Genomic DNA, 55199 nt, shown 5'->3' with positions numbered 1-55199 from the left:
GCGCGGATCGATCTCGAGGACCTTGACCTTCACTTCCTGGCCTTCCGACACGACGTCGGTCGGCTTCTCGACGCGCTCATTCTTCATTTCGCTGACGTGGACGAGGCCGTCCTTGCCACCCATGAAATTCACGAACGCACCGAAGTCGACGATGTTGACGACCTTGCCGGTGTAGATCTTGCCGACTTCCGCTTCCTCGACGATGCCGAGAATCCACTTCTTGGCAGCTTCGATCTGGGCGGTGTCGGACGACGAAATCTTGATGATGCCTTCGTCGTCGATGTCGACCTTGGCGCCGGTTTCGGCGACGATCTCGCGGATGACCTTGCCGCCGGTGCCGATGACGTCACGGATCTTCGACTTGTCGATCTGGATCGTCTCGATGCGCGGGGCGTGCGCCGACAGTTCGGTGCGGGTCGAGGACAGGGCCTTGTTCATCTCACCCAGGATGTGGGCGCGACCTTCCTTGGCCTGGCGCAGGGCGGTCTCGAAGATTTCCTGCGTGATGCCGGCAACCTTGATGTCCATCTGCATGGTGGTGATGCCGGCTTCCGTGCCAGCGACCTTGAAGTCCATGTCGCCGAGGTGATCCTCATCACCCAGAATGTCCGAGATGACGGCGAAGTCGCTGCCTTCCAGGATCAGGCCCATGGCGATGCCCGACACCGGACGCTTGAGCGGAACGCCCGCGTCCATCATCGAGAGCGAACCACCGCAGACGGTGGCCATCGACGAGGAACCGTTCGACTCGGTGATGTCCGAGAGAACGCGGATGGTGTAGGGGAATTCGTCCTTGGTTGGCAGCACCGGGTGCAGCGCACGCCAGGCGAGCTTGCCATGGCCGACTTCACGACGACCCGGCGCACCGAAGCGGCCCACTTCACCGACCGAATAGGGCGGGAAGTTGTAGTGCAGCATGAAGTTTTCATAGTGCAGGCCGGTGAGGCCGTCGATCATCTGCTCGGCGTCCTTGGTGCCCAGCGTGGTGGTGCAGATGGCCTGCGTTTCACCGCGCGTGAACAGGGCCGAACCATGGGTGCGCGGCAGGAAGCCGACCATCGCCTCGATCGGACGGATCTGGGTGGTGGTGCGGCCGTCGATGCGCTGGCCGTCCTTCAGGATGGCACCACGGACGATTTCGGCTTCCAGCTTCTTGGTCAGCTTGATGCCGGCCATCACGGTCTGGGCGTCGAGGCCGTCTTCCGTGAACATCGCCTTCGCCTTGGCGCGGGCTTCGTTCAGGGCGTTCGAGCGAGCCGACTTGTCGGTCAGCTTGTAGGCGGCGGCGATGTCGCCACCGATCAGATCCTTGAGTTTGGTCTTGAGCGCGCCGAGATCGTCGCCCTTGGCCATTTCCCACGGATCCTTGGCGGCCTTTTCGGCCAGCTGGATGATCGCGTCGACGACCTTCTTGCTCGCTTCATGGGCGAACAGGACGGCGCCGAGCATGACGTCTTCCGACAGTTCCTTGGCTTCGGATTCGACCATCATCACGGCGTTGCTGGTGGCAGCGACGACCAGGTCGAGTTCGCCGGCCTTCACTTCGTCCAGCGACGGGTTCAGCTGATATTCGCCATCCTTGTAACCGACGCGGGCAGCGCCGATCGGGCCCATGAAGGGCACGCCCGACAGGGTCAGGGCAGCGGAAGCAGCGATCATCGCGACGATGTCGGGCTCGCTCTCGCCATCGAACGACATCACCTGGGCAATGACGTTGATTTCGTTGTAGAAGCCTTCGGGGAAGAGCGGGCGGATCGGACGGTCGATCAGGCGCGAAACCAGGGTTTCCTTCTCGGTGGCGCCACGCTCACGCTTGAAGAAACCACCCGGAATGCGGCCGGCGGCCGAATATTTTTCCTGATAGTGAACGGTCAGCGGGAAGAAGTCCTGGCCGTCCTTCACCGACTTGGCGGCGGTCACGGCGCACAGCACCACGGTTTCGCCATAGGTTGCCAGCACGGCGGCGTCGGCCTGACGCGCGATCCGGCCGGTTTCGAGGGTCAGCGTCTTGCCGGCCAGCTCGATCGAAACTTTCTTTACATCGAACATATATGTTCCTTTGCCCACCTGGCCCTATTGCCGGGCGGGGCCTCATATGCGGACGAAACCGGTCCGCGGCGGTTGTGGAGCATCGTATGGCCCCTGAAACGAAACGGGGCGCCGGATTGCGCCCGTCCCGAATGACATCCCCAAAAGGACGTCCGTTAGAATCGGAAACGGCCCCGAATGGGGCCGTCCCTTATTAGCAGGCTTACTTGCGCAGGCCCAGCTTGGTGATGACGTCGGTGTAGCGAGCCGCATCCTTCTTCTTCAGATAGTCCAGCAGCGAACGACGCTTGTTGACCAGCATCAGCAGGCCGCGACGGCTGTGGTTATCCTTGTGGTGACCCTTGAAATGCTCGGTCAGGTTCGAGATGCGCTCCGACAGGATCGCAACCTGGACTTCCGGCGAACCGGTGTCGCCTTCGACGCGGGCATGTTCCTTGATCAGCGCTTCCTTGCGCTCTGCAGTGATCGACATCGGGCTTCCTTTCGTATCTAGAGATTGAAGCCGCGCACCACCCGGATCTCCGGGCCACTGGACTCCACCAGCGCGACGGGCGTATCGCCCAACATCGCCAGCAGGAGACCGGTGTGCGGTTTCCCCATGAGCATCTTCCCCTGTCGGAGTGCCAATGCTTCATCGGGAGAGACTGCAAGAGCCGGGATATCGTCCAGCCCTGCCGTCAACGGGAGCATAAGCTCGCCGATGTCGCCGCCCCTAGCAGCTTCGTCCAGTTTGTCCAGCGAAATCGCGGTTTCCAGGGTGAAGGGCCCGGCCTTGATCCGCCGCAACATGGTGACATGGCCGACCGTGCCGAGCGCCAGCGCGATGTCGCGGGCGAGGGAGCGGATATAGGTGCCCTTGGAGACATGGGCACGCAGGGTGACGGCGGCCAATTCCTCCCCGGCACGGGGAGGAGGACCATGCGAAGCATGGTGGAGGGGCACGCCCCCCCTATCCTGCCCATCCAAAGTCACATCCAGCCCATCCAAAGTCACATCCAGCGGCGCCTGCCCCTCCACCCCGTCGCTGCGCGACGCGGTCCCCCTCCCCGTTCCGGGGAGGAATAGTTCATGGATCGTCACCGATCGCGTCTTCATCTCCACTTCCTCCCCCTTGCGGGCGAGGTCATAGGCGCGCTGTCCGTCGATCAGGATCGCGCTATAAGCGGGCGGCGCCTGCTCGATCGGACCGGTGAAGCGCGGCAGGATGGCTTCCAGCTGGGCCAGCGTCGGGCGCACCTCGCTTTCCGCGATGACCTTCCCCTCCAGATCGAGCGTGTCGGTCTGTGCGCCGAAGGCGATGGTGAAATCGTAGATCTTGTCGCTGTCGAGCATCCGGCCGGCCAGCTTGGTCGCCTCGCCGATCGCGATCGGCAGCACGCCGGTCGCCAGCGGATCGAGCGTCCCGCCATGGCCAACCTTCCATTTCTCCGTGCCGCCCAGCACCTCGCGCTGGGTCCGCAGCGCGCGCTTCACTGCGCTGACCGCCTGGGTCGAGCCGAGGCCATGGGGTTTGTCGAGGATGATCCAGCCGTGCATGGCGGCGCGCTCTATAGCGCCCGCCCTGCCCTGTCAGCCCTTATCGCATCCTTACGTCCGTTCGTTTCGAGCCTGTCGAGAAACGGAGGCTAATGGAAGGAAGGATGAAACGCCTCGACGATCAGCCATTTCCCCCTGCCCCGCGCTCGGCTATTCCCGCTCCCATGACGATCAAGCTCATCTGCCTCGATGCCGACGATACGCTGTGGCACAATATGCGCCATTTCAACGCGACCCAGGACGCGCTGACCGACATGCTGCAGCCCTTTGCCGATGTCGATGTGACGCGCGAACGGCTGATCGCCTGCGAGATCCGCAACCTGCCGCTCTATGGCTATGGCGCCAAGGGCTTCACCCTCTCGATGATCGAGGCGGCGGTGGAGCTGGCGGGCGAGCAGCTGTCGACCGCGATGATCCAGGACATATTGGCGGCGGGCCGCGCGCTGCTGGCCCATCCGGTCGAGCTGTTCGATGGGGTGGAGGAGACGCTGGAGCGGCTGGCGGACATCGGCCCGCTGGTGCTGGTGACCAAGGGCGACCTGCTGCACCAGGAAAGCAAGCTGGCGGCGTCGGGCCTGGGCGACCTGTTTTCCGGGATCGAGATTGTCAGCGACAAGAAGGTCGACACCTTCCGCACCTTGTTCGCCCGCCATGGCATCGCGCCCGAACAGGCGGTGATGGCCGGGGATTCGATGCGGTCGGACATATTGCCGGCACTGGAAGCCGGCGCCTGGGCCGCGTTCATTCCGCAGGAAGGCGCCTGGTCGCATGAGCGGGCACAGCCACCGATCGGCGCGGCCCGCTATACCCAGCTGGAGCGATTGGGCGAACTGCCCGACTGGATTGCCGGCTTAGATTGATATCGTCGTCGCGAGCGAAGCGTGGCGATCCATGGATTGCTTCGCTGCGCTCGCAATGACGAAACGTCAGACGTCAGACGGCGCGGGCGGCCCATTCGTCGGCGAGGATCGAGTAGATCACCGTGTCGCGGACATGGCCGGTCCAGGTGATGCGCTGCTTGCGCAATACGCCCTCGCGCACGGCGCCCAGCTTCTCCACCGCCTTTTGCGAGCGGATGTTGCGCGCATCGATGCAGAACTGGACGCGGGTAAAGCCACAGGCAAAGGCACGGGCCAGCAGTAGCGGCTTGATCCGGCCATTGAGCCCGGTGCCACGCACCGACGGCGTCATATAGGTGCCGCCCAGTTCCAGCCCATTATGCGCGGCATCGACATTGAGATAACCCGACATGCCGACCGGCTCGCCATCGGCCAGAATGAGAAACGTGTAGCGATTGGGCGTCGCCAGGATCGCGTCGAAGGTCGGATCGAAATCCGCGCCGGCAAGATGGTTGGGGTAAATCTCCCATACCGGATCGTCGATCGGGCAGATCGCGCGCAAGGCTTCGCGATGATGGTTCGCCAGTTGCTCCAGATAGAGGCCGGGCGCTTCGATCGGCGCCAGCAGATCGTCCATCCGGCTCATCCGCGCATCTGCTCGACAAAATGGCGACGGCACAGCGCCACATAACGGTCATTGCCGCCAATCTCGGTCTGGGCGCCCTGGCGGATCGCCCTGCCCGACGCATCCACGCGCAGGTTCATCGTCGCCTTGCGACCGCAGTCGCACACCGTCTTGATCTCGGTCAGCGCGTCGGCAAGGCCGAGCAGATGGGCGCTGCCCTCGAACAATTCCCCCTGAAAATCGGTGCGCAGGCCGTAGCAGAGAACGGGGATGCCGAGGCTGTCGCTGACCGCGGCGAGTTGCCAGACCTGATCGCGGGTCAGGAACTGCGCCTCGTCCACCAGCACGCAGGAGAGTGGCGTCGCGTCATGCTGGGCGGCGATAGCGGCAAGCATGTCGACGCCCGGCTCGAACAGATGCGCCTGCGCCTCCAGCCCGATGCGCGACGCGATCCGACCATGGCCGAAGCGATCGTCGACCGCCGCAGTCCACAGCATCGTCGCCATGCCGCGTTCCTGATAGTTGAAGCTCGATTGCAGCAGGGTCGTCGATTTGCCCGCATTCATCGAGCTATAATAGAAATAGAGCTTCGCCATGGCCGCGCTTTAGCGCAGCGTGGGCGCAACGCCAGCCAGGAAACGCACCAGCGCATCGGCGAGCGCGATCCGCTTGTCGGAGAAGCTGTGGTCGGTCGGCCAGACCATCAGGCGGGTGTTAGGATTGGCCGACTGGGCGTCCGCCCCCACCTTGCGCGCCATCGCGCCGATACCGCGATCCGCACCGATGATGATCAGCGGACGGCGGCCATAGCCGACCAGCTTGCGGCCGAGGTCGAACTTCTGCGTATCGCCCTTGATCTCGGCGGTCAGGCTTTCATAGCTGGCGCCGGCAAGCGGCGGCAGGTCGCCCGCCACCTCGGCCTTCCACCCTGCCTCCCCCTGTGGCGTCGCCAGCGACGCGACGGTCTGGGCCGGATCCCAGGGATCGATCAGGAACAGGCCGGCGACGCGCGGTTCGGCGGCGGCCGCCTCCGCCGCCATGAAGCCGCCCATGCTGTGGCCGGCGACCACGATCGCGCTGGTGTCGATGCGATATTTGGCGACGGTCGAGGCTTCCTCCAGGAACAGCAGCGCGTTGAACGCATCCTCCGCCGCATTGGTGAAGGAGAAGATGCCGGGGCTGCCCCATGATCCGCGATAATGAAGGGTCAGCACATTCCAGCCGGCACGACGCGCGGCCTGGGCCAGGTCCAGATTCTGCTCATTGCCGGGAAAGCCGTGGAGCAGCAGCAGGGTCGGATGCACGCCGCTACCCGCCGCGACATACATGACCGCATTCATCGCCCCCTCGCCCGAGGGAATGACGAACGCATCCATCCGCGCCGGGTTGGCGGCGTCGGGCGCGGGATCGGTAGTGACAGCGGGATGGATGGCGGGTTCACGGGCGATGGCGGGCGTAGCCAATGCCAAGGCGGCCATACTGATTATCCCGCTCATCTTCATGCGTTTGCCCCTCTTGATCTTCCGGTTCCGGGAAAGACGCTGTTAGCGCTGCCGCACCGTCGCGTCGACGCTGGAAACATTCCGCGACCGGACGAAATGTGGCAAGATGCTTCGCTCCTTTTCTGGAGCAAACACGTGACGAACGCGCAAGCCAGTAAAGCCTGTCTCTATCCCATCGTCCTCGTGCAGGACCGGTATAGCGGTGCCTATAGTGGCGGGGCATGGCTTGCACTGGCCGAGGGCGATCACTCCTGCGAGCAGGCTTCGCGGATAGGCTGGATCATGAGCCACGGCCCCAGCGGTAATGACCTGGAGGCAGCTGCGTTCTGGCAGGCGCATCCGGCCTGGATTGCTACAGGTAAAACGCCCGACGAGGCGATCGCACGTTTACGCGCTCAAAATTCCATCGCAGCCATGGCGTAGCCCTCCCCCGGAACAGCGCTCCGGGGGCCAGCCTTTCAATCTTCGCTCTCATCCTGTTCCAGATCGCGAGCGACCTTGGGATCGCGGAGCAGCTTGTCGATATGGCTGCCCTCGTCGAAGCTCTCGTCCGACAGGAATTTGAGCTTCGCCGCATATTTGAGGCGGATGCGGTGCGCGACTTCGCGCTGGAGATAGGCGGTGTTGGTGCGCAGCGCTTTGAGCACCGCTTCCTCATCCTTACCGAGCAGCGACTTGATGAAGACGGTGGCGTGGCGCAGGTCGGGCGACATGCGCACTTCGGTGACGCTGACCACATGCTGGCTCAGCACATCGTCATGCACGTCGCCGCGCTGGAGAATGTCGGAAAGGACATGGCGCACTTGTTCGCCGACGCGCAGCAGGCGGACAGAGGGGCCTTCGGATTGTTGGGCAGACATGGATCAGCTTTCTATCGTAATATCATCAATTGCCACGCCCAAAGCGCGTGCCAGCTTCATCCAGGTGCCGACCGATCCTTCACGCTTTACGCGCTCCAGATCACTCAGATAAGCTGCTGTCATCGGCACCCGCAGAGCGAGTTGCTCCAAGGTAAGGCCCCGATATTTCCGCCATGCGCGCAAGGGGCTATCCCCCGCCATGATCCGGTCAACCACGACAGCGGGAACATATTCCTCTCCCTCGTCACGGCGACGCGCAGCCTCAGCGGCCGCGACCATATCGGCCTTATCCTCAGCAACATCGACAAGTCGCTGATAATCCTCGACCGGCAGCATAGCGATCTTCTGACCCGCAATCTCGACAATCTGGACGGTCACGGGTTCACCTCATAAGCCGATCCGCGCGGCGCAATATCATCAATCCAAAGGATATCCTGTTCGAGACGAAAAATCACGCGCCAGTCCTGAACCCGCAAGCGATATTCCGGGCGCCCCTGAAGACGCTTCACATTGGCTTCCAGCGATGCGGGATCGTTCGCCAACTCGTCAATCTTCTGCCGAATAAGCGTTCGCTTGTTCGATCGCAGCAGCGCTCTCATCGCCGTCTTCGAGAAGCGGATATCCACATCCGCAAATTATAGGCACGGCAAAGGCCGGTCAAGAAATTTAGCTCACAGCTAAATTCCTCGACCGGCCTTCTGTAACTCACAGCGTGCGTGCGCGCTCTTCGACTTCGAACAGTTCGAGCGTATCGCCCGGCTTGATGTCGTTGGTGTCCTGCAGGACCGCACCGCACTCCATGCCGGCGCGGACTTCGGAGACATCGTCCTTGAAGCGACGCAGCGACGCGATGTTGGTGCGCGACACGATGACATCGTCGCGGGTGAGGCGCGCGGCCAGACCCTTGCGGATGATGCCGTCGAGGACGAGCAGACCAGCCGCCTTGTCCTTCTTGCCGGCCGGGAAGACCTGCAGCACCTCGGCGCGCCCGACGATCGTCTCGATCCGTTCGGGGGCGAGCTGGCCAGCCATTTCGCCGCGAACTTCCTCAAGCAGGTCGTAGATCACGTCATAGTAACGCAGGCTGATCTTCTCACGCTCGGCGAGCTGACGGGCCTTGGCATTGGGACGGACGTTGAAGCCGATCAGCGGCGCGCGGCTGGCAGCGGCCAGCGTGACGTCGCTTTCGGTGATCGCGCCGACGCCCGAATGCAGGATGCGGACCTTGATCTCGTCGGTCGAGATGCGGTTGAGCGAGGACACGATCGCTTCGACCGAACCCTGCACGTCGCCCTTCACCACCACCGGATATTCGATGACCTTGGTGTTCAGCGCCGAGAACATATGCTCGAAGCTGGTGGGGGCAGCCGTGGTGCGCTTCTTGGTCGCCTGTTCCTGACGATAGGCAGCGACTTCGCGGGCGCGGGCTTCATTCTCGACGACGGTGAGCTGGTCACCGGCCATCGGCACGCCCGACAGACCCAGAACCTCGACCGGGGTCGAGGGGCCGGCGGTCTTCACCTGCTGGCCCTTGTCGTTGATCATCGCGCGGACCTTGCCGCTTTCCGAACCGATGACGAAGGTGTCGCCGATCTTCAGCGTGCCCTTGCGGACCAGCACGGTCGCAACCGCACCACGGCCCTTGTCGAGCTGTGCCTCGATCACATTGCCTTCGGCGTCGCGATCGGGGTTGGCGGTCAGTTCCATGACCTCGGCCTGGAGCAGGATCTTGGTGATCAGTTCATCGAGGCCGGTCTTCTTGAGCGCCGACACTTCGACGTCCTGGACGTCACCGCCCATATCCTCGACCACGATTTCCTCGCTCAGCAGGCGCTCACGCACCTTCTGCGGGTTGGCGTCGGGCTTGTCGCACTTGTTGATCGCGACGATCATCGGCACGCCAGCAGCCTTGGTGTGGTTGATGGCTTCGATCGTCTGCGGCATCAGGCCGTCATCGGCCGCCACCACGAGGATGACGATGTCGGTGACGTTGGCGCCACGGGCACGCATTTCCGAGAAGGCTTCGTGGCCCGGCGTGTCGAGGAAGGTGATGAGATCACCGCTCTTCGTCTTCACCTGATAGGCGCCGATATGCTGGGTGATGCCGCCGCTTTCGCCGGCCACCACGTCGGTGCCGCGCAGCGCGTCGAGCAGCGAAGTCTTGCCATGGTCGACATGGCCCATGATGGTCACGACCGGGGCACGGGGCTTGAGCGTTTCGGGTGCGTCAGCCTCGCCTTCCATGCCGATTTCGACGTCGGCATCCGACACGCGCTGGATGCGGTGGCCGAATTCCTCGACCAGCAGCTCCGCCGTATCCTGATCGATCGGCTGGTTGAGCGTGACGGCGGTGCCCATCTTGAACAGGGCCTTGACCAGGTCCGCGCCCTTTTCGGCCATACGGTTGGCCAGTTCCTGCACGGTGATGCTTTCGGGCACCACGACGTCGCGGCTCTGCTTCTCGCGCGGCTGGCTGCCGCCCGAATAATGGGCACGACGTTCCTTCTCGCGAGCGCGCTTGAGCGCGGCGAGGCTGCGGGCACGGGCGCTGTCGTCGTCCGCAAGCGCGCGGGTGACGGTCAGCTTGCCGGACTGGCGGCGATTGTCATCGTTGCGCTTGGCACGATCGGGCTTCGCCGGCTCGGGGCGCTTGACCGGCGCGACCGGGGTGAAGCGGCGCGGCGGCGGCATGGTCGAGCTGGTCGTCGCCGGTGCGGCGGGCGCAGCCGGGGCGGCAGCGGCAGGCTCGGCTGCAGCAGCCGGCGCGGCCGGCGCTTCGACCGGCGCAGCCGGCTTGGCGGCTTCGGCGACCTTGGCCTGCTCGGCGGCTTCGGCAGCCTTGGCGGCCTCGACCTCGGCATTTTCGGCAGCCTGGCGATTTTCCTCGGCGCGGCGCTTTTCTTCCTCGCTGGCGGCAAGGCGTGCAGCATCCTCACGGCGGCGCGCATCTTCCAGGGCGGCCATGCGGGCTTCCTCGGCCTCGCGCAGCAGCTTGGCCTGCAGTTCCTGACGCGACATCAGGCTCTGCGGCGGCGCCTGGCGCACGGGGGCGGGCTGCGGCGCGCGCTGCTGCGGCGCAGGCGCGGCGGGACGGGGCGCGACCGGCGCAGCGGGTGCCGCCGGCGTCGGATCAGCCTGGGGCGCAGCAGCGGGCGCAGCGCCGGTGCTTTCACCCGGCTTGCCCATGGGGACGCGGCGCCGCTTCACCTCAACCACGACCGTGTTCTTGCGGCCATGGCTGAACTGCTGCTGCACCTGACCGGACTCGACCGTGCGCTTGATCCCCAGCGGCTTGCGGCCCAGAACCGGCTTGTCTTCGTTGCTGTCACTCATCGACTATGTTTAACCCTTCACATCATCATCAGCCGGCGCAGCCGCCGACGCATCATTCCATGCAGCCTCATGCGCCTGCGCATCGGCGGAGTCCTGCTCCCCATGCACCGGCGCCCCGGTAGCGCATCCCAGATAGCTTTCCAAGCGGCCCAGAGCCGCACGCAGGCGCACTGTCGCCCGCGAGTCGGTCACCGCGATATGGACGACATTGTCGCGCCCCATTGCCATAGATAGGGCGTGCCGGTCCACAGGCAAGACGATGCCCGCAAGATCCGTGCCTTCCGCTTCCTGTCCCACGCGCAAGGCCTGGTCCAGTTTTCGATTGCCGTCCGTGCCCGCATCGGCGGCATGGAGCAGCATTTTCACCATGCCCTTGCGGCATGCGACGTCGATCTTTTCCGATCCAGTCAGCAGCATGGAGGCGCGAGCCTCCAGCCCCAGGCGGCTGAGCAGATCCTGCCGCAGCCCGGCCTCCACCAGATCGGGAAGATTGTCGGGAATTTCAAGAGCGCCTTCCTTGAAGGCGCGGGCGAGCGCGCCCTTGAGCTTGCCCTTGGCCAGCGCCGTTTCCAGCTCGGCCCGCGACACGCCGATCCAGGCGCCCCGGCCCGGCGCCTTGGCGCGGACGTCGGGCAGAACCTGTCCTTCAGGGCCGATGGCCAGGCGGATCAGCGTTTCGGGATCGGCGCGGTCGCCACTCAATATGCATTTGCGTTCGGTCATGCGCGCCCCTCCGCCAAAACGGACAAAAGGGCAAGACCAACGCTGTCGAGTAGGCTTATTCTCTCATCGGGGAGTGTCCGCAGCATTGGCGTCCTCCCTGGCTGGAGAAAGGGCGCGGTCGGCGATCAACTGACCGCCGGCCGCATAATTTTCGGTCGAGACTTCCGAGATCACGATCTGGACGGCAGCCGCCGGCTTTCCCAGCCGCTCCACGAGCGACTGGGTGACGTCAGCAACGATCGCGGCTTTCTGCTCGCGAGTCGCGCTACCGGCCAGGCGGATGTCGACGAAAGGCATCTTGGCTTACGCTTCCTCGCCTTCGAACCAGTGGGCGCGAGCGGCCATGATGATCTCATTGCCCTGCTCGTCGCTCAGGCCATAGGCAGCCAGGATGCCGCCCTTGTCCTCATTGCCGCTGTCCGACTTGCGACGACGCTGATCGACGCGCTTCTTCTGCACCAGTTCGTCGGTGGCCAGATCGGCGAGATCGTCGAGCGTCTTGACGCCAGCCTTGCCGAGCGTGACCAGCATCGCTTCGGTGAGGTGCGGCATGTCGGCCAGCGCGTCCTCGACGCCCAGTGCCTGACGCTCTTCACGGGCAGCCTGTTCGCGACGGTCGAGCGCTTCCTGCGCGCGGCTCTGCAGCTCGGCAGCCAGGTCCTCGTCGAAACCTTCGATCCCGGCCAGTTCCTCGACGCTGACATAGGCGACTTCTTCCAGCTCACCAAAGCCTTCGGCGACCAGCAGCTGCGACAGCGTCTCGTCCACGTCCAGCTCGTTCTGGAACATTTCCGAACGGCTGACGAATTCCTTCTGGCGCTTCTCGCTGGCGTCGGCCTCGGTCATGATGTCGATCGCCTTGCCGGTCAGCTGGCTGGCGAGGCGGACATTCTGGCCGCGGCGGCCGATGGCGAGCGACAGCTGATCGTCGGGGACGACGACTTCGATGCGCTCTTCTTCCTCGTCGATGACGACGCGGGCGACCTGGGCCGGCTGCAGCGCGTTGACGACGAAGGTCGCGGTATCTTCCGACCAGGGGATGATGTCGATCTTTTCGCCCTGCATTTCCTGCACGACGGCCTGAACGCGGCTGCCCTTCATGCCGACGCAGGCGCCGACCGGATCGATGCTGCTGTCACGGCTGATGACGCCGATCTTGGCGCGCGAACCCGGATCGCGGGCGGCGGCCATGATGGTGATGACGCCATCATAGATTTCGGGCACTTCCTGCGCGAACAGCTTCTTCATGAATTCGGGGTGCGCGCGGCTGAGGAAGATCTGCGGGCCACGATTTTCGCGACGCACGTTCAGCACGACCGAACGGATGCGGTCGCCGACGCGAACCACTTCGCGCGGGATCTGCTGGTCGCGGCGGATCACGCCTTCGGCGCGGCCCAGATTGACGACGACATGACCGAACTCGACCGACTTGACGACGCCGGTGATGATTTCACCCACGCGGTCCTTGAACTCGTCGAACTGACGCTCGCGCTCGGCGTCGCGGACCTTCTGGAAGATCACCTGCTTGGCCGACTGGGCGTCGATACGGCCGAGGTCGATCGCGGGCAGCGGATCGACGATGAAGTCGCCGACCACGGCGTCCTTCTTCAGCTTGGCGGCCTGCTTGAGGTCGACCTGCTTGAAATAATCCTCGACCACCTCGACGACTTCGACGACGCGCCACAGGCGCAGGTCGCCGCTGTCCGGGTCCAGCTTGGCACGGATGTCATTCTCGGCGCCGTAACGGGCACGGGCGGCGCGCTGGATCGCATCTTCCATCGCCTCGATGACGATCGCCTTGTCGATCATCTTCTCGCTGGCGACGCTGTTGGCGATCGCGATCAGCTCGGCCTTATTGGCGGAAATGGCGTTGGCCATGACGATAAAACCCTTATTCCTCGGTTTCGAACTCGTCCGCCCCATCGGAGGAGAGCGGCATGGTAGCAGAAATCAGTGCATCGGTCAGCATCAGCTTGGCATCGCCGACCAGCGCGAACGGGATGGTGACATCGCCGGCCTTGGCATCCTGGAACAGGATATCCTCACCCTCGACGCCCTTGAGGATGCCACGGAAGCTCTTGCGCCCCTCGACCACTTCGGTCGCAGCGATCTTCGCTTCATGGCCCGCCCATTCGAGAAAATCGTGCAGGCGGGTCAGCGGCCGGTCGATACCGGGCGAGCTGACTTCCAGACGATAGGCTTCCTCGATCGGGTCGACTTCATCCATCACGTCGGACAGGCGGCGCGAGATCGCGGCGCAATCCTCGATGACCAACTGCTTGGTCTTGGGGTCTTCGGCCATGATCTGCAGCGTATATTCGTCGCCCGATCCGAACAGCTTGATGCGCACGAGGTCGAACCCCAGGGCTTTTACCTCGGGCTCGATCAATGCGGTCAGTTCGGCGATGTCCGCCATGGATACTCCAGAAATCAGATAGGCCAGAAATATATAGCTGCTTGTTGCCGCCGCAGGCTTGGTGCCTGCGACCCTGACATGTGTGACGATGTAAGGAAGCAATATCCATATAGGCAGGTTGCCAATGACCTGCAACATCTTTCGTAAAATGCGCTATTTCAGGGGTCTGCGCGGCCTGTCCAGTCGCGCCACATCCACGCCAGCAGATAGGGCCGGGCCAGCGCCCGGTCCAGCGCATAGGGAATCCAGCCGGGACCGAACGGCACATAGAGGCGCACCGGCACCCCCTGCCCCCGCGCCACCGCCCGGCAGCGGCGGCCCGGAAGGCCCCGCAACTGTTCCAGGCTGCACGGCGTGCCGGCGTTACGCAGCAGGGCCAGCGCCCGGTCGGCCAGCGCGGGGCGATGGGTGGCGATCGCGACCGGCGCCACGCGGCCGGCCAGCGCTTCGACCAGCGTCAGATAGGCGGCATCGGGATCGACCGCATCGCCCGCCGGATCGGGCCACTCCCCGCGCACGATACGGACCGGCGCGCTGCTGTCGCGCAGCCGGACCGCGTCGGCCTGACTGCGCTGCCAGCGGGCGGGTAGGACGATGCCGGTATCGGGAAAGTCGGGCAGCAGCCGTTCGAGCGCCGCCAGCGTCTCGTCCGCATCCTGCGGGCCATGGGCGTCGAACACCAGCGACAGGCCGGACTTGCGCGCAATCTGCGCCAGTTCGCGCAGGCTGACCGGATCGAAGCGCAGTGGCGGCGCCTTCACCGACAGGCTGAGGTCCAGGCCGCGCGCCCGCTGCGCCACCCGCGCATAGGCGGCCATGATCGACGAGGGATCACCCCCCGCCCCTTCGAAATAGCCGATCGTGGTGGCAGCGCCGGCGCGGGCCTGTTGCCGGGCGATCGCCACGGCATGGGGGGCGTCGGGTGCCGGGATGACCCGGCCCAGCGCAGCCGGAAGAGCATAACGCGTGTCCCGCAACAGGCGCCAGGCCGCCCCGCCCCTCACCGCAGCAGCAGCCGTTGCCGCGACCAGACAATAGCGTCCGCCGCAAAGGCCGCCGCGCCGCGCAGATTATAAGGATAGGTGCGCAACTGGACGCAGTCATGCTCCGTCTGGGTCCAGAGCTTGCGAATCCAGGGTTCGGCGACGCCGAGAAATTCGAAACTGTGCAGCCGCGCCTGCGCCGCCCAGCCGATGGCATGGAGCATCAGCAGTCCGCCGGGCGAACAGGCATTGAAGGCCGCGTCATGGCCGATCTTGAACAGCCAGTAGCGGCCGTTCCACAGCACCGCCACCTGCATCGCGATGGCGCGGCCGTCGATCCGCAGGAAGGAGATGCGCAGATCGCCGCGCTGCGCCACGGCGCGGAAGAAAGCGCGGAAGATCGCCGCCTGACGCGGGTCGGTGGCGATGGCGGTGCCCGCCTCGCTCTTCCAGCCCAGCGCCTCGACCGCGACAGCCTCGTCGAACAAAGCATCGAAATTGTCGGCGTCCGGCGCCAGCGTCTCGCATTGGAGCAGGCCGCACCCTTCCGCCTTGCGCCGGGCGCGACGGAAGTCGGAGCGGCGACCGGCGTTGAAGCGGCCTTCCGGGTCGCGCCAGCCCTCATCAAGCGCGATATGGGGACAGGCCATCGCCGGCCGCACGACCAGCCGCCCGCGCCGCCGCAGCGCCCGCGCCAATGCGGGAATCAGGGGCGATCCGGCCGATATGCGATCGAGCAGCAAGGGATGCGGCAAATGCGCGATCGTGCCGGCCAGCGCATCGGCGGCCGCCGTCCCGTTGCACAGCATGTCGCCAGGTTCATAGATTTCGCGCGCGCCGATCATCCGCCAGCGGGCCAGCGCGCCACCATCCCGGCACAGCGGCAGCAGCGCGACCAGATCGCCCCCCGCCCAGACCGTCATGATGCGACTTGGCCCGGCGGCAATAAGCTCGTTCAGCGTGGCGGCGAACAGGCGGGTCTGGGTCGGCCAGTCGGCGCGTGCCTCCAGCCTTTCCCAGGCGCGGGCAAGCACGGTCGAATCCAGCGCGTCGGCAAGGCATAGCGGCTCGACGCGCAAGGTGCCTGCCTGCGCGCACGCAGCATCGAAATCCGATACGCCGTGCAGCACCATATTCCCCCTCTTGCCGCCCCGGTCTCTAGCGGCAGAAGCTTAAGAAATCGGCTGATCGCCGATGAGGCTTGCATCCATGCCCGCATCCGGTGGAGGATGCGGGCATGGAACCCCCGCCGAAAATCGGCTTTCCCCCGCGAATATTATAACAGGAGTTTCCCATGCTGCGCGTGATGGCCGTCACTCTCCCCCTCGCCCTGCTGGCCTGTTCGGCGGACAACGCGACCGGCCAGAATGCCGGTGCGACCACTGGGGAAAAGCCGTTCAAGACATCGGTGATCGCCGATTTCGAATCGCCCTGGGCGATGACCTTCCTGCCCGACGGGCGAATGCTGATCACCGAAAAGGCCGGTGAGATGATCCTGTTCGATCCGAAGAACGGCACCAAGATCCCGGTCGCCGGCATCCCCAAGGTCGACAGCGAGGGTCAGGGCGCGCTGATGGACATCGTCCCCTCCCCGACATTCGCGCAGGACAAGAAGGTCTATTTCAGCTTTTCCGAAGCCGGTGAGGGGAACCGCGCCGGTGGCAAGGGCGTGGCGCTGGCCACCGGCATCTTCGACCAGGCGAGCAACGGCACGACCAGGCTGGCCGACGTGAAGGTCATTTTCCGTGCCAGCGATTATGTCGAGGGCAATGGCCATTACTCGGGCCGCATCGCTTTCTCGCCGGACGGCAAATATCTCTTCTTCACCAATGGCGAGCGACAGAAGTTCGAACCGGCGCAGGATCCCAAATCGACCTTGGGCAAGGTATTGCGCCTCAATCTGGACGGCACGCCGGCGGCGGGCAATCCGCTGGCCGCCAAGGGCTTCAACCCGGCGGTCTGGTCCTATGGCCATCGCAATCTTTTGGGCATCGCCTTCGACAAGGACGGGCGTCTGTGGGAACAGGAAATGGGCCCCAAGGGCGGCGACGAGGTCAATTTGATCAAGCCGGGCCTCAACTATGGCTATCCGCGCGTGTCGAACGGCGATCATTATGACGGCCGCGACATTCCCGATCACAAGCCCGGCGACGGCTATGAGGCGCCGAAGGTCTGGTGGAATCCGGTGATCTCGCCGGGCGGCCTGATCTATTATTCGGGCGACCTGTTCCCGCAATGGAAGGGATCGCTGTTCATCGGCGGCCTGTCGAGCCAGTCGCTGGTGCGGGTGAAGCTGGACGGCGAGAATGCGGAAAAGGCCGACCAGTGGGATATGGGCGCGCGCATCCGCGAGGTTGAACAGGGGCCGGACGGCGCGCTGTGGCTGCTGGAGGATGGCGGCAAGTCGCAGGGCCGCCTGCTCAAGCTGACGCCCAAGGCATAGACGGCGGCATGACCGACATGGATGCCCTGCCCGCGCGCAACGGGCAACAACTGGCGCGCGCCGACATCATGGCGCTGGCGGGCACGCCCCACGCCCTGATCGACTGCGATCTGGAGGCGGCGGAACTGACGCAGCTCGACCTTACCGGCTGGCAGTTCGAGCGCTGCAACCTGCGCAATGCCGATCTGGCCGGCGCCATGCTGGAGCGCACGCGCTGGCAGGGCTGCCGCGGCGGCGGCGCGAATTTCACCGGCTGCGACCTCAGCGACGCGGTGCTGACCGGATGCGACTTCAACAATGTCGTGATGCGGCGGGCGCGGCTGGAGGGCGCCCGGCTGGCCCAGTGCAAGCTGACCGGCGCCGACCTGTCGGACCTGCGCGCGCTGGAGATCGACATGGCCGAATGCCTGCTGATCGACGCGCGCCTGCCTGGCCTGTCCTTCCGCAAGCAACGGCTGAGCCGCATCGATTTTTCGCAGGCGGACCTGCGCAAATGCGATTTCCGCATGGCCAGTTTCGAAGGCTGCAGCCTGCGTGAGGCGATGCTGGACGGTGCCCGGTTCGAGGGCGCCGACCTGCGCGGCGCGGACATAGGCGGCGTGCATCTGGGCGATGCCAGCCGTTTTCGCGGCGCCACCATCTCGCGCGACCAGGCCGGCGAACTGCTCGCCGAACTGGGGCTGAAGGTGCGCTGATCCCTCCTATCGAACCGGCGGCATCTCGCTCGCCACCATCTCGCCAGCACCCCGGCCGATCGACCAGAGGCGGCGCGGCGCCTTGGGATCCCAGTCGATCGCCTGGCCCGGCGTCGCGATGCCGAGCGTCCCGACATGCTCCAGCACCGATCCCGCCTCGGGCAGTTTCAGCGCATAGACTTCGGGCCGGTCATGCCCGGTGGCGTAGATCAGGCCGTCTGCGCCCCAGCTAAGGCCGGAACAGCTTTTGGGCGCGAAGCGGGCCAGCACGTCGGCCGGGAACGCCCAGCTTTCCTCCGCCCGGAAAGCATCGTCCATCCGCACCAGCAGCGTATAGCGATAATCGTGCCCAGGCTCGCCGCCCTTGCCCTCATAATTGGCGAAGACCGCCCACCATTTGCCGTCATGGCGATCCATCACCGTCAGCGATCCGGGGCCAAAGCCCAGGCTGACGCTGCGGACATGTTTCAGCGTCTTCGTGTCGAAAATCTCGACTGCGCTGGTCTGCGGCACGGCGGGATAGTTGGACGCGGCGCAGACCAGTTCGACGCCGACCACGGTGCAGCTGTTCATGTGCGGATAAAGGCGGCGCTCCCCCTGCCACTGCGCCACGCGCTGTCCGTCGGCAATGCGATATTTGCCGATCCGGTCATTGTCGATCGCATAGACATAGGTGCCGTCCGACGCCGCGCCCTGATGCGCTTCCGGCGCCTTGATCCGCAGGCTGACGGGGGATGGCGGCGGCGACGGGGCATCCGCCGGCGACTGGGCGATCGCTCCGCCCGCCAGCGCCAGCAGCGCGGTTCCGACAAGCAGCGTTCTTACCATTTGACCGAGGCCCCGACATAGAAGGTGCGACCATAGCGTTCATTCTGGATCACCCAGTCGCGCACGCCGCCCTGATATTGGCGGGTCGGCTCGTCGGTCAGATTCTGCCCTTCGGCAAAGAGGCGCACATTCTTCGTCACATCCACCCCGATCTTCGCGTCCAGACGACGCAGATCGTCATTATACTGGTCATTGAGGCGGATATCACCCGCCGACAGCAAGGCGCGGCCGGTATGATGATAGGCGACCGACGCTTCGACGATACCCTTCTGGTAGAAGAGCTGCGCCCCCCAGAGCAACTTGGACTGTTCTGGGAAGGCGACGGTGCCACGGTCCGGCATGCGCAAGCTGGAGTCGATCAGGGTGAGGTTGAGGTTCATGCCAAGACCCGAGAGCAGGCCCGGCAGGAAGGTGAACTGCTGCTGCCAGGCGGCTTCCAGGCCGATGATATCGCCCTTGTCGGCGTTGAGCGTCTGGCTGAAATTGATCCGGTCATAGGCGACACCGCCAAAGCTGCCGTCATTGATGGTATAGCTTTGCGTGAAGATCGGGTTGCGGATGAACTTGGCGAAGGCGCCGACGCTGATCAGGCCGCCGGGCGCGAAATACCATTCGGCCGACATGTCGAGATTGTCCGCGACATAGGGCTTGAGCGCCGGATTGCCGCTCGACACGCTGATCTCGTCCGCGCCCTCCACCGTGACGGTGCCGCCCGGCGACAGGTCGGCATAGCTGGGCCGGCCGATGCTGCGCGAATAGGCAAGGCGGAAGACGGTGTCGTGCGACGGGGTCACGCGCACCACCAGACTGGGCAGCCAGTTGGTATAGCGGGTGCGGCCCGACGTCGGGCGGACGACGTCGCCTTCCAGCAGATAGCCGTCAATGTCCAGTTCGGTCCGCTCGACCCGTAGGCCGCCCGTGACCGACAGCGCGCCAAAGTCCAGATTGACCATGGCATAGCCGGCATAGACATTCTCGCTGAGGTCGAAATCGCTCAGCGTTTCATTGGCCAGGCTGGTCGCTTCGTTGAGCACGAACTGCGCGCCGCCCAGCTGGCCCTGGGTATAGGCATCGACAAGGTCGGCATCGATCACCGGGCCGAGGAAATAATTGCGGCCATCGCCCAGCTTCACGATGACGGTGTCGCCAGACAGGCCATCCAGGGTGAAGCGGTTGGCGCTGCTGCCGCGCGCATAGACGTCATTGGAGGAATCGAAGCGCTTGTCGGTCCAGCGGCCATTGGCGCCGAACTTGACGAAGCTGTTCTGGCCGATCGTCGGCAGCTTGCCGGTCAGGTCGAGCCGGCCCTGCCAGGTCTTTTCCAGGCCATATTCATCCTGCGCCGAATATTGGCGGAAGCCCAGGTCCGACGGATCGAGATAGCCGCCGACCGGCACGGCGCTGAACAGCTTGTCCGAAAAATCGACCGCGACCGCGCCGGGATTGCCCCGGAACTGCCAGAGCTGATTGGGTTCGATCACTTCGTTGCGGGTGCGTGCCGCGCCGAAATCGAGCGACCAGTTGTCGGTCAGGTCCGCCGTGCCGCCGGCCATGAAGGACAGGACCGACTTTTCCTTATATTCCAGCCGCAGGTCGGAACGCTGCTCGCTGGTGGAGGCAATGCCGGTCAGGCCATTGGCGTCCCAGTCGATATCGGAGAAATCGAGCCGGAAGCGCTGGCGATATTCATCCTCGGAGAATTTGGAATAGATGCCGCGGACATAGAGCTGGACGCTCTCGCCGCGCCAGTCGAACGAGCCGGCCGCACCGATCCGCTCGCGCTTGAGGCGATAGTCATTATATTTGATGTTGACCGGCACGGCCCCGCGCGCGGCATCGGCGTCGGGCGTCCAGTCATCGGGATAGATGCCATAGCTGGTATAGGTGCGGTCGGAATAGCTGGCGCCCAGCAGGATACCGAACTGTTCGTCCGCGCCGAAGCGGGTACCGATGGTGACATCGCCCTTGATCGGCTGGTCGCCCTTGCGCAATTCCTGATAGCCGACCTGCCCGTTCGCCTGGAAGATGAAGCGATCGTCGAAGTCGAAGGCGGTCTGGGTGACGAGGTTGATGGTCGCGCCGATGCCCTGGCCGGTCAGGTCGGCGGTCTTCACCTTGGCGACCTCCACCTGCTTCAGGAGCTGGCCCGACAGGATGTCGAGCGGCAGGCGCCGGTCGAGCCCGTCGGGATTGCCGATCTCGAAGCCGTTGATGGTATAGCCGTTGAGGCTGGAGGGCACGCCGCGCACCGCGACATAGCGCCCCTCGCCCTGGTCATATTGGACGCCGACGCCGGGCAGGCGTTCGACCGCTTCGGCCACATTCTTGTCGGGAAGCTGGCCCATATCGTCGGACGCGGTCACATCGACGATGCCCAGCGCCGCCCGCTTCTGATCGATGGAACGCTGCAACTGCGCGCGCTGGCCGGTGACGACGATGCCGCCTTCCTCCTCGGGCAGCGGCTGCTGCGCATGGGCGGTGCCGGCGATTGCGAGTGCGAACAGGCTGATGGATGCCGCAAAAATCCTGGTCATGATCGAATCCCCTCTGGTCGGGGTCGCGATTAGGAAAGCTGCGCGACAGCGGCGTTTCCGAAGCGCTGCACCATGATGACCGATTGATGACGCTTTGAAGAACAAGCCATCTTGCGACCGCGAGAGGCGCCCCCTTTCGGCCGCCCGGCCGGCTTCCTATCTTGCGGGCCTTCTCTCCCTCTCCCCTTCTGGAGACCTGCATGAGCGCCCCCAAGCTGTTCCAGCCCTTCGATGTCGGCGGCCTTGCCCTCGACAACCGCATCGTGATCGCACCGATGTGCCAATATTCCGCCGTCGATGGCGAGATGAACGACTGGCACCTCATTCATCTCGGCCAGCTTGCCCTGTCCGGTGCCGCGCTGCTGACGATCGAGGCGACCGCCGTGCTGCCCGAGGGGCGGATCAGCCATGCCGATGTCGGCCTGTGGGACGATGCGACGCAGACGGCAATGCAGCGCGTACTGGACGGCGTGCGGCGCCACAGCGACATGCCCATCGCAATCCAGCTCGGCCATGCCGGGCGCAAGGCATCCACCGAAGTGCCATGGCAGGGCGGCGCGCAGATCGCGCCCGATGCGGCCAATGGCTGGCAGACGGTCGCCCCCTCCGCCTTGCCCTTCACGCCGGGCACCAACGCGCCGATGGCGCTGGACAAGGCCAGGATCGATCGGCTGCGCGACGCCTTCGTCGCGGCGGCGAAGCGGGCTGACGCGATCGGCATCGATGCGGTGCAACTCCATGGCGCGCATGGCTATCTGCTGCACCAGTTCCTCTCGCCGCTCTCCAACCAGCGCGACGATGATTATGGTGGCAGCCTGGAAAACCGGATGCGGTTGCCGCTGGAGATTTTCGACGCGGTGCGCGCCGCGTTCCCGGCGCACAAGCCGGTGACGATGCGGGTATCTGGCACCGACTGGGTCGATGGCGGCTGGGACATCGAGCAGACGATCGCTTTCGCCAAGGCACTGGAAGCGCGCGGCTGCAGCGCCATCCATGTGTCGAGCGGCGGGCTCGACCCGCGTCAGGATATTCCGGTGGGGCCAAGCTATCAGGTGCCGCTGGCCCGCGCGGTCAAGCAGGCGGTCGACATGCCGGTGATCGCCGTTGGCCTGATCACAGATTTCGAGCAGGCCGAAGCGATCATCGGCACCGGCGACGCGGACCTGATCGCGATCGCCCGCACCATTCTCTATGATCCGCGCTGGCCCTGGCATGCGGCGGCCCATCTGGGCGCAAGCGTGAAGGCCGCGCCACAATATCTGCGCTGCCAGCCGCGGCAATATCGCAATCTCTTCGACGCGCCGAAGGGCTGAAACGAAAAACGGGGCCTTTCGGCCCCGTTTATCCTTTTTTTGCGCGTTTTCCGAGTTAGCAGGCGATCCCGCCTGCTTCGAAAACGCTTTATACCAACCGGCTCTGCTTGACCGCCGCTTCGATGAAGCTGGCGAAGAGCGGATGCGGATCGAACGGCTTGGACTTGAGTTCCGGGTGGAACTGCACGCCCACGAACCAGGGATGGTCAGGCCGCTCGACGATTTCGGGCAGCGTGCCGTCCGGCGACATGCCCGAGAAGATCAGGCCGCCCTTTTCCAGCGGTTCGCGATAGCCGGCATTGACCTCATAGCGGTGGCGGTGACGCTCGCTGATGTCGTTGCTGCCATAGATGCCGGCGACGACGCTGTTGCCCGCGAGCTTGGCCGGATAGGCACCCAGACGCATGGTGCCGCCCAGATCGGTCTCGGCGGTGCGCTTCTGCAGGCCTTCCTTGCTCATCCACTCGGTGATGAGGCCGACGACCGGCTCGCTGGTTTCGCCGAACTCGGTGGTCGAGGCATTCTCGATCCCTGCCGTGTTCCGCGCGCCCTCGATGCAGGCCATCTGCATGCCGAGACAGATACCGAAGAAGGGCACGTCGCGTTCGCGCGCGAACTTGACCGACGCGATCTTGCCTTCCGATCCGCGCACGCCGAAGCCGCCGGGGACGAGGATGCCGTGCATCGGTTCGAGGCTGGCGGCGAGGTCGTCGCCCTTCTCGAACAGTTCGGCGTCGATCCACTTGATGTTGACCTTCACCCGGTTGGCAAGGCCGCCATGGTGCAGCGCTTCGTGCAGCGACTTGTAGGCGTCGAGCAGGCCGACATATTTGCCGACCACGCCGATCGTCACTTCGCCCTCGGGGTTGAGCTGGCGATCCATGATGTCGGTCCAGCGGTCCATCGACGGCGCGGGCGCATCGGTGATGCCGAAGGCGCGCAGCACTTCATTGTCGAGACCCTCAGCATGATATTGCTCGGGCACGGCATAGATGCTCTTGGCGTCGAGCGCCGGAATGACCGCCTCGGGACGGACATTGCAGAAGAGGGCGATCTTCTTGCGCTCGCTTTCGGGCAGCGGATGTTCGGCGCGGCACAGCAGGATGTCGGGCTGGATGCCGAGCGAAGTCAGTTCGCGCACGCTGTGCTGGGTCGGCTTGGTCTTCAGTTCGCCCGCCGCCGCGAGATAGGGCACCAGGGTCACATGGACGAAGATCGACTGGCCGCGATCCAGATCATTATGGAGCTGGCGAATCGCTTCCATGAAGGGCAGCGATTCGATGTCGCCGACGGTGCCGCCGATTTCGCACAGCACGAAGTCGAGATCGTCGGTCTCCGCCGTGGCGAACGCCTTGATCTCGTCGGTGACGTGCGGGATGACCTGGACGGTCGCGCCCAGATAGTCGCCGCGCCGTTCGCGCTGGATGATGGTCTGATAGACCCGGCCCTGGGTGACATTGTCCGACTGGCGCGCCGACACGCCGGTAAAGCGTTCATAATGGCCAAGATCGAGGTCGGTTTCCGCCCCGTCGTCGGTCACATAGACTTCGCCATGCTGATAGGGCGACATCGTGCCCGGATCGACGTTGAGATAGGGGTCGAATTTCCGGATTCGCACGCGATAGCCCCGCGCCTGCAACAGCGCTGCCAAGGATGCGGCCATGAGGCCCTTACCAAGCGAGGAGACCACGCCGCCGGTGATGAAAATATACCGCGTCATGGGAGAAGAGGCTTAGCCTTATACAAACGAGTTGAGCAAGCGCGCGAATCCGCACGCTCGCAAAAAATATGGCGATGAACGACGAAAAGGTCAGTTAGCGAGCGGAACTGCGCCGTTCGCTGCCGAACCATTGCCGGCGGCACTGGCCGCACCGGCCAGCGGGTCGGCGTTGCCGGTTGCGGGCGCCGGGGCCTGCGTGGCGGGAGCCGACTTGACCAGCGAGGTGTCGATGTCGCCGCCGGCATGACGGACCGAGGCGATGACCGCCAGGGTGATCGACAGCAGGACGAAGATGGTCGCCAGGATCGTGGTCGAACGCGTCAGGAAATCCGCCGCGCCGCGCGCCGACATCAGCCCGGCCGGGCTGCCACCGACGCCCAGACCGCCACCTTCCGACTTCTGCATCAGAATGACGGTGACCAGCAGGGCAGCGACGATCGCCTGCACGACGAGAAGGAAGGTGAACATGCGGGTTCTTTTCTGTCCAATGAAGGAATGCGTTGGCGCGCACATAGCGATGATGGGCGGCCGGGGCAACCGGCGAGCCGGTCGATATGAACGAAGGCACGGATGAGGGCGCGTGCAGAGGGCGCTGCGGATGGCTTGCAATGGCCCATATAATCAAGTCTGGGCAGTAAAAGAACCGTTCGGGCTGAACGGAGCGAGGCAATAGCTTCGCCTTCGCTCAGCAGCGCCCTTCGACTTCGCTCAGGGCAAACGGAGTGAAGAGGGCAAACGGAGTGAAGATAGTCAGCCCCTTCAACGCACAGCCAGCAACGAGCCCGACTCGCATCAGGCCAGAATGCCCCCTCTTCCGCACGAAGAGAGGGCGCTCCGCATCAATCCGCGGCGGCGATCACCGGTTCGAACTTGGCGGCCGACAGGCTGGCGCCGCCGACCAGGCCGCCGTCCACGTCCGGCAGGGCCATGATTTCGGCGGCATTGTCGCCGTTCATCGATCCGCCATAGAGGATGCGCATGGCGTCGGCCTGATCCTGGCCGATCCGACTGGCAAGCGCAGCCCGCAAGGTGGCGTGCATCGACTGGATCGCCTCCAGCGTCGGGATGCGGCCGGTGCCGATCGCCCAGATGGGTTCATAGGCCACAGCCAGCCAGTCGGCGCTCGCGCCGTCAGGCAAGGATGCCAGCAACTGGGCGGTCACGACCGCATCGGCGTCACCCGCGTCCCGCACCGCCAGCGTTTCGCCCACGCACAGGATCACCTTCATGCCCGCGGCATGGGCGGCGACCGATTTGGCGGCGACATCGGCGTTGGTCTCGCCGCGCGTCTCGCGCCGTTCGCTATGGCCGGTGATGACCCAGGTCGCCCCCGCCTCGATCAGCATCTCGGCCGACAGCGATCCGGTATAGGCGCCGCTCAATTCCATATGGCAATTCTGGGCGCCGATGAAGGCCGCGCCCTTCAGCTGCGACCCGGCCATGATCAGCGTGGCCGGCAGGCAAAGCCCGACTTCCACCGCCGGATGCTGCGCGGCGAGCTTGCCGATCGCCTCCACCTCGTCGAGATGCGCGCGCATCCCGTTCATCTTCCAGTTGCCGACCACCAGCTTGCGCCTGCTCATCGGTCCATGTCCCCTTGTGATTATTGCTGCACGTGCCCGCAGCGGGTCCCCACGGCATGCGCCGCGTCTCCTGGTTCCGCTTTCAGGCAATCAAGCCGATGGACGGCGATGCAGCATTTGTCCAGACCGTCCGCCACGGCCGCACTTGCCGCCGGGTCGATCCGCCCCTAAAGCGGGCCGCCATATCGCCGCATAAAAACCGGACATTCTCATGCTCTCTGTCTTCCGCAGTTTCATCCGTTCCAAATTCGGCGCCTTTTTCGCGATCCTCTTTCTGGGGTTGATCGCGGCGGCGTTCATCCTGGGCGACATTTCCAGCGGCAAGTTCGGGAGCGGCCTGGGCGGCGGCGACACCGTCGCCAAGGCCGGCGGTTCCAAGCTGCGCATGAGCGAGCTGCAGGACCGCATCCAGCGCGTGTTCGAAAATGCGCGCCGCGAAAATCCCGGCATGCAGATCGGCGATTTCTTTGCCCAGGGTGGTGGCAAGCAGGTGTTCGACCAGCTGGTCGCCGCGCTGACGCTCAAGCAGTTCGCCAGCGATCAGGGCGTCCATATCAGCAAGCGGCTGGTCGATGCGCAGATCGCGCAGATCCCCGCCTTCCAGGACGCGGCCGGCAATTTCAGCCAGGATAATTTCCGCGCCCTGCTGCAGCGCGAGCGGATCAGCGAACAGTCGCTGCGCGACGATATCAGCCGTGAAATCCTGCAGCGCCAGCTGCTGGCCCCGGTCGGCCTGGGCGTGAAGCTGCCCGACAGCGTGGCGCTGCCCTATGCGTCGCTGCTGCTGGAGGAACGCCAGGGTACGATCGCCGCGATCCCGGCCGCCGCCTTCCTGGACGCCAAGGAGCCGACCGACGCGCAGGTCGCCGATTTCTACAAGAAGAATGCCGCGCGCTACACCATCCCGGAACAGCGCCGCATCCGCTATGCCGTGATCGACAGCGAGCGTTTCGCCCAGGCGGCCCAGCCGACCGAGGCGGAAATCAACGCCGCCTACAACCAGAACAAGGCGGCCTATGCCGCCAAGGAAAATCGCAGCGTCGAACAGCTGGTGCTGCCGACCCAGGCGGGCGCCAAGGCGATCGCCGACCAGGTGAAGGCCGGCAAGACGCTGGCCGCCGCGGCGCAGAGCGCGGGCCTTGCCGTGTCGACCCTGACCGACCAGAGCCGCGAGGCGCTGGCCGCCACCGCGTCCAAGCCGGTCGCCGACGCCGCCTTTGCCGCCAAGCAGGGCGAACTGGTCGGCCCGGTCCGTGGTTCGCTCGGCTGGATCGTGCTGCGCGTCACCGCACTCAACAATGTCCCGGCTCGTGCGCTGGCGTCGGTGCGTGATGAGATCATCGCCACGCTGCGCACCCAGAAGGAAAAGCAGCTGCTGACCGACTTCACCGGCAAGATCGAGGACCAGATCGCCAATGGCGGCACCTTCGAGGAAGTCGCGAAGGATAATGGCCTGAAGCTGGAAACCTCACCGCTGCTGGTGTCGACCGGCAAGCAGGTGGAAGACGAAACCTATCAGCCCAATAGCGACCTGCAGCCGCTGCTGGCCCCCGTCTTCGCGATGAGCGCCGACGATGATGCCCAGCTGGTGCCGATCACCGCCGACAAGCGCTATGCGCTGGCCGCGCCGGGCGACATCGTCGCCCCCGCCCCGCCGCCGCTCGCCAAGATCAAGCCGCTGGTCGTGGCCCAGTACAAACTGAGCCAGGGCTATGAGAAGGCGCAGAAGGTCGCCGAGGACATCCGCGCCAAGGTCGCCAAGGGCACCAAGCTCGCCGATGCGCTGGCCCAGGCCGGCGTCAAGCTGCCGGCGCCGCAGGTCGTGGGTGGGCGTCGCGCCGACCTGATGCGCGGTCAGCAGCGCCCGCCGGCGGAAATCGCCATCCTCTTCTCGATGGCGGCCAACAGCGTGAAGACCCTGCCGATCGGCCAGGATCGCGGCACCTTCGTGGTGCAATTGAACGCCATCAAGCGTGGCGACGCCGCCGGTCAGCCCGAATTGCTGAACCAGGTCCGCACTCAGCTGGGCGACGTCGTGGGCGAGGAATATGGCGCCCAGTTCGAGCGCGCGATCGAGAAGGACATGGGCGTGACCCGCAAGGCGAACGCCGTGGCCGAAGCCCGGAAGGCGCTGTCCGCCACCAATAGCGGCGAGCAGTAAGATGGCGGCGCAGGGGGGAATGGTGGACGGCACGGCCGTCGCTCGCGCGGCACTGGCACAGGGCCGTTCGGGTCTGGTGTGGCGGCGGCAGATTGCCGACACCGACACGCCGATCTCCGCTGCGCTCAAGCTGTTCGAGCCGGATCGCGGCGACTTCCTGCTGGAATCGGTCGAGGGCGGCGCGGTGCGTGGCCGCTACAGCCTGATCGGCCTGGCCCCCGACCTCGTCTATCGCGCCGAGGGCGCCAAGGGCGAGATCAACCGCCAATGGGCGACCGATCGCGACGCCTTCGTCCCGGCCGAACAGGATGCGTTGCAGGCGCTGCGCGCACTGGTCGCCGAATGCCGCGCCGATCTGGACCCCGCCCTGCCGGCAGCGCTCGCCTGCCTGGTCGGCTATTTCGGCTATGAGACGGTGGGCCTGGTCGAAAAGCTGCCCCGCCCCGCTGCCAACGACATCGCCCTGCCCGACATGCTGTTCGTGCGGCCGACCGTCATCCTGGTGTTCGATCGCCTGGCCGACGCCCTGTTCCTGGTCGCCCCGGTATGGAAGGATCAGGCCGCCGACGCCGACAAGGCCATCGCGCAGGCGCTGGAGCGGATCGACGCGACCGCCGCGCGCCTGGCCGCGCCGCTGCCGGCCGTGCCCGCCCCGTCCGACATTGCCGAGATCGACGTGACGCCGGTGCTGGAGCCGGGCCGCTACGCGCAGATGGTCGATCGCGCCAAGGACTATATCGTCGCGGGCGACATCTTCCAGGTGGTGCTGGCGCAGCGCTTCACCAGCCCCTTCACTTTGCCGCCGATCGCGCTCTATCGCGCGCTGCGCCGGATCAACCCATCGCCCTTCCTCTATTATCTCGACCTGCCCGGCTTTGCGCTGATCGGGTCCAGCCCGGAAATTCTGGTCCGCGCCCGCGATGGCGAAGTGACGATCCGGCCGATCGCCGGCACCCGCCCGCGCGGCAAGAATGCGGTCGAGGATGCCGCCAACCGCGCCAGCCTGCTCGACGATCCCAAGGAACGGGCCGAGCATCTGATGCTGCTGGACCTGGGCCGTAACGATGTCGGCCGCGTCGCCAGTGCCGGCAGCGTCACCGTGACGGAAAGCTATACGGTCGAATTCTACAGCCATGTGATGCACATCGTGTCGAACGTGGTCGGCCGGCTGGCGCCCGAAAAGGATGCGATCGACGCGCTGTTCGCGGGCTTCCCCGCCGGCACCGTGTCGGGCGCCCCCAAGGTCCGCGCCTGCGAGATCATCGCCGAGCTGGAGCCGGAAACGCGCGGCGCCTATGCCGGCGGCGTCGGCTATTTCGGCCCGGACGGCAATATGGACAGCTGCATCGTGCTGCGCACCGCCGTGCTGAAGGATGGCGTGATGCACGTCCAGGCCGGCGCCGGCATCGTGGCCGATTCGACCGCCGAATATGAGCAGCGCGAATGCGAGGCGAAGAGCGGCGCCCTGCTCGCTGCCGCGCGCGAAGCCGTCAGCCTGGCCAAGCAGGCCGGCTACGGGCAGTAACCACCTTTAACGACAGGCCCGCCAGCCCGTCGCACCGCGTTCCGCCTGGTCGAGGTGGAAATGGTCGCGATGGGCGGCATTATAGTCGGGCGAGAGCACGGTCGAGAAAAGGTCGCAGGCGCCATCGCGCACCTCACGCAGGAAGGTGGCGTCCTTGCCCTCCCCCTTCCAGTCGCCGACCACGCTGATCCGGTGGCCATCGGCCAGCACGAAGCCCGCGACATCGATCGCATCGGCCGTGGCATGTTCGCTGAAATCCCCCTGGCTGCGGCCGTACATGCGCCGGCAGCTATAGGAACCGAAATGGGTGATGGAGCGCACCGGCTGGCCGAACAGGCGCTGGGCGGCGGGCTGCACCACCTGCCATTCCCAGACGCGCAGGGCAGCGACCACCGGGCAGGACGGTGCCACCCCGGCGGGTGACAAGGCGATCATGCCCTTTTCCGCCTTCAGCCGGACCGCGTCGGCATAGCCGCACTGCCCCCCGCCCCCGCCCGGCTTCATTGCCGTATGGGCAATGCCGGCCCGGTCGAGCAGCGCCAGGCATTGCGCCCGATCGCCGGTCAGGGTGGCGAGCTTGCGACCGGTGAACAGGCCGACCGGCTGCGACAGGTCCAGCCTGGTCCAGGGCAGATCCTGCGGCCGCTGGCGCAGCAGCGCGTATCCGACCCAGAGCAGGCCAAGGATGACAGCGATGATGACAAAGGCACGAAGAGTCAGATGAAGGCGGCGCATCCCCTAACCACGCCGGACCTGCCGCATTGGTTCCGACGTGACCGGATAGCCCAGATGCGCCGGGATGCAGAGATGCGGCTCGCCGTCGCGCTCCTCGAACCAGGGGCGCACCTTTTCCACGGGGATGCTGCGGGCATGGGCGGCGAGCGCGTCGAAACTGTCATATTGCGCCAGCCGTTCCAGATTGCGGCGGGTGGGGAAGATGACATGGCCGTCGCCGCCATCGGCGCGGGCGATGGTCGCGGCGGCGCTGCTCCAGAACAGGCGGACATTCTCGGTCGCGTCGACGCTTGCCTCCTGCCCCAGTGGCGCGCGGGCGAGATAGAAGCGGGTGTCATAGACGCGGATCGCCTTTTCCCGCGCAGACGGGTGCCAGCGGGCGAACGGTACCAGCGCATCCAGCGCCAGGGCGATGCCGCGCGGCGCCAGCAGATCGCCCAGCGGCGCCCCATCGAGCAGGCCCGCGCGAATCGCCGACACGGTGGCGGTATCGACAGACCCCGCCAGACCGACGCCCAGGCCGCTTTCCTCGATCGTCTCGCGAATGGCCGCGATCCGTGCAGCGACCTCGTCACTGGCCAGATCGCTGGACATACGGGCGGCCAGCGCCCGGTCACTATCGTCGACGCCGCCGCCCGGAAAGACCAGCGCACCGGCGGCAAAGGCCATGGTCGCGGCCCTTTCCATCATCAGCAGGTCGGGCGCTGCCCCCGGCCGGTCGCGCACGATCACGATCGTCGCTGCGGGGCGCCCCGCGTCATTCTCTTGGCTCATGCCCCGGTCTAGGCCGCATCCGGCGGGGTGGTAAAGCCCCGCCCCGGCCAGCGGCGTCAGGCAGCCATCAGCGGAAGGCCGACATAATTTTCCGCCAGCGTGCGCTGTGCCGCCTGCGACCCGCGAATATAGTCGATCTCGGCCGCCTGGATGCGGCGCGCGAAACCATCCATGTCGGGGAAGCGGTGGGTGATCGAGGTGAACCACCAGGAAAAGCGCTCCGCCTTCCAGACGCGCGCCAGAGCACGGGCGGAATAGCCATCCAGCCCGGCATCCGATCCACCGCGATAATGGTCGACCAGCGCCTCGCTCAGCATGATGACGTCCGACGCGGCGAGGTTGAGCCCCTTGGCGCCGGTCGGCGGCACGATATGGGCAGCGTCGCCGGCCAGGAACAGCCGGCCCCAGCGCATCGGTTCCGACACGAAGGAACGCAGTGGCGCGATCGACTTCTCGAAACTCGGCCCACGAGTGACGCGCGATGCCGCGTCCGGCCCCAGGCGCAGGCAAAGCTCGTCCCAGAAACGATCGTCGGACCAGTCCTCCACCTGCTCGTCGAGGCCGCACTGGATATAATAGCGGCTGCGCGTGGGCGAACGCATCGAGGCGAGCGCGAAGCCGCGCTCATGATTGGCGTAGATGAGTTCATGGTCGGCGGGCGGTACGTCGGCCAATATGCCGAGCCAGCCGAACGGATAGACACGCTCGAACGTGCGCAGCACTTGGGCGGGGATGCTGTTGCGGCTGACGCCATGATAGCCGTCGCAGCCGACGACATAGTCGCATTGCAATTCCTGCGCGACGCCATCCTGGCGCCAGCGGACCACCGGGTGATCGCCGTCCAGCCCCTCAAGCGTCACATCCTGCGCATTCCAGACGATCTCGACGCCGCGCTCCGGCGCCGCCTCGAACAGGTCGTGCATCACCTCCTGCTGGCCATAGACGGTGACCGCGCTGCCGCCGGTCAGTGCCGCCATGTCGATGCGGAACAGCGAACCGTCGAGCGAAATCTGGGTGCCACCATGGACCAGCCCCTCGCGATCGAGCCGGCTGCCGAGGCCCAGCCGATGCATCAGGTCGGTCGTCACCTGTTCCAGCACGCCGGCACGCACCCGCCCCTCGACATAGGCCCGGTCACGCCGTTCCAGCACGACGGCGGCAATGCCCTCCGCCGCGAGCAGATGGGCCAGGAACATGCCGGCCGGGCCGGCGCCGATAATGGCTATGCTGGTGCGCATTCGCATCCTCTCATGATCCGGGCGCGCTGATGGCGCCCCTGTTTGTCCGATGCGCCCACCCTATCCGCACGGTCGGCGATGGACATGGGCGCACCAGCCTATTAATTGGACAATTCATCAGCCCCAGCGCACCCCGACGGGACCATAGCCGATGTCGAAACAGTCCTTCCCGACCTTCTACCTTTACGGGGAACCCCACAGGCTGGTGGCGGAGGGCTTCGTCCATGTCGAAACGCTGGACGATCGCTCACGTCCCAGCGAATGGACGATCAAACCGCATGCCCATAGCGAGCTGAGCCATATCTTCCTCATCACCTCGGGCGGCGGCGCGATGGAGGCGGATGGCGCGGAACTACGCTTCGTCGCGCCCAGCTTCCTGCTGGTGCCGGCCACCGCCGTGCATGGCTTCAAATGGCTGGAGGAAACCGCCGGCTTCGTCATCACCATGGCCGACGCCTATCTGCAGGATCTGGGCCGCCATGGCCCGGAACTGACCGGCCTGTTCGAGCGGCCCGACGCGATCGAGATGAGCGCGGCGCAATTGCCGCCGGTCGAACGGCTCGTCGCCGATCTGATGCGCGAACTCAGCTGGTCGGCGCCGGGCCACCGGGCAGCGGTCGATGCGGCGATGCTGTCATTGCTGGTCACCGCGCTGCGCCATCGCAGCGCCGCCGTCCATGCCGCCCCGCGCGCCGGACCGCATGCGACGATCGTCGCGCGGCTGCGCGAACGGATCGAACAGCGCTTCCGCCTGCGCGAACCGGTGTCGGTCCATGCCGCCGCGCTGGGCGTCAGCCAGACCGCGCTGCGCGTCGCCTGCGCGCGGATGGCGGGACGATCGCCGGCGCAGATGCTGGACCAGCGCGCCCTGCTCGAAGCGCAGCGGGCCCTGCTCTATTCCAACCTGTCGATTGCCGAGATCGGCTTTTCGATCGGCTTTGCCGACCCGGCCTATTTCAGCCGCTTCTTCCAGCGCAACATGGGCCTGTCCGCCCGCGCCTATCGCGAGGCGCAGCAGGGCGCGAACGGATAAGACACGCCGCCCGCCCTAGGCATGACGATCAGGACTGGCTGGCTGCGCCGCCCAGCAAGGCGTTCGCCACGTCGCGAGCATTGGCAGCAAGTTCGTCATCAGGCAATTCACCGGCCGTCCAGAAGGACAGCACACCGCGAAAGCCGAAGGCCAGATGCCGTGCCAGAGCGGGCAGCGCCGGGTGTCCTTCAACCAGGCCTTCGCCAGCACCGATCGCCAGGGTCCAAAGCGCGGTGGACTGCGCCAGCACTTCGCCATGGGTCGGCCCCGGCGTGCCGAGCCACCCCATCACCGCCCGGTTCACGCGCGGTTCTTCCAGCATCAGCTCGACCACCGTGGCGACCGCCAGCAGCACGCGCTGGCCGGCATCGTCGCGCCGCGGCTTGTCCGCGAAGCGCTGGGTCGCGGTGGCGATCCGCCGCGCCGACAGAGCGTGCATGATCGCGGCCTTGCTGCCGAACTGGTTGAAGGGCGTGGCGAAACTGACGCCCGCTTCGGTCGCCAGATCGCGCATCGAAAATTCCGCCTTGCCGTCGCGCAGCAGGCGTTCGGCCGCGTCGATCACACGATTGCGCACGGGTTCACCACGCGAACCGGTCGAGGGGGGCTTGATGGACGTCATGTCGATATCTATATCATGATATAATTGATGTTCAAATCATGGAGTAGGCCATGTCGGCGCTGATCCCCAAGACTTTCCTGATTACCGGCGTCAGTTCCGGCCTGGGCCGGGCCTTTGCCGAGGGCGCGCTGGACGCCGGCCATGCCGTCGTCGGGACTGTGCGCAACCCCAAGGATGCCGAAGCCTTTGCGGCGCTCGCGCCCGGACGCGCGCATCCGCTACTGCTGGACGTGACGCATCTGGACGCGATTCCGGCGGCCGTGGCGGACGCCGAGCGCCGCGCTGGGTCGATCGACGTGCTGGTGAACAATGCGGGCTATGGTCATGAGGGCGTGCTGGAGGAATCGTCGATCGACGATCTGCAGCGCCAGTTCGCCGCCAATGTGTTCGGCCCGGTGGCGATGATCAAGGCGGTGCTGCCCGGCATGCGCGAACGGCGGCATGGCCATATCGTCAACATCACCTCCATGGGCGGGTTCATCACCATGCCCGGCATCAGCTTCTATTGCGGCAGCAAGTTCGCGCTGGAGGGGATTTCCGAAGCGCTGGGCAAGGAAGTGGCGCCGTTCGGCATCCATGTGACGGCGCTGGCGCCCGGCCAGTTCCGCACCGACTGGGCCGGGCGGTCGATGGACCGCACGCCGCGCAGCATCGCCGACTATGACGCGGTCATGGACCCGATAAGGGCGGCGCGTCAGGCCAAGAGCGGGCAACAGCTGGGCGATCCCGCGCGCGCGGCGCAGGCCTTGCTGGCTTTGGTGGAGGCGCCGGCACCGCCGATCCGCCTGTTCCTGGGCGACGATGCGCTGGGCTTGGTCGAAGGCAAGATGGCCGCCATGGAAGCGGAGATCGCGCAATGGCGCGCATTGTCCCGCTCCACCAGCTTTGCCGCATAAGCGCGGCGATCCCCCGCCAACAGAAAGACACAGACCATGTTTGGAATAACGCCCCTGGGCTGGGTGCATACGCTCGGCAGCCTGCCCGCCATTCCACTGGCGGCCTATATGTTTGCGCGCCATGGCCGAATCATGCCGCGAACGGCACCGGGCATCGCCTATCTCATCTTCATGCTGATCGGTGCCGGCACCGTGTTCCTGGTGGCGCATCAGCCAGTCAGCTACGGCATCGGCACGGTCACGATCCTGCTGCTGATCGCGGGCTATGGCGTGAACAATATCCGCTTTCTCGGGCGAGCGCGGCGCTATCTGGAAACCGTTTTTCTCAGCCTCACCACATTCCTGCTGATGGTGCCGACCGTGACTGAAATCCTGCGGCGCGTGCCGGATGGTCATCCTCTCGTCACCGACCTCAAATCGCCCTTGCTGCTGGGATCGCAGGCCGCGCTTCTGGCGATGCTGATCCTGGGCCTTGCCGCCCAGTTCATTGCCCTGCGCCGGCAAAATGGCGGGGACGCCTGATGTCGACCGCAATCGCCCGCTTGCTTCTGCTCCCCCTGTCGGCGCTAGCACTGACCGGCGCCGCGCCGCCCGAAACGCGCTTCGATATCAGCTTGCCGGCTACGCTGGGCGACGACGCATCGGGGCGGTTGCTGCTCTTTGCGGCACCGCTGAGCGCCGACAATGGCAAGAGCGAGGATATCGACATCTATGGCCCCGACGACGCCCGCATCTTCGTGGCGGGTCGCGATGTCGCCAGTTTTGGGCCTGATCGCACCGTGAGCATCGATGCCGAGGAAGGCGCGTTTCCCAACGGATTGGCGGGACTGGCGCCGGGGGACTATCGGGTGCAGGTCGTGCTCGATCGGGACGGCGACTATAATTATGGCGGGCGGGGACCGGGCGACCTGGTCTCGAAGGTGGTGACGTTGCGTCTGCCGCTCCGCGCCAGGCCGTCTATTCCGCTCGATCAAAGATTGCCGCCGGCGCCCGCGCAGTTCGACGTCACCGGCCTGCCGCCGCGCGCCGCCGAACAGATCACCGCGTCGCGCCCGCATCTGCACGACGAACAGGTCGTATCGAAGGCGCTGACCCGCTTTCGCGGCACGCCGCAGAGCGTCGCCGCCTGGGTGCTGACCCCGCCGGGCTATGATCCCCATGGCCGCGTCACCTATCCCACGGTCTACACCGCCGGCGCGTTCGGGACGAACCACCGGGTGGACGGGCAGCAATTGTCGCGCATCTGGCACCTGATGGAGACAGGAGCCATTCCGCCGATGATCTGGGTGACGCTGGACTTCGCCTCGCCCACCGGCACGACCGAATTTGCCGACAGCGTCAATAATGGTCCCTGGGGCGACGCGCTGACGCGCGAGATCATCCCGGCGCTCGAAAGCCGCTACCGGATGGATGCGAAGCCCTCGGGCCGGTTCCTCACCGGCCATAGTTCGGGCGGCTGGTTCGCGCTCTGGGCGATGGTGCGCTATCCCGCCTTCTTCGGTGGAAGCTGGGCATCGTCGCCCGATCCAGTGGATTTCCGGCATTTCATCGGCGTCGACCTCTATCAGCCAGGCGTGAACATGTATCGCGATGCCCAGGGCGCGGCCCGTCCGCTGGAGCGCGCCCATGGCGCGGTGAAGACGATGATCGCGCAGGCGGCGGGGATCGAGACGGTGCTTGGTCGCGATGGCGGGCAGTTGCGATCCTTCGACTGGACCTTCTCGCCGCGCCGTGCGGACGGGACGCCGGCCCCGCTCTTCGACCGGGTGACGGGCGCGGTCGATGCGCAGGTCGCGGCCTATTGGCGGGACAATTATGATATCGGCCACCGGATCGAGACCCAATGGCCACGCCTCCGCCATGACCTGGACGGCAAGGTCCATGTCGTGGTCGGGACCGCCGATTCCTATTATCTCGACGGCGCCGTCCATGATCTGGAGGCCGCGTTCCGCAAGGTGGGGGGGCGTGCGGAATTCATCTATGTCCCCGGCGCGTCGCACAGCATCAACGAAGTCTATGCACGGGATGGCGATCGCAACGCCTATTATCGGGAAATGGCGCAGGCCATGTATGCGGTGGCGCGGCCATCAGGGGCCACAGGCGGGCGCTGAAGCGAAATCCGCCGTCCGGCGGGAGGATGAGGCGCGGTCCGGTTTGACGCCCGGACGAGGCGCGGCTACCGCGCGGGCCATGATCGTTCTGCTCTCTCCCGCCAAGACGCTCGACTTCGAGCGCGCGCTGCCGCCCCTTGCCGTCACCACGCCGCATTTCGCCGAGGAAGCGCGCGGGCTCGCCAAGTCGGCCGCCAATCTTTCGCAGAAGCGACTGGCAGAACTGATGCATATCTCGCCGCGTCTGGCCAAGCTCAATGCCGACCGGTTCCGGGACTTTGCCGAGCTGCCCGAACGGCAGGCGCTCTATGCCTTTGCCGGCGACGTCTATTCCGGTTTCGAGGTGGACACGCTGGACGAGGCGGCGGTGGCCTTCGCGCAGGATCATGTGCGCATGCTGTCGGGCCTTTACGGGCTGCTGCGTCCGCTGGATGCGATCCGTCCCTATCGGCTGGAAATGGGCACGCGCTGGGCGCCGCGGCACAAGAAGCTGACCGACTGGTGGGGCGATCGCATCGCCGCGCTGCTGCGCGCACAGGCCACGGAAGAGGGGGCGGGCGTCGTCCTCAACCTTGCCAGCCAGGAATATTTCGCGGCGGTCGAGAACAGGCTGGACGGCCTGCGCGTGATCCATGTCGACTTTCGCGAGCCGGGGCCGAACGGCCCGCGCTTCGTGAGCTTCAACGCGAAGCGGGCACGCGGCATGATGGCGCGCTGGATGTGCGAACATCATGTCGCCGATATCGAGGCCATGCAGGGGTTCGACAGTGACGGATATCGCTTCGATCCGGGCGAGAGCGACGCCGATCATTGGCGCTTCATGCGCGCCTGACCGGCGCAGGGCATCTGCCGCGAGGCGGCGCGCATGATGCCGCTTGCATTCCCGACAAGGCCAAGGCACGCCGCCCGGATGCACATGGATACAGATCTGGAAACCGCTCTGCTGGGCCCTGTCATCCCTGACCGGTCCTGCGGCGATTGCACCATGTGCTGCACCATTCTGACCGTCGACACGCCCGATTTCAAGAAAGCGGCGGGCGCGCCCTGCGCGCATCTGGGCGAGCAGGGATGCAGCATCCATGCGGTGCGCCCGCATATCTGCCGGACATGGTTTTGCGCATGGCGCCGGGTCCAGGCCATGCCCGATGAAGCCCGTCCGGACCGGTCCGGCATCCTGGCATCGATCGATTTCGTCCGCGAACCGCGCAACTGCTTCGAAGGCGTATCGATCATGGTTCGCATGCTGCCCGGCAGCGCTGCGATCGAGAATGGCATGGCCGGCGCGATCCTCGACAGTCTTTGCGATCAGCTGGTGCCCGTCTGGTTCAGCGACGGATCGCGGAAGATGTTGATGCATCCCGACAATGAGGTCGCCGCCCTCGTCCTGTCGGGGGACGCCGCCCCCGCCCACCTGCGCGCCGAAGTCGCCGCCTGGCGCGCGCGTTACATGAGCTTTTCATCCAGGGCGTGACACCGGCCCCGGCAAGCGCCGGTCGCCCGGCCGGTCATGTGGGACGCGGATGGCCCCTACCGCCGGCACATTGCTTGTGCCATTGATCGATCCATGACGACGCTGCGCCTCTCCGCCGAACCACGTCCGCTCGGCAAGAGCGGCATTTCCGTCTTTCCGATCGCCTGGGGCATGTGGCGTCTGGCCGGCGAGGATATCGCCGAGGCCCGCGCCAGGGTGGAGGCGGCACTGGACGCCGGCATCACCCTGCTCGACACGGCGGACATCTATGGCTGCGACACACCCGCCGGTTTCGGATCGGCCGAAACGCTGTTCGGCCAGATATTGGCGGATGCCCCTGAACTGCGGCACCGCATGATCATCGCCACCAAGGGCGGCATCCGGCCGGGCATCCCCTATAATAGCGGCGCAGACTATCTGGCCGAGGCCATCGATGCGTCCTTGACGCGAATGGGCATCGACCGGGTCGATCTCTACCAGATCCATCGCCGCGATTTCCTGACCCATCCGCAGGAAGTCGCCGCCAGCCTGACCCGCATGGTCGAAGCCGGCAAGGTGCGCGCGATCGGCGTGTCCAACTATGCGATTCACGAACTCGATGCGCTCCAGAGCTTTCTCGACCTGCCGATCGTCAGCACCCAGCCTGAATTTTCCGCGCTGCGCACGGCGCCGCTCCATGACGGCACGCTCGATCAGGCGATGGCGCGCGACATGGCGGTTCTGGCCTGGTCGCCGCTGGGTGGCGGTCGCCTCGCCAAGGCGCTGCACCCGGCCGCTGTGACGCTTGCAGATCAGGGTGAACGCTATGGCGTCGATATCACCGCCGCCGCCCTGTCCTGGATCATGGCGCATCCCGCGCGCCCGATTCCCATTGTCGGCAGCCAGTCCGCTGCCCGCATCGCCCGCAGCATCGATGCCTTCAAGGTCGAATGGACCCGCGCCGAATGGTATGCGGTACTCGAAGCGTCGATGGGAGAAAGGCTGCCCTGATCCGCCCGTGCGAGATCGCGCATCTCGCCATGCTGTCCGATGATCATGGGATGCGCCGGCCGGTGGCGTCCGGTCCGCGTCGCCAATGCCACACGGCACAGGTTATTCATTTCGAAGGGAAATGGTGGAGCCTAGGGGGATCGAACCCCTGACCTCGTCATTGCGAACGACGCGCTCTCCCAGCTGAGCTAAGGCCCCAAAGGTGGGCTGCCTATAGGCGAGGGATTTTCGCCTTGCAACGGTCTTTTGCGCAAAAAATCGCCGCCTTTCCTGATCTCGATCAAGAGCCCCGGAAATCGGCCCTTTCCGCCTTCGACAGGGCGGTTGAAAGGCGCGACGTTACCCGCCCGTAACGCCCGGAACGATGGGCCGCGCCACCCATTGATGGCCTGTCGGTGCAACAAGCACGCACCACCGGAGGGCGCGATCCTCCGACAAGCACAAGGAGACGGACCATGGGTTATCAAGGCGGACGCCGCTATGGCGGCGATGATCGCTATTCGACCGACTGGGATCGCGGCAACGACCGTTATAATGATCGGTACAGGGCATCGCGCGACGAGCGCGCCTATCGATACGGCATGCGCGGCCAGTTCAGCGGGCCGGGTGCCCGCCCCTACCCCCAGGGCTATGATCCCGACGAACGCGGCTTCTTCGACCGGGCGGGCGACGAGATTCGCAGCTGGTTTGGCGATGACGAGGCGGAACGCCGCCGCGAATATGACGAATATTATAACCGCCCCTATGGCGACCCGCGCGACCAGTCGAGCCGGCTTGGCTATGCCTCGGCCGCACGCAGCGACTATCTGCCCGGCCGTGGCTTTGCGCCCTATACCGGGGAGCGCAGCGGCTATGGCAGCGAGGACCATGGCTATCGCAACCGCGCCTTCGGCCCGCAGCAGGACTATGGCACCCATCATGACAGCAACTATCATAGCTGGCGCCAGCAGCGGATCGACGAACTGGACCGCGACTATGCCGAATATCAGCGCGAACATCGCGATCGCTTCAACAGCGAGTTCGGCACTTGGCGCACCCGTCGCGGCGAACAGCGCCAGGCGGTGACGCAGGTGCGCGAGCATATGGAAGTGGTCGGCAGCGATGGCGAGCATGTCGGCACCGTCGACAAGCTGCGCGGCGACCGCATCATCCTGACCAAGAGCGACAGCGATGCCGGCGGCGTCCACCACTCCATCCCCTCCTCCTGGATCAAGTCGGTGGACGCAACCAAGGTGACGCTGGAGAAGAGCGCGGACGAAGCGCAGCACGCCTGGCGCATCGAGCGCGAACAGCAGGCGCTGTTCGGCGATCGCGACGACACCCGCGGCACCTATGGCGCCGGATCGTCGACCAATTATGAAAAGAGCCGCTACCGCTAAGAGTCTGTTTTGACATGCGCCTTTGGCGCACCCGCACCGGCCCACACCCCCACCCGACCACCCACAGAGTGTATCCTGAATGGGAGGTCGGGTGGGGGTGTGGGCCGGTGCCGCGTCCGAAATGCGCTCTTTCGCGCATTTCGAGAAAAAGTCCGAACAAAGGCAACTACATGAAAGGCCCGGCCGCGATGCCGGGCCTTTTTCATATGGCGGCCAGCACCCGCTGCGCCTGCATCAGATGCGGGCGATCGATCATCTTGCCGTCCAGTTTCAGCACGCCGGCGCCCGGATTGGCGGCAAAGGCATCGACCACGGCGCGGGCATGATCGACCTCCGCCTGGGTCGGGGTGAAACCGGCATTGATCGCCGCGACCTGAACCGGGTGGATCGCCATCATGCCGGTAAAGCCGTCGCGCCGCGCCCGGCCGACATAAGCGGCCAGATCGTCCATCGCGTCGATCCGGGGGAAGACCGTGTCGATCGCCGCGACGCCGGCGGCGTGGGCTGCGAACAGGGTCAGGCTGCGCGCCATCTCGATCGGCGCGGTATAGCGGCCATCGGCCTCCCGCGCGCTGGTGGCACCGATCGACGCGGGCAGATCCTCCGCGCCCCAGGTGAGGCCGGCCAGCCGATCACGAACGCTGCGATAGCTGCCAAGCTCGAACAGGGCGGCGGGCGTTTCCGTGGCGATCGGAAGGATCGGTGGCAGGCGCCCTGCCCCGGCCAGCTCCTCCAGCGCCAGGATGCTGGCCGCCCCTTCCGCCTTGGGCAGCATGACACCATCGGGCGCCGCCGGCAGGATGATGGCCAGATCGTCGGCGGTCTGCCCGCCCTCCAGCGGATTGACCCGGACGAAGGCGGTGCAACCGCGGGTACCCGCCAGCCAGCCGGCGATCGCATCACGGGCATAGCCCTTGCGCTCGGGCGCGACCGAATCCTCCAGGTCGAGGATGATCGCATCTGCGCCGCTCGCCGCCGCCTTGTCGAACCGTTCGGGACGATCGCCCGGCACAAAGAGCAGCGAGCGGAGTTTCATGCGGACCTCTTTTTGAGCAACGCCATGCGCAGGCACTGGCAGACGATCTCGTCCCGCTGGTTGAGCAGGCGATGGGTGAAGGAGACGATGCCGGCCTCGGGGCGCGAGCGGCTTTCCTTGAGCTCTGTGACCTCGGTCTCGCAGCGCAGCGTGTCGCCGATGAACACCGGCTTGGGCATGATGAGCTTGTCATAGCCGAGGTTCGCGACCAGCGTGCCCATGGTGGTATCGCCCACCGACAGCCCGATCATCAGCGCGAAGCTGAAGGTGCCGTTGACCAGGATCTGGCCGAATTCCGACGCCTTGGCCGCCTCGGCATCCAGATGCAGCGGCTGGGGATTATGGGTCATGGTGGTGAACAGCAGATTGTCGGTCTCTGTCACCGTGCGGCGCAATTCATGCGCGATCCGGTCGCCCACCTGCCATTCGTCAAAATGCCTGCCCGCCATGTATCGCCCTCTATATAAATATGCACGATAGTGCAATTATCATTCCATGAAGCCGGATCGGCTCAACCTTCGCTATGATCGATCCGGGCCAGCAATACGCCCTCGCTCACCTGCCCGCCCTCGGCCGCGTTGAGTTCGGCAACCACGCCATCGAACGGCGCAACCAGGCTATGCTCCATCTTCATCGCTTCCAGCGTCAGCAGCTTCTGCCCCTTGGTCACCACCTGCCCGGCCGTCACCGCCACGGCAATGATGCGGCCGGGCATGGGCGACAGGATCGCGCCGTCGGATGCTGCTCCGCCCGCGCCGCCGGCGACGCGCCAGGGCGTCATTTCCCAGACCTGCCCGCCCTCGGCAATCAGCACATCCTCCAGCGGCCGGGCGTCGCCCAGGCGCGGATCATAGCGCACGGCATGGGGATGGCCGTTCAGCAGGAAATTCGCTTCCGCCCGGACCGGCGCATTGAGACGGAAGCCGGCCATCGCCCCGCCCGGCGTCAGCGCCGCTGCCGCATCGGCCAGTGCGGCGTCGGACGGATCGGCCGGCGGCAACAGCGCGTCGCCCTCCCGCGCGATCAGGCCAGTGTCGAGCCGGGCCGCCGCGAAATCCGCATTCTCCAGCGCCTTGACCAGAAAGCCCGCATTGGTGCGCAGCGGCCAGATCACCGTATCGTCAAGCGCCGCCGCCAGCCGCAGCCGCGCCGCGTCGCGCGTGTCGCCATGGGCGATGACCTTGGCGATCATCGGATCATAATAAGGCGAAATGGCCGCCCCTTCCTCGACGCCGGTATCGATGCGCGCACCGCCGCCCAGTTCGAACGTATCGAGCGTGCCGATCGAGGGCAGGAAGCCCTTGACCGGATCCTCGGCATAGAGGCGCGCTTCCATCGCCCAGCCATTGATCGACAGCTGCTCCTGCGTCCGGGGCAGCGGTTCGCCCGACGCGACCCGCAACTGCCATTCGACCAGATCCTGGCCGGTAATCTCCTCGGTCACGGGATGCTCGACCTGAAGCCGGGTGTTCATTTCCATGAACCATATGCGGTCGGCACGCAGCCCATTCGAGCCATCGGCGATGAACTCGATCGTGCCGGCGCCGACATAGTCGACCGCCTTGGCGGCATTGACCGCCGCCTGGCACACGGCCGCGCGGGTCGCTTCATCCATGCCCGGCGCGGGTGCTTCCTCGATCACCTTCTGGTGGCGGCGCTGGAGCGAACAGTCGCGCTCGAACAGATGGACGACATTGCCATGTTTGTCGCCGAACACCTGCACCTCGATATGGCGCGGGTTGGTGATCCATTTCTCCAGCAGCACCTGGTCATTGCCGAAGCTGGACGCCGCCTCACGCCGGCAGGACGTTAAAGCGTCAGCGAAATTGACAGGGTCATCGACCTTGCGCATCCCCTTGCCGCCGCCACCGGCGACCGCCTTGATGAGGACAGGATAGCCGATCGCGTCCGCCTCCGCCGCCAGCCGCTCGGGCGATTGATCCGCGCCCAGATAGCCGGGCGTGGTGGGCACGCCAGCGTCCTGCATCAGCTTTTTGGCCGCGTCTTTCAGGCCCATGGCGGTGATGGAGGACGGGTTGGGACCGACCCAGATCAGGCCGGCATCGATCACCGCCTGCGCGAATTCGGCATTTTCCGACAGGAAGCCATAGCCGGGGTGAATGGCCTGCGCGCCTGTCGCTTTCGCTGTCGCGATAATGCGCTCGCCGACCAGATAGGATTCTCGCACCGGCGACGGGCCGATATGCACCGCCTCGTCCGCCTCGCGCACATGCAGCGCGTCAGCATCGGCATCGGAATAGACCGCGATCGTGCGGATACCCAGCCGCCGCGCGGTGCGGATGATGCGACAGGCAATCTCGCCACGATTGGCGATGAGGAGGGATTCAAGCACCACAGTCTCCCAATTCGTCATGCTGAACTTGTTTCAGCATCCATTTCGCCGCAGGCTGGGCATTGCGATGGAAAGACAGCCTTGCGTCTATATTTTGAGCAGCAAGCCCTATGGCACGCTCTACATCGGCGTAACGTCCGACCTTGTCGGCAGACTTTACCAGCATCGCACCGATAGCATTGCCGGTTTCACCAGGCGCCAAGCCGTCCATCGCCTCGTCCGGTTCGAGATGTTCGGCAGCATGGAGGCCGCCATCCTGCGCGAGAAGCAACTCAAGCGCTGGCACCGGCAATGGAAGATCAACCTGATCGAGAGCGACAATCCGCATTGGGCCGACCTTGCACCCTCCATCGGGCTTCCAGCCTTGCCCCCCGATGGATGCTGAAACAAGTTCAGCATGACGATAGGGCCTAAAGACGCGCGCCCTCCCCGAGACAAGCTCGGGGAGGAATGAAAGGGGCGACATCGCCTCCATCCCGATCACATCCGGAACACGCCAAATTGCGCGCGATCGTCCACCGGTGCATTGAGCGCGGCGGCGAAGGCCAGCCCGAGCACATCCCGTGTCTGGGCCGGGTCGATCACGCCATCGTCCCACAGGCGCGAGGTCGCGAAATAGGGATTGCCTTCATCCTCATATTTCTGGCGCACCGGCGCCTTGAAGGCTTCCGCCTCTTCCGGCGTCCATTTGGCGGCGTCGCGGTGGACGGTCGCCAGCACGCTCGCCGCCTGCTCGCCACCCATCACGCTGATCCGGCTATTGGGCCAGGTAAAGAGGAAACGCGGCTGATAGGCGCGGCCGCACATGCCATAATTGCCCGCGCCGAAGCTGCCGCCGATCAGCACCGTCACCTTGGGCACCTGTGCCGTGGCCACCGCCGTCACCAGCTTGGCGCCATGCTTTGCGATCCCCTCCGCCTCATATTTGCCGCCGACCATGAAGCCGGAGATATTCTGGAGGAACAGCAGGGGCACGCGCCGCTGGCAGGCCAGTTCGATGAAATGGGCGCCCTTCTGCGCGCTTTCGCTGAACAGCACGCCGTTGTTCGCCAGGATCGCCACCGGCATGCCCCAGATATGGGCGAAGCCGCAGACCAATGTGGTGCCGTAGAGCGGCTTGAACTCGTGAAATTCGCTGCCATCGACGATCCGCGCGATCACTTCGCGCACATCATAGGGCGCCCGCACATCCTGGGGGATGATGCCGTAGAGATCGGCCGGATCATATTTCGGCGGGCGCGGGTCGCGCAGATTGAGGTCGCTCTGGCGATCGGGCTGCAGGGTCGAGACGATGTCGCGCACGATCGACAGCGCATGCTCGTCATTGTCCGCGACATGATCGACCACGCCCGACTTGCGGCCATGCAGGTCGCCGCCGCCCAGATCCTCGGCGCTGATGACCTCGCCCGTCGCCGCCTGCACCAGCGGCGGGCCGGCGAGGAAGATGGTGCCCTGGTTGCGGACGATCACCGTCTCGTCCGACATGGCGGGGACATAGGCGCCGCCGGCAGTGCAACTGCCCATGACGCAGGCGATCTGCGGAATGCCGCGCGCCGACAGGTTCGCCTGATTGTAGAAGATGCGGCCGAAATGGTCGCGATCGGGGAAGACTTCCGCCTGGTTGGGCAGGTTCGCGCCGCCACTGTCGACCAGATAGACGCAGGGCAGCCGGTTTTCGAGCGCGATTTCCTGCGCGCGCAGATGCTTCTTCACCGTGACGGGATAGTAAGTGCCGCCCTTCACCGTGGCGTCGTTGCAGGCGATCATCACCTGGCGCCCCGACACCCGGCCGATGCCGGCGATCATGCCGGCGCCCGGCACCTCGTCGCCATATTGGCCATTGGCGGCGAGCTGGCCGATCTCAAGGAAAGGCGAGCCGGGATCGAGCAGCCGTTCGACGCGATCACGCGGCAGCAGCTTGCCGCGCCCGGTGTGCTTGTCGCGTGCGGCCGGCGATCCGCCCAGCGCCGCATCGGCAACTTTGCTGCGCAATTCCTCCGCCAGCGCGCGATTATGCGCGGCATTGGCGCGGAAGCCTTCGCCATCGGGCGACAGCTTGCTGTCCAGAACCGGTGCGCTCATGCCCTCGCCTTCCCGGCGTCCGCGTGCCACAGAGCATCCATGCCCACCATCATCCTCCTCATCCTCTCCAACCTGTTCATGACCACCGCCTGGTACTGGCACCTCAAGGGCGGCATGAACAAACCGCTGATGCTGGTCATCCTGATCAGCTGGGCGATCGCCTTCGTCGAATATTGCCTGGCGGTGCCCGCCAACCGCATCGGCTTTGCCCATGGCTGGTCCGCCGGACAACTCAAGATCGCGCAGGAAGCCATCGCCCTCGTGATCTTCGGCGTCTTCATGGTGACGGTGCTGGGCGAGCCGCTCCACTGGCGCCACGCAGCGGCCTTTGCCTGCATCATGGCGGCGGTCGGCTTCCTGTTCGTCGGGCGGAGCTGAATCAGGGAAGAATAGTGCCAGCATGCCCCCCCACCCGGCCGCCCACGACAGTATCCTGATCGGGTGGCCGGGTGGGGGTGCGGGCCGGTGCGGCCAAATGCGCTCTTTCGCGCATTTGCAAACAGACCCCTCACGCGCCGATCAGTTCGCGGCCGATCAGCATCCGGCGGATCTCGTTGGTGCCGGCACCGATGTCGAGCAGCTTGGCGTCGCGCATATAGCGTTCGACCGGCCAGTCCTTCGTGTAGCCCGCGCCGCCCAGCGCCTGCACCGCCTCCAGCGCGACCTTCATCGCATTCTCGCTGGCGAGCAGGATGGCGCCGGCCGCGTCGAAACGGGTGGTCTTGCCCGCATCACAGGCTTTGGCGACGGCATAGACATAGGCCCGCGCGCTGTTGAGCGCGACATACATGTCGGCGACCTTGGCCTGCATCAGCTGGAACGCGCCGATCGGCTTGCCGAACTGCCTGCGCTCGCGAACATAGGGCAGCACCGTGTCGAGACAGGCCTGCATGATGCCGAGCTGGATGCCGGCGAGCACGGTGCGCTCATAGTCGAGGCCCGACATCAGCACGCCAGCGCCACCGTTCAGAGGCCCCATGATGTTCTCCTCGGGCACTTCACAATCGTCGAACACCAGTTCGGCGGTCGGACTGCCACGCATGCCGACCTTGTCGATCTTCTGGCCGATCGAGAAGCCGGCAAAGCCCTTCTCGATCAGGAAGGTGGTGATGCCCTTGGAGCCCTCACCGGTCTTGGCATAGACGACGAGCGTGTCCGCCTCGGTCGCATTGGTGATCCAGAATTTCGTGCCGTTGAGGACGTAGCGATCGCCCTTCTTCTCGGCCTTCAGCTTCATCGACACGACATCGGAACCGGCGCCGGCCTCCGACATGGCCAGGCTACCGACATGCTCGCCGGAAATCAGCTTGGGCAGATAGCGCGCCTTCTGCGCGTCATTGCCCCAGCGGCGGATCTGGTTGACGCAGAGGTTTGAGTGCGCGCCATAGCTGAGACCTATGGAGGCGGAGGCTCGTGCCACTTCCTCCTGCGCCACCACATGCTCCAGATAGCCCAGGCCCAGGCCGCCATCCGCCTCGTCCACGGTGATGCCGTGCAGGCCAAGCGCGCCCATGGCGGGCCACAGGTCGCGGGGGAACCAGTCCTTGGCGTCGATCTCAGCCGCCAGCGGGGCGATATGATCGGCGGCGAAACGGGCGGTGCTTTCGCGGATCATGTCCGCATGCTCGCCCAGGGCGAAATCGAAATCACTCATTGGCATCTCTCCTGCGCCGCACCCTAGTCCTGAACGCAGCAAGGGAAAAATTGAAACCACGGGCAGGAGTGTATAGTTTCCATCTATGATCGAACGTTATCTGCTGCGCTATTTCCTGGCGGTCGTGGACCAGGGCAATTTCTCCCGTGCGGCGGCGCATTGCCTGGTGTCGCAGCCGACCCTGTCGGTCGGCATCGCCAAGCTGGAACAGGCGGTCGGCGCGCCCTTGTTCCTGCGCAGCAACCAGCGGGTCGAACTGACCGAGGCCGGCAGTCGTCTGCTGAGCCACGCCCGGCGGATCGAGCGCGAGTTCAACCTGGCCGAACAGGCGGGCGCGCAGACGGCCGAAATCCAGACGCTGCGCATTGGCCTGCTGACCAGCATCGCCGGCGCGCCGGTTGCGGCCGCGGTCGCCGCCTGTCCGGCCGAGGCGCACGGACGGGTGGAGTTTATTCCGGGGTCGGAACGCGAATTGCTCGGGCGGCTGGATGCCGAACGGATCGACGTGGCGCTGACTCTGGTGCGGCCGGGCGCAGAGGACCGCTATGCCGCGCAGATATTGGCAGAGGAAGGCTATGGCCTGGCCCTGCCCGTCGACCATCGCCTGGCCGGACGCGAGACGATCGCGGCGGAGGAACTGGCGGGCGAGACGATGATCGTGCGCCGCCATTGCGAGGCGCTGTCGGCGACCAGCCGCTATTTCGTCGATCGCGGCATCCGCCCGCATTTCGCGTACAGATCAACCAATGACGAGCGGGTGATGCAGATGGTGGCGGCCGGCCTGGGCGTCACGGTGATGCCGCTGGGGTATGCATGGCCCGGCATGGCGCGCGCCAAATTACGCGATTTTGGCGAACGGCGGACGATCGGCCTGCTCCATGGCCCCCGCGCCATTCCCCTGCGCGAGACGCCACCGCCGATGCTGCGCGCATTGGCGGTGGCGTTCGGCAAATTCTAAGAGAGTGGTTGAGAAATCGCGAAAGAGCGATTTCCGATACGGCACCAGCCCGCTCCCCCACCCGGCCACCCATAGAATACTGCCGTTGGGTGGTCGGGTGGGGGAGCGGGCTGGTGCCGGAATGCGCCGGATGGCGCATTCTCAAACAGACTCTAGATCGCCGGCGTAGCGACCGGCTTGCGCCAGATGTCGAAGGTGCCGGGCGGCTGCTGTTTCAGCGTCTCGCGCAGTTCGATCATCGGTCCCTGGCTTTCGACGATATTGCCGCCCGCCGGCCGGTCGATATCGATAATCAACATGTAGGACATGGTGAAGAGCAGGAACAATATGCCCGCCAGCATCCGTCCCTGCGTTTCCGACCGGGCATAGCCCAGCATCCCCGCGGTCACCGCGATATAGAGCCACAGCGCCAGGAACACCTCGCCCGGCACCCGGACCTTGCGCGCCGCCTTGCGCGCGCTGTCCATGTCGATCACCTCGTTGACGGTCGAATGGAGCGAGGAGGCCAGCGCGGAATTGCCGATCGTGTCGGTCGCCGCCAGCGTGCCGGCCCATAGCTCGACCAGCAACCTATCGCTGGCGACGACCAGCGGCGCCATCTTGTCCGGGCTGGCCGTGCCCAGTTCGACGCGGTTATTGGTGTAGTTGACCAATATTTGCGACAGGCGCGTGCGATGCGGTTCGGGCAGGCCCTGGACCCGCAAATAGCTGGTGCCGATGGCATTGGCTTCCTGTAGCACCAGCGCCCGGCGCGTTTCGAACCGGCCGACCGCCAGCGCGAAGGTGAAGCCCAGCAGCAGCGCGACCAGGCCGATCACGGCGGAGACGATATAGCCCTCCGCCCCGCCTTCTTCCTTGGCGCCCTTGTGCGTCAGCAGCAACCGCACGCGCCGCCGCAGGACATAGCCGGCCGCCGCCGTCAGCATCATGGTTGCCAGCATCAGCAGCCCGACCAGCAGGATGGGCAGTTTGTCCAGAAATTCCGCCAGATTGGCCATATGACCCCCTCAGTCTATCGGGGGCAGCATGTCCCGTTTCGGGGGCCGGGAGCCATCGGGCGAAACACCGGCATGGCTCAGGGATTATCCCTAGTGGTGACCGGTCGGCGCCGGGCTTCCATGACGATAGCCCGACGCGCGAGCAAGGCACCCCATGCGCAGGGGCGTCGCCATTTCAGCCGCTTGCGCATGCCCTGCTCCGCAGCCCGACCGGGCATAGTCCCCCGAACATCATGGCGCAATTGGACGGCTGCGCCATCGAGCCGCGCAGGGGCGCCCGCCACGCTTCAGTGTTTGTCCCGATGGTTCGCCCGTCGCCGATGGGGGATGGAGAGAATATGGCCATCCGCCCCGCCCTTTTTGCTGGCCCACGCATGATCCGGCGCCATCGTCTCGGGTGGCTGGCGCTTGCGTCCGTCCCCTGCCTGTCATCGGGCATGGCGACGGCCCAGAGCGAGACCGACGCGAACAGCCTGTCACGCGCCCTGCCCGCCGAAGACAGGACTGCAGCCTCCCCCACCCGCAAGCCCCAGATCCTCTTCGCGCCCGTGCCGCTGTCCAATCCGGCAACCGGCACCGGCCTCGCCGCCGGTGCCATCGCCTTCTACAATCCCAATGCCGCGCCCCAGCAGTGGATCAGCGCTGGCGGCATCATCTATACCTCGCGCGGGACCAGGGGCGTCGGCGCCTTTCATTCCATGTCGTTCGACAAGGATCGGCTGCGCTTCAGCGCCAGCCTCTCCTATATCGACGATCGCAACGACTATTATGGGATCGGCGCGGCTGCGGGCGATGACGGCATCCATCGCGAAATCGACAGCAAGCAGTTCAACATCGACCTCCAGGCGTTGATGCGCGTCTTCCCGCGCGGCTATGCCGGCATCCGCTATCGCCTGCGCACCACCGACGCGCGGCTGAAAGAGGCGGAGGCCGAATCCTTGCCGGCGCCGCCGCCCGACGCCATGAACAGCAATCTGTCCGCGATCGGCCCCAGCTTTGCCTATGATACGCGCGACAGCGCGACCCAACCGCATCGCGGCGTGATGTTGAGCGCCAACTGGCTGTTCGGCCTGCGCGCCCTGGGCGACAGCTATAGCCATGACAAGTTGCAGATGGCCGCCAACAGCTATCTGCCGATCGGCGCCGGCACGGTGATCGCACTGCGGGGCGCGCTATGTGCCGCCGGGGGCAACGCCCCTTATTATGATCTGTGCCTGTTCGGCGCGAACAACGATCTGCGCGGCTATGTCACCGGTCGCTATCGCGACAAGGCCAGTTGGGCGACGCAGGCCGAATGGCGCCAGCATGTCAGCGGTCGCTGGGGCGCAACCGCCTTTGTCGGGCTGGGCGGCATCGCGCCATCGGCCGGCACGATCATCGACAAGGGCAAGCTGCTGCCGGCCGGCGGCATAGGCCTGCGCTATCGTCCTTTCCGCAGCAATGACGTGCAGTTGCGCGTCGACCTTGCGGCGGGAAAGGACGATCATGCCATCTATGTCGGGATTGCGGAGGCGTTCTAGCCGCCAGGTTCAGCCCTGCGGCAGCAGCAGCGAGGAATCCCCATAGCTGTAGAAGCGATAGCGCCACGCGACGAAGATCCCGCTTTCCTCGGCGAAGGCCGGGATCACACTGTCCTCGCCGGCCGCGACATCGCGCCCGATCGAACCGCCCGCCTTCACTTATCCATATATTAACCATGGCAAATCACTGTCCTCGCAATTCATCCGAGGATCCGATCTTGCCCGAGACTCCCGCCGCGCGCCGGTTGCCCGCGACACCGATCATCCTGCTGACCGGCAGTTTCTTCCTCCTTGGCGCCCTCTATCTGGTCGGCATGCGCTTAAGCTTGGCGAACACGACCCCATTGTGGCTCGATGAAACCTGGAGCGGGATGATCGCGACGCGGCCGGACTGGTCGTCCTTCTGGCGCGAGGCCTGGCTCGATTGCAATCCGCCACTCTATTATCTGCTGCTGACAGGCTGGGTGACGCTGTTCGGCGACAGCAATCTGATGCTGCGTCTGCCCTCCATCCTGTTCGTCCTCGTCGCCGCCCTGTTGCCGTTGCTCTGGCGCCCGCGCACGCTTGGTCGCACCGGCGCCTGGACATGGGCCGCCCTCCTCTTTCTGTGGCCGCCCAATCTGGGCATCATGGTGGACGCACGCGGCTATGGCCTGATGATGATGCTGTCGACCGCATCCTGCCTGACCGTTGCGCACCTGCTTGAGCGATTGACGCTGCGCTGGGCGATGCTCTGGGTCGGGCTTGGAACACTGATGTTCCTCACCCATTATTATGCCGCCGTCCTGATCCTGGGCCAGATACTGGTGCTGCTGTACCGACATCGCCTGAACCTGGCGCGGATGTGGCCGGCGATGATCGTGGCGGCACCGGGCCTTGGCTGGTTCGCCTATCATCTGCCCCGGCTGGCAGACTATGCGCGCGACGATGTCGCCTGGTATGATCCCACCAGCCTGTCCCGAGCGCTGCTCAACCTGGCCTTTGTCCTGGGTGCGCAGAATATCATCGCCCTGTTCGCGGTCATCGCGCTTGTCATCGTCGCCACAATCCATATGCGACGCCGGACATCCGCTATCCTATCGAGCGGCAGCGACCCGTTGCCGCTCACGGCACTGACGGCGGTGATCGGCTTTGCCATTGCGATCCTGGTCAGCCTGTTCCAGCCGTCCCTGACCGACCGCTATCTGGTGCCACTGGTGCCAAGCGCAATGCTGGGCCTGACCCTGTTGATCCAGCGCACGCCGCGCCCCGATCATGCCGCACTGGGCATGGCTTTCGCCTTCATGGCGCCCGTCCTCAACCCCGCGCTGATGCGGACCGGACTGGGCGACCGAACGATCTACGGCTATGAACAGGGCAGCGACTTCATCCGCGCGGAACGGCCCGACCGCGTCCTGTTCCTGTGGGATTCGCCCTCGGCAAAGATCATGGATCGCGCATCGCTTGCGGCGATCGGCGGCTATTTCCTGACGCGGGCTGGAATGGACGTGCCCGTGGAACCGCTGGTCGTCGACCGTAGGGCCGACCCGAACGCAATATTGCGCGCCCATGCCATAAGCGACCGCCCCGCGCTGATCTGGCTATATAATGCCCATTATCGTTCGGCCGCCAAGGACCATCCACCGACATTGCAGGATGACCCTTCCTGGCACTGCAACCGCGGCACCCGCACCGACATCGTCGGCAGCATCGCCTGCGTCAAACGAGTGCAGTAATGACCGATTGCCGTCACGGCAGCAGCAGCGAGGAATCCCCATAGCTGTAGAAGCGATAGCCGGCGGCGATCGCATGGGCGTAGACCTGTTGCATCCGATCGCGGCCCATCAAGGCACTTACCAGCATGAACAGGGTCGATTTGGGCAGGTGAAAATTGGTCATCAGCCCGTCGATCGCGCGGAAGCGATAGCCGGGCGTGATGAAGATGCGGGTTTCGTCGGCGAAGGGGCGGATCACGCCATCCTCACCGGTCGCGCTTTCGAGCAGGCGCAGCGAGGTAGTGCCGACCGCGATGATCCGGCCGCCGGCCGCGCGCGCGGCGTTCAGGCGATCGGCCGTGTCCTGATCGATCCGGCCCCATTCGGCATGCATGCGATGGTCGTCGGTATCGTCCGCCTTGACCGGCAGGAAGGTGCCCGCGCCGACATGCAGGGTCAGCGTTTCGGTCAGCACACCGGCCTGCGCCAGTGCGGCGGTGAGGTCGGGCGTGAAGTGCAGCGCGGCGGTGGGGGCGGCGACCGCGCCATCCTCGCGCGCGAACATGGTCTGGTAATCGCTGCGGTCACGCTCGTCGGTGGCGCGCTTGCTGGCGATATAGGGCGGCAGCGGCATGCGCCCGGCCCGTTCCAGCAGAATCTCGACCGATTCCTCGCCCTCGAAATCGAGGGTGACGCCGCCATCCTCGTCGCGCGGGCCGGCGATCGCGGTGACGCCGGCACCGAAATCGATCCGGTCGCCATCCCGCACCCGCTTGGCATTGCGCAGAAAGGCCTGCCACTGGCGCAAGCCCAGCCGCTTGTGCAGGGTCGCGCCGATCCGCGCCTCACCCCGCATCCCTTCGAGCTGGGCGGGAATGACGCGAGTGTCGTTGAAGACCAGCACATCGCCCGCGCGCAGCAGCGATGGCAGGTCGCGCACGATGCGATCCTCCATCGCGCCGTCACCGGGCACGAGCAGAAGGCGCGCCGAATCGCGCGGGCTGGCCGGACGGAGCGCGATATTCTCCGCCGGCAGATCGAAATCGAACAGGTCTACACGCATGACGATGGCCCTTCCGGGCGCAAACTCACTTCTTCTTGGGGGCCGGCTTCTTGGCCGGGGCAGCCGGCTTCTTCGACGGCAGCGCTGCGGGTTCGGGCGCCGGCGGCGGGGGCGGCGGTGCCAGCACCGGCGGCTTGCCGTCGCTCTCGATCGAGGCCTGCAGGATCACGGTCGGGTCGGCCGGCGGCTCGCCCTCATGGATCGCGTCGACATATTGCATGCCTTCGATCACGCGGCCGAAGACGGTATATTTCTTGTCGAGCTGCATGCGCGGCAGCAGCACGATGAAGAACTGGCTGTTGGCGCTGTCCTCGCTCTGGGCGCGGGCCATCGACAGGGTACCGCGCAGATGCGGCATCGGGTTGAACTCGGCCTTGAGGTCGGGCAGCGTCGAACCGCCGGTGCCGTCCCCCTTGGGATCGCCGCCCTGGGCCATGAAGCCGGGGATGACGCGATGGAACTTCAGGCCATTGTAGAAGCCCTGGCGGGTCAGTTCCTTGATCCGCTCGACATGATTGGGGGCGATGTCCGGGCGCAGCTGAATGCGCACGCGGCCGCCGCTCGACAGATCAAGATCCCAGATATTCTGCGGGTCGGCCGGAATGGTCGCCGGCGGCAGCTGCGGCGTCAGCTGAGCGCCCAGCGACTTGGCATTCTGCTCCGCCTTCGCAGCGGTCTCCGCCTTCTTCATTTCCTCGGCACCGCCGCCGCCACCGCCGCCACCCTGGGCGAAGGCCACGCTGGACGCGGTGAGGGCGAAACCGATCGCCACGGTCTTGAGCGCGGAAGTGAAACGCATGCGAATAAGCTTTCCTTAGATCTTGCCCGGGAAGGTCAAGCCGTCCTGATAGCGCCCTGATCGGGATTGGCAACTGAACGCGGGCTGAAACGAGACGGCAACAATGAAGGCAACCCGTTCCTAGC

The 55199-nt window shown here is 65.5% G+C and carries 55 protein-coding genes and 1 tRNA gene (2 of these 56 cut by a window edge); 20 read left to right on the top strand and 36 right to left on the bottom strand.

What is annotated here, in order from left to right; genetic code table 11:
• From pnp to truB, 3 genes are all read right to left on the bottom strand, one after another.
• Positions 1–2049, bottom strand: the 5' portion of a protein-coding gene (gene pnp / locus ACI6S0_RS03030) for a polyribonucleotide nucleotidyltransferase (protein ID WP_434404899.1). 267 nt of this gene lie to the left of the window's left edge; 2049 of the gene's 2316 nt are visible here — the first part of the coding sequence; it begins with the start codon at positions 2047–2049; its stop codon lies off the left edge, out of view.
• 202 nt (positions 2050–2251) lie between these two features.
• Entirely contained in the window at positions 2252–2521 is a 270-nt protein-coding gene (gene rpsO, locus ACI6S0_RS03025; protein ID WP_434404898.1) for a 30S ribosomal protein S15, read from the bottom strand.
• A gap of 17 nt (positions 2522–2538) precedes the next feature.
• A complete protein-coding gene (truB, locus tag ACI6S0_RS03020) occupies positions 2539–3585 on the bottom strand; it encodes a tRNA pseudouridine(55) synthase TruB (RefSeq protein WP_434404897.1) in 1047 nt (348 codons plus the stop codon).
• 164 nt (positions 3586–3749) lie between these two features.
• On the opposite strand from truB, the gene ACI6S0_RS03015 reads away from it, so the two are divergent.
• On the top strand, positions 3750–4445 hold the full coding sequence (locus ACI6S0_RS03015; protein WP_434405895.1) for an HAD family hydrolase: 696 nt from the start codon (positions 3750–3752) through the stop codon (positions 4443–4445).
• A 73-nt stretch (positions 4446–4518) separates the two neighbouring features.
• Here the strand turns inward: ACI6S0_RS03015 and ACI6S0_RS03010 are convergent, their stop codons facing one another.
• The 3 genes from ACI6S0_RS03010 to ACI6S0_RS03000 are packed head-to-tail and all read right to left on the bottom strand — an operon-like array spanning position 4519 to position 6551.
• On the bottom strand, positions 4519–5070 hold the full coding sequence (locus ACI6S0_RS03010) for a GNAT family N-acetyltransferase (protein ID WP_434404896.1): 552 nt from the start codon (positions 5068–5070) through the stop codon (positions 4519–4521).
• Complete coding sequence (locus tag ACI6S0_RS03005) at positions 5067–5645, bottom strand: thymidine kinase (RefSeq protein ID WP_004211282.1); 579 nt, start codon at positions 5643–5645, stop codon at positions 5067–5069. Before ACI6S0_RS03005 ends, ACI6S0_RS03010 begins: the two co-directional genes overlap by 4 nt.
• Before the next feature lie 9 nt (positions 5646–5654).
• Positions 5655–6551 (bottom strand): alpha/beta hydrolase family protein, encoded by an 897-nt coding sequence (locus ACI6S0_RS03000; protein ID WP_434404895.1) that lies wholly within the window; start codon positions 6549–6551, stop codon positions 5655–5657.
• A 135-nt stretch (positions 6552–6686) separates the two neighbouring features.
• On the opposite strand from ACI6S0_RS03000, the gene ACI6S0_RS02995 reads away from it, so the two are divergent.
• Complete coding sequence (locus tag ACI6S0_RS02995; protein ID WP_434404894.1) at positions 6687–6974, top strand: hypothetical protein; 288 nt, start codon at positions 6687–6689, stop codon at positions 6972–6974.
• A 35-nt stretch (positions 6975–7009) separates the two neighbouring features.
• Here ACI6S0_RS02995 and rbfA read toward each other — a convergent pair whose 3' ends face one another.
• The 10 genes from rbfA to ACI6S0_RS02945 form a co-directional block, all read right to left on the bottom strand.
• Positions 7010–7411 carry a 30S ribosome-binding factor RbfA gene (rbfA, locus tag ACI6S0_RS02990; protein ID WP_434404893.1) on the bottom strand — a complete coding sequence of 134 codons (402 nt, stop codon included), beginning with the start codon at positions 7409–7411 and terminating at the stop codon, positions 7010–7012.
• A gap of 3 nt (positions 7412–7414) precedes the next feature.
• Positions 7415–7789 carry a helix-turn-helix domain-containing protein gene (locus ACI6S0_RS02985; RefSeq protein WP_017499900.1) on the bottom strand — a complete coding sequence of 125 codons (375 nt, stop codon included), beginning with the start codon at positions 7787–7789 and terminating at the stop codon, positions 7415–7417.
• Positions 7786–8037 carry a type II toxin-antitoxin system RelE family toxin gene (locus tag ACI6S0_RS02980; RefSeq protein ID WP_017499899.1) on the bottom strand — a complete coding sequence of 84 codons (252 nt, stop codon included), beginning with the start codon at positions 8035–8037 and terminating at the stop codon, positions 7786–7788. Before ACI6S0_RS02980 ends, ACI6S0_RS02985 begins: the two co-directional genes overlap by 4 nt.
• Positions 8038–8116: 79 nt before the next feature.
• Positions 8117–10744: a translation initiation factor IF-2 gene (infB, locus tag ACI6S0_RS02975; RefSeq protein WP_434404892.1), complete on the bottom strand. Its 2628-nt coding sequence runs from the start codon at positions 10742–10744 to the stop codon at positions 8117–8119.
• A gap of 9 nt (positions 10745–10753) precedes the next feature.
• Complete coding sequence (locus ACI6S0_RS02970; RefSeq protein ID WP_099230930.1) at positions 10754–11467, bottom strand: DUF448 domain-containing protein; 714 nt, start codon at positions 11465–11467, stop codon at positions 10754–10756.
• A 63-nt stretch (positions 11468–11530) separates the two neighbouring features.
• Complete coding sequence (locus ACI6S0_RS02965; RefSeq protein ID WP_037517753.1) at positions 11531–11764, bottom strand: tautomerase family protein; 234 nt, start codon at positions 11762–11764, stop codon at positions 11531–11533.
• Positions 11765–11770: 6 nt separating this feature from the next.
• The gene (nusA, locus tag ACI6S0_RS02960; RefSeq protein WP_004211271.1) at positions 11771–13345 is read right to left on the bottom strand and encodes a transcription termination factor NusA; all 1575 of its coding nucleotides are present in this window, start codon (positions 13343–13345) and stop codon (positions 11771–11773) included.
• Positions 13346–13358: 13 nt separating this feature from the next.
• Entirely contained in the window at positions 13359–13883 is a 525-nt protein-coding gene (gene rimP, locus ACI6S0_RS02955; RefSeq protein WP_017499896.1) for a ribosome maturation protein RimP, read from the bottom strand.
• 158 nt (positions 13884–14041) lie between these two features.
• Positions 14042–14860 carry a proline dehydrogenase gene (locus ACI6S0_RS02950; RefSeq protein WP_434404891.1) on the bottom strand — a complete coding sequence of 273 codons (819 nt, stop codon included), beginning with the start codon at positions 14858–14860 and terminating at the stop codon, positions 14042–14044.
• A gap of 23 nt (positions 14861–14883) precedes the next feature.
• Positions 14884–15999, bottom strand: coding sequence for a GNAT family N-acetyltransferase (locus ACI6S0_RS02945; RefSeq protein ID WP_434404890.1), 1116 nt, complete (start codon positions 15997–15999; stop codon positions 14884–14886).
• Positions 16000–16160: 161 nt separating this feature from the next.
• Between ACI6S0_RS02945 and ACI6S0_RS02940 the strand changes: the two genes are divergently transcribed.
• Both ACI6S0_RS02940 and ACI6S0_RS02935 read left to right on the top strand, forming a co-directional pair.
• Positions 16161–17309 (top strand): PQQ-dependent sugar dehydrogenase, encoded by a 1149-nt coding sequence (locus ACI6S0_RS02940; RefSeq protein WP_434404889.1) that lies wholly within the window; start codon positions 16161–16163, stop codon positions 17307–17309.
• Between the two features lie 8 nt (positions 17310–17317).
• Entirely contained in the window at positions 17318–18004 is a 687-nt protein-coding gene (locus ACI6S0_RS02935; RefSeq protein WP_434404887.1) for a pentapeptide repeat-containing protein, read from the top strand.
• A gap of 6 nt (positions 18005–18010) precedes the next feature.
• Here ACI6S0_RS02935 and ACI6S0_RS02930 read toward each other — a convergent pair whose 3' ends face one another.
• Both ACI6S0_RS02930 and ACI6S0_RS02925 read right to left on the bottom strand, forming a co-directional pair.
• Positions 18011–18832 (bottom strand): hypothetical protein, encoded by an 822-nt coding sequence (locus tag ACI6S0_RS02930; RefSeq protein ID WP_434404885.1) that lies wholly within the window; start codon positions 18830–18832, stop codon positions 18011–18013.
• On the bottom strand, positions 18826–21366 hold the full coding sequence (locus ACI6S0_RS02925) for a TonB-dependent receptor (RefSeq protein WP_434404884.1): 2541 nt from the start codon (positions 21364–21366) through the stop codon (positions 18826–18828). Before ACI6S0_RS02925 ends, ACI6S0_RS02930 begins: the two co-directional genes overlap by 7 nt.
• 200 nt (positions 21367–21566) lie before the next feature.
• Here ACI6S0_RS02925 and ACI6S0_RS02920 point away from each other — a divergent pair, with 200 nt between their 5' ends.
• A complete protein-coding gene (locus tag ACI6S0_RS02920; protein ID WP_434404883.1) occupies positions 21567–22679 on the top strand; it encodes an NADH:flavin oxidoreductase/NADH oxidase in 1113 nt (370 codons plus the stop codon).
• Between the two features lie 88 nt (positions 22680–22767).
• Here the strand turns inward: ACI6S0_RS02920 and ACI6S0_RS02915 are convergent, their stop codons facing one another.
• The 3 genes from ACI6S0_RS02915 to tpiA all read right to left on the bottom strand — a co-directional run bounded on the left by ACI6S0_RS02915 (position 22768) and on the right by tpiA (position 25982).
• Entirely contained in the window at positions 22768–24399 is a 1632-nt protein-coding gene (locus ACI6S0_RS02915; RefSeq protein ID WP_010337427.1) for a CTP synthase, read from the bottom strand.
• A gap of 90 nt (positions 24400–24489) precedes the next feature.
• Positions 24490–24867 (bottom strand): preprotein translocase subunit SecG, encoded by a 378-nt coding sequence (gene secG, locus ACI6S0_RS02910; protein WP_004211256.1) that lies wholly within the window; start codon positions 24865–24867, stop codon positions 24490–24492.
• 371 nt (positions 24868–25238) lie between these two features.
• The gene (tpiA, locus tag ACI6S0_RS02905) at positions 25239–25982 is read right to left on the bottom strand and encodes a triose-phosphate isomerase (RefSeq protein WP_434404882.1); all 744 of its coding nucleotides are present in this window, start codon (positions 25980–25982) and stop codon (positions 25239–25241) included.
• Positions 25983–26193: 211 nt separating this feature from the next.
• Here tpiA and ACI6S0_RS02900 point away from each other — a divergent pair, with 211 nt between their 5' ends.
• Positions 26194–28143, top strand: coding sequence for a SurA N-terminal domain-containing protein (locus ACI6S0_RS02900; protein ID WP_434404881.1), 1950 nt, complete (start codon positions 26194–26196; stop codon positions 28141–28143).
• A 1-nt stretch (position 28144) separates the two neighbouring features.
• Positions 28145–29668, top strand: coding sequence for an anthranilate synthase component I (gene trpE, locus ACI6S0_RS02895; protein WP_434404880.1), 1524 nt, complete (start codon positions 28145–28147; stop codon positions 29666–29668).
• A gap of 6 nt (positions 29669–29674) precedes the next feature.
• Here trpE and ACI6S0_RS02890 read toward each other — a convergent pair whose 3' ends face one another.
• From ACI6S0_RS02890 to pobA, 3 genes are read right to left on the bottom strand one after another with little or no spacing between them, the layout of a single operon-like run.
• Positions 29675–30403 (bottom strand): extensin-like domain-containing protein, encoded by a 729-nt coding sequence (locus ACI6S0_RS02890; RefSeq protein WP_434404879.1) that lies wholly within the window; start codon positions 30401–30403, stop codon positions 29675–29677.
• A gap of 3 nt (positions 30404–30406) precedes the next feature.
• The gene (locus ACI6S0_RS02885) at positions 30407–31177 is read right to left on the bottom strand and encodes an NUDIX domain-containing protein (protein ID WP_434404878.1); all 771 of its coding nucleotides are present in this window, start codon (positions 31175–31177) and stop codon (positions 30407–30409) included.
• A gap of 56 nt (positions 31178–31233) precedes the next feature.
• Positions 31234–32415, bottom strand: a complete 1182-nt coding sequence (gene pobA, locus ACI6S0_RS02880) for a 4-hydroxybenzoate 3-monooxygenase (protein WP_434404877.1) — start codon at positions 32413–32415, stop codon at positions 31234–31236.
• Between the two features lie 151 nt (positions 32416–32566).
• Between pobA and ACI6S0_RS02875 the strand changes: the two genes are divergently transcribed.
• Positions 32567–33448, top strand: a complete 882-nt coding sequence (locus tag ACI6S0_RS02875; RefSeq protein WP_099230901.1) for a helix-turn-helix domain-containing protein — start codon at positions 32567–32569, stop codon at positions 33446–33448.
• Between the two features lie 28 nt (positions 33449–33476).
• Here ACI6S0_RS02875 and ACI6S0_RS02870 read toward each other — a convergent pair whose 3' ends face one another.
• Entirely contained in the window at positions 33477–34070 is a 594-nt protein-coding gene (locus tag ACI6S0_RS02870; RefSeq protein ID WP_099230899.1) for a TetR/AcrR family transcriptional regulator, read from the bottom strand.
• Between the two features lie 50 nt (positions 34071–34120).
• Here ACI6S0_RS02870 and ACI6S0_RS02865 point away from each other — a divergent pair, with 50 nt between their 5' ends.
• The 6 genes from ACI6S0_RS02865 (at position 34121) to ACI6S0_RS02840 (ending at position 39538) form a co-directional block, all read left to right on the top strand.
• The gene (locus ACI6S0_RS02865; RefSeq protein ID WP_434404876.1) at positions 34121–34966 is read left to right on the top strand and encodes an oxidoreductase; all 846 of its coding nucleotides are present in this window, start codon (positions 34121–34123) and stop codon (positions 34964–34966) included.
• 36 nt (positions 34967–35002) lie between these two features.
• Complete coding sequence (locus ACI6S0_RS02860) at positions 35003–35488, top strand: hypothetical protein (RefSeq protein WP_434404875.1); 486 nt, start codon at positions 35003–35005, stop codon at positions 35486–35488.
• Positions 35488–37077, top strand: a complete 1590-nt coding sequence (locus ACI6S0_RS02855; protein ID WP_434404874.1) for an alpha/beta hydrolase — start codon at positions 35488–35490, stop codon at positions 37075–37077. Before ACI6S0_RS02860 ends, ACI6S0_RS02855 begins: the two co-directional genes overlap by 1 nt.
• Before the next feature lie 79 nt (positions 37078–37156).
• Entirely contained in the window at positions 37157–37909 is a 753-nt protein-coding gene (gene yaaA, locus ACI6S0_RS02850) for a peroxide stress protein YaaA (RefSeq protein WP_434404873.1), read from the top strand.
• Between the two features lie 78 nt (positions 37910–37987).
• A complete protein-coding gene (locus ACI6S0_RS02845; RefSeq protein ID WP_037491139.1) occupies positions 37988–38548 on the top strand; it encodes a YkgJ family cysteine cluster protein in 561 nt (186 codons plus the stop codon).
• A gap of 93 nt (positions 38549–38641) precedes the next feature.
• Complete coding sequence (locus ACI6S0_RS02840; RefSeq protein ID WP_434404872.1) at positions 38642–39538, top strand: aldo/keto reductase; 897 nt, start codon at positions 38642–38644, stop codon at positions 39536–39538.
• A gap of 122 nt (positions 39539–39660) precedes the next feature.
• Here ACI6S0_RS02840 and ACI6S0_RS02835 read toward each other — a convergent pair.
• A tRNA-Ala gene (locus tag ACI6S0_RS02835) sits at positions 39661–39736 on the bottom strand.
• Between the two features lie 257 nt (positions 39737–39993).
• Here ACI6S0_RS02835 and ACI6S0_RS02830 point away from each other — a divergent pair.
• Positions 39994–40917: a DUF2171 domain-containing protein gene (locus tag ACI6S0_RS02830; protein ID WP_434404871.1), complete on the top strand. Its 924-nt coding sequence runs from the start codon at positions 39994–39996 to the stop codon at positions 40915–40917.
• 202 nt (positions 40918–41119) lie between these two features.
• On the opposite strand, the gene ACI6S0_RS02825 is transcribed toward ACI6S0_RS02830, so the two are convergent.
• From ACI6S0_RS02825 to ACI6S0_RS02815, 3 genes are all read right to left on the bottom strand, one after another.
• Entirely contained in the window at positions 41120–41953 is an 834-nt protein-coding gene (locus ACI6S0_RS02825; RefSeq protein WP_434404869.1) for an HpcH/HpaI aldolase/citrate lyase family protein, read from the bottom strand.
• Complete coding sequence (locus ACI6S0_RS02820; RefSeq protein ID WP_434404868.1) at positions 41950–42402, bottom strand: MaoC family dehydratase; 453 nt, start codon at positions 42400–42402, stop codon at positions 41950–41952. Before ACI6S0_RS02820 ends, ACI6S0_RS02825 begins: the two co-directional genes overlap by 4 nt.
• A 62-nt stretch (positions 42403–42464) precedes the next feature.
• Positions 42465–44306, bottom strand: a complete 1842-nt coding sequence (locus ACI6S0_RS02815) for an acetyl/propionyl/methylcrotonyl-CoA carboxylase subunit alpha (RefSeq protein WP_434404866.1) — start codon at positions 44304–44306, stop codon at positions 42465–42467.
• A gap of 67 nt (positions 44307–44373) precedes the next feature.
• On the opposite strand from ACI6S0_RS02815, the gene ACI6S0_RS02810 reads away from it, so the two are divergent.
• On the top strand, positions 44374–44691 hold the full coding sequence (locus ACI6S0_RS02810) for a GIY-YIG nuclease family protein (protein ID WP_434404865.1): 318 nt from the start codon (positions 44374–44376) through the stop codon (positions 44689–44691).
• 95 nt (positions 44692–44786) lie between these two features.
• Here the strand turns inward: ACI6S0_RS02810 and ACI6S0_RS02805 are convergent, their stop codons facing one another.
• The gene (locus ACI6S0_RS02805; RefSeq protein ID WP_434404864.1) at positions 44787–46388 is read right to left on the bottom strand and encodes a carboxyl transferase domain-containing protein; all 1602 of its coding nucleotides are present in this window, start codon (positions 46386–46388) and stop codon (positions 44787–44789) included.
• A gap of 39 nt (positions 46389–46427) precedes the next feature.
• Between ACI6S0_RS02805 and ACI6S0_RS02800 the strand changes: the two genes are divergently transcribed.
• On the top strand, positions 46428–46766 hold the full coding sequence (locus ACI6S0_RS02800; protein WP_097382498.1) for a DMT family protein: 339 nt from the start codon (positions 46428–46430) through the stop codon (positions 46764–46766).
• A gap of 130 nt (positions 46767–46896) precedes the next feature.
• Here the strand turns inward: ACI6S0_RS02800 and ACI6S0_RS02795 are convergent, their stop codons facing one another.
• Positions 46897–48042, bottom strand: a complete 1146-nt coding sequence (locus tag ACI6S0_RS02795) for an isovaleryl-CoA dehydrogenase (RefSeq protein ID WP_434404863.1) — start codon at positions 48040–48042, stop codon at positions 46897–46899.
• A gap of 85 nt (positions 48043–48127) precedes the next feature.
• On the opposite strand from ACI6S0_RS02795, the gene ACI6S0_RS02790 reads away from it, so the two are divergent.
• Positions 48128–49000 carry a LysR family transcriptional regulator gene (locus ACI6S0_RS02790; protein WP_434404862.1) on the top strand — a complete coding sequence of 291 codons (873 nt, stop codon included), beginning with the start codon at positions 48128–48130 and terminating at the stop codon, positions 48998–49000.
• 152 nt (positions 49001–49152) lie between these two features.
• On the opposite strand, the gene ACI6S0_RS02785 is transcribed toward ACI6S0_RS02790, so the two are convergent.
• Entirely contained in the window at positions 49153–49998 is an 846-nt protein-coding gene (locus tag ACI6S0_RS02785; RefSeq protein ID WP_434404861.1) for a hypothetical protein, read from the bottom strand.
• Between the two features lie 338 nt (positions 49999–50336).
• Here ACI6S0_RS02785 and ACI6S0_RS02780 point away from each other — a divergent pair, with 338 nt between their 5' ends.
• The gene (locus ACI6S0_RS02780) at positions 50337–51518 is read left to right on the top strand and encodes a BamA/TamA family outer membrane protein (protein ID WP_434404860.1); all 1182 of its coding nucleotides are present in this window, start codon (positions 50337–50339) and stop codon (positions 51516–51518) included.
• Between the two features lie 9 nt (positions 51519–51527).
• On the opposite strand, the gene ACI6S0_RS02775 is transcribed toward ACI6S0_RS02780, so the two are convergent.
• Positions 51528–51677, bottom strand: coding sequence for a hypothetical protein (locus tag ACI6S0_RS02775; protein ID WP_434404859.1), 150 nt, complete (start codon positions 51675–51677; stop codon positions 51528–51530).
• A 59-nt stretch (positions 51678–51736) separates the two neighbouring features.
• Here ACI6S0_RS02775 and ACI6S0_RS02770 point away from each other — a divergent pair, with 59 nt between their 5' ends.
• The gene (locus ACI6S0_RS02770) at positions 51737–53233 is read left to right on the top strand and encodes a glycosyltransferase family 39 protein (RefSeq protein WP_434404858.1); all 1497 of its coding nucleotides are present in this window, start codon (positions 51737–51739) and stop codon (positions 53231–53233) included.
• A gap of 13 nt (positions 53234–53246) precedes the next feature.
• On the opposite strand, the gene queA is transcribed toward ACI6S0_RS02770, so the two are convergent.
• The 3 genes from queA to coaD form a co-directional block, all read right to left on the bottom strand.
• Positions 53247–54275, bottom strand: a complete 1029-nt coding sequence (gene queA, locus ACI6S0_RS02765; protein WP_434404857.1) for a tRNA preQ1(34) S-adenosylmethionine ribosyltransferase-isomerase QueA — start codon at positions 54273–54275, stop codon at positions 53247–53249.
• 25 nt (positions 54276–54300) lie between these two features.
• Positions 54301–55074 carry a peptidylprolyl isomerase gene (locus ACI6S0_RS02760; RefSeq protein WP_004211219.1) on the bottom strand — a complete coding sequence of 258 codons (774 nt, stop codon included), beginning with the start codon at positions 55072–55074 and terminating at the stop codon, positions 54301–54303.
• Positions 55075–55194: 120 nt separating this feature from the next.
• Positions 55195–55199, bottom strand: the 3' portion of a protein-coding gene (gene coaD / locus ACI6S0_RS02755) for a pantetheine-phosphate adenylyltransferase (protein ID WP_010337450.1). The gene runs 508 nt beyond the window's last position; only the last 5 of its 513 coding nucleotides appear in the window; the start codon falls outside the window, past its right edge; its stop codon occupies positions 55195–55197.

This window comes from Sphingobium sp. DN12 (assembly GCF_051058005.1).
Taxonomy (GTDB): Bacteria; Pseudomonadota; Alphaproteobacteria; order Sphingomonadales; family Sphingomonadaceae; genus Sphingobium; species Sphingobium yanoikuyae.
Note: the sequence above shows the minus strand (reverse complement) of the source record. Positions and strands in the feature narration are given on the sequence as shown.

Excerpts from the sequence above, each read along its gene's own strand:
- truB (WP_434404897.1), bottom strand. The coding sequence starts at position 3,585 with ATGCACGGCTGGATCATCCTCGACAAACCCCATGGCCTCGGCTCGACC.
- ACI6S0_RS02845 (WP_037491139.1), top strand. The coding sequence starts at position 37,988 with ATGCACATGGATACAGATCTGGAAACCGCTCTGCTGGGCCCTGTCATC.
- ACI6S0_RS02885 (WP_434404878.1), bottom strand. The coding sequence starts at position 31,177 with ATGAGCCAAGAGAATGACGCGGGGCGCCCCGCAGCGACGATCGTGATC.
- ACI6S0_RS02970 (WP_099230930.1), bottom strand. The coding sequence starts at position 11,467 with ATGACCGAACGCAAATGCATATTGAGTGGCGACCGCGCCGATCCCGAA.
- ACI6S0_RS02785 (WP_434404861.1), bottom strand. The coding sequence starts at position 49,998 with ATGGCCAATCTGGCGGAATTTCTGGACAAACTGCCCATCCTGCTGGTC.
- tpiA (WP_434404882.1), bottom strand. The coding sequence starts at position 25,982 with ATGAGCAGGCGCAAGCTGGTGGTCGGCAACTGGAAGATGAACGGGATG.
- queA (WP_434404857.1), bottom strand. The coding sequence starts at position 54,275 with ATGCGTGTAGACCTGTTCGATTTCGATCTGCCGGCGGAGAATATCGCG.
- ACI6S0_RS02760 (WP_004211219.1), bottom strand. The coding sequence starts at position 55,074 with ATGCGTTTCACTTCCGCGCTCAAGACCGTGGCGATCGGTTTCGCCCTC.
- ACI6S0_RS03010 (WP_434404896.1), bottom strand. The coding sequence starts at position 5,070 with ATGAGCCGGATGGACGATCTGCTGGCGCCGATCGAAGCGCCCGGCCTC.
- nusA (WP_004211271.1), bottom strand. The coding sequence starts at position 13,345 with ATGGCCAACGCCATTTCCGCCAATAAGGCCGAGCTGATCGCGATCGCC.
- ACI6S0_RS02780 (WP_434404860.1), top strand. The coding sequence starts at position 50,337 with ATGGCCATCCGCCCCGCCCTTTTTGCTGGCCCACGCATGATCCGGCGC.
- ACI6S0_RS02800 (WP_097382498.1), top strand. The coding sequence starts at position 46,428 with ATGCCCACCATCATCCTCCTCATCCTCTCCAACCTGTTCATGACCACC.
- ACI6S0_RS02830 (WP_434404871.1), top strand. The coding sequence starts at position 39,994 with ATGGGTTATCAAGGCGGACGCCGCTATGGCGGCGATGATCGCTATTCG.
- ACI6S0_RS02875 (WP_099230901.1), top strand. The coding sequence starts at position 32,567 with ATGTCGAAACAGTCCTTCCCGACCTTCTACCTTTACGGGGAACCCCAC.
- ACI6S0_RS02820 (WP_434404868.1), bottom strand. The coding sequence starts at position 42,402 with ATGGCGGGCAGGCATTTTGACGAATGGCAGGTGGGCGACCGGATCGCG.
- ACI6S0_RS02945 (WP_434404890.1), bottom strand. The coding sequence starts at position 15,999 with ATGGTGCTGCACGGCGTATCGGATTTCGATGCTGCGTGCGCGCAGGCA.
- ACI6S0_RS02940 (WP_434404889.1), top strand. The coding sequence starts at position 16,161 with ATGCTGCGCGTGATGGCCGTCACTCTCCCCCTCGCCCTGCTGGCCTGT.
- ACI6S0_RS02935 (WP_434404887.1), top strand. The coding sequence starts at position 17,318 with ATGACCGACATGGATGCCCTGCCCGCGCGCAACGGGCAACAACTGGCG.
- infB (WP_434404892.1), bottom strand. The coding sequence starts at position 10,744 with ATGAGTGACAGCAACGAAGACAAGCCGGTTCTGGGCCGCAAGCCGCTG.
- ACI6S0_RS02915 (WP_010337427.1), bottom strand. The coding sequence starts at position 24,399 with ATGACGCGGTATATTTTCATCACCGGCGGCGTGGTCTCCTCGCTTGGT.
- rimP (WP_017499896.1), bottom strand. The coding sequence starts at position 13,883 with ATGGCGGACATCGCCGAACTGACCGCATTGATCGAGCCCGAGGTAAAA.
- ACI6S0_RS02860 (WP_434404875.1), top strand. The coding sequence starts at position 35,003 with ATGTTTGGAATAACGCCCCTGGGCTGGGTGCATACGCTCGGCAGCCTG.
- ACI6S0_RS02930 (WP_434404885.1), bottom strand. The coding sequence starts at position 18,832 with ATGGTAAGAACGCTGCTTGTCGGAACCGCGCTGCTGGCGCTGGCGGGC.
- ACI6S0_RS02805 (WP_434404864.1), bottom strand. The coding sequence starts at position 46,388 with ATGAGCGCACCGGTTCTGGACAGCAAGCTGTCGCCCGATGGCGAAGGC.
- yaaA (WP_434404873.1), top strand. The coding sequence starts at position 37,157 with ATGATCGTTCTGCTCTCTCCCGCCAAGACGCTCGACTTCGAGCGCGCG.
- trpE (WP_434404880.1), top strand. The coding sequence starts at position 28,145 with ATGGCGGCGCAGGGGGGAATGGTGGACGGCACGGCCGTCGCTCGCGCG.
- ACI6S0_RS03005 (WP_004211282.1), bottom strand. The coding sequence starts at position 5,645 with ATGGCGAAGCTCTATTTCTATTATAGCTCGATGAATGCGGGCAAATCG.
- ACI6S0_RS02925 (WP_434404884.1), bottom strand. The coding sequence starts at position 21,366 with ATGACCAGGATTTTTGCGGCATCCATCAGCCTGTTCGCACTCGCAATC.
- ACI6S0_RS02855 (WP_434404874.1), top strand. The coding sequence starts at position 35,488 with ATGTCGACCGCAATCGCCCGCTTGCTTCTGCTCCCCCTGTCGGCGCTA.
- ACI6S0_RS02840 (WP_434404872.1), top strand. The coding sequence starts at position 38,642 with ATGACGACGCTGCGCCTCTCCGCCGAACCACGTCCGCTCGGCAAGAGC.
- secG (WP_004211256.1), bottom strand. The coding sequence starts at position 24,867 with ATGTTCACCTTCCTTCTCGTCGTGCAGGCGATCGTCGCTGCCCTGCTG.
- ACI6S0_RS02965 (WP_037517753.1), bottom strand. The coding sequence starts at position 11,764 with ATGCCTTTCGTCGACATCCGCCTGGCCGGTAGCGCGACTCGCGAGCAG.
- ACI6S0_RS02825 (WP_434404869.1), bottom strand. The coding sequence starts at position 41,953 with ATGAAACTCCGCTCGCTGCTCTTTGTGCCGGGCGATCGTCCCGAACGG.
- ACI6S0_RS02870 (WP_099230899.1), bottom strand. The coding sequence starts at position 34,070 with ATGACGTCCATCAAGCCCCCCTCGACCGGTTCGCGTGGTGAACCCGTG.
- ACI6S0_RS02865 (WP_434404876.1), top strand. The coding sequence starts at position 34,121 with ATGTCGGCGCTGATCCCCAAGACTTTCCTGATTACCGGCGTCAGTTCC.
- ACI6S0_RS02890 (WP_434404879.1), bottom strand. The coding sequence starts at position 30,403 with ATGCGCCGCCTTCATCTGACTCTTCGTGCCTTTGTCATCATCGCTGTC.
- ACI6S0_RS02790 (WP_434404862.1), top strand. The coding sequence starts at position 48,128 with ATGATCGAACGTTATCTGCTGCGCTATTTCCTGGCGGTCGTGGACCAG.
- rpsO (WP_434404898.1), bottom strand. The coding sequence starts at position 2,521 with ATGTCGATCACTGCAGAGCGCAAGGAAGCGCTGATCAAGGAACATGCC.
- ACI6S0_RS02900 (WP_434404881.1), top strand. The coding sequence starts at position 26,194 with ATGCTCTCTGTCTTCCGCAGTTTCATCCGTTCCAAATTCGGCGCCTTT.
- rbfA (WP_434404893.1), bottom strand. The coding sequence starts at position 7,411 with ATGTCTGCCCAACAATCCGAAGGCCCCTCTGTCCGCCTGCTGCGCGTC.
- ACI6S0_RS02920 (WP_434404883.1), top strand. The coding sequence starts at position 21,567 with ATGAGCGCCCCCAAGCTGTTCCAGCCCTTCGATGTCGGCGGCCTTGCC.
- ACI6S0_RS02795 (WP_434404863.1), bottom strand. The coding sequence starts at position 48,042 with ATGAGTGATTTCGATTTCGCCCTGGGCGAGCATGCGGACATGATCCGC.
- ACI6S0_RS03015 (WP_434405895.1), top strand. The coding sequence starts at position 3,750 with ATGACGATCAAGCTCATCTGCCTCGATGCCGACGATACGCTGTGGCAC.
- ACI6S0_RS03000 (WP_434404895.1), bottom strand. The coding sequence starts at position 6,551 with ATGAAGATGAGCGGGATAATCAGTATGGCCGCCTTGGCATTGGCTACG.
- pobA (WP_434404877.1), bottom strand. The coding sequence starts at position 32,415 with ATGCGCACCAGCATAGCCATTATCGGCGCCGGCCCGGCCGGCATGTTC.
- ACI6S0_RS02810 (WP_434404865.1), top strand. The coding sequence starts at position 44,374 with ATGGAAAGACAGCCTTGCGTCTATATTTTGAGCAGCAAGCCCTATGGC.